A 54502-nucleotide genomic window follows, 5' to 3' on the forward strand; every position below is an offset into this window, starting at 1 on the left:
GGTGCGGTTGGAGTGAGCGGTGGCGCGGAGCCTGTGCCTCACGCGGTCAGCTGAATCCCCGAAACGCCCGTGATCACCGCGGGCACGATTGCGCCTTCGACCTGCGGCGCGGCAAAGCTCACCTCGGTGAACTGCGCCGTGCGGCCCATGTGTGGGCTCTCCATCAGCACCGCGTGCGAGCGGCCCACCTGCGCGGCGAGGTGGCGCGCCACGGCGGCGTCGCCAGCGGCGCGCAGACGGGCGGCGCGCTCCTTGATCACCTTGCCGTTCACCTGCCGAGGGATCTTCGCGGCGGGCGTGCCCTCGCGCTTGGAATAGGGGAAGACATGCAGCCAGGTCAGGTCGCAGTCCTCCACCAGCTTCAGCGAGTTGACGAACATCTCCTCGGTCTCGGTCGGGAAGCCCGCGATGATATCGGCGCCGAAGGTCATGTCCGGGCGCAGCCGCCGAGCCTCCTCGCAGAAGCGGATCGCATCGTCGCGCAGGTGGCGGCGCTTCATCCGCTTGAGGATCATGTCGTCACCCGCCTGCAGGCTCAGGTGCAGGTGCGGCATCAGGCGCGGCTCGGTCGCGATGGCCTGCATCAGCGCGTCATCGGCCTCGATCGAATCGATCGAGGAGATCCGCAGCCGGGGCACATCGGTCAGCCGCAGGATGCGCATCACCAGATCGCCGAGACGCGGCGTGGCCGGCAGGTCGGCCCCCCAGGAGGTCAGGTCGACCCCGGTCAGCACGACCTCGTTGTAGCCCGCCTGCACCAGCCGCTTGATCTGGTCCACCACGACACCCGCCGGGACCGAGCGCGAATTGCCGCGGCCGAAGGGGATGATGCAGAAGGTGCAGCGGTGGTCACAGCCGTTCTGGACCTGCACATAGGCCCGCGACCGGGTGCCGAAGCCGTCGATCAGGTGGCCCGCGGTCTCGGTCACCGACATAATGTCGTCGACCTGCACCCGCTCGGTCTGGCCGATCAGGTCGGGGACCATCTGCTTCCAGCTGTCGGGCTGCATCTTCTCGGTGTTGCCCATGACCACGTCGACCTCCTCCATGGAGGCGAAGGTCTCGGGCTCGGTCTGGGCGGCACAGCCGGTGACGATCAGCTTGGCATCGGGATTCTCGCGGCGCAGCTTGCGGATCTCCTGCCGGGCCTTGCGGACGGCCTCGGCGGTGACGGCGCAGGTGTTGACGACCACGGCATTGCCCACGCCCGCCTGCGCGGCAAGCTCCTTCATCGCCTCGGTCTCATAGGCGTTGAGGCGACAGCCGAGCGTCGCGAAGATGGGGGGCTGCGCGGTCATCAGAGGGCGTCCAGGAAGGCGGGCGTCAGGGCGGCGGTGAAGACATGGGCGGTGGGCCCGGTCATCCAGACGCCATCCTCGCGCCAGTCGAGCACCAGCCAGCCGCCGTCGAGTTCCATCCGCACGCGGCGGTCGGTCAGCCCGCGCAGATGCGCGGCCACGGCGGTGGCACAGGCGCCCGAGCCGCAGGCCAGCGTCACGCCGGTGCCGCGTTCCCAGACCCGCATGCGGATCTCGTCACGGGCGCGGACCTCGGCGAATTCGACGTTGGTGGCCTCGGGGAAGAGCGGATCATGTTCCACCTTCGGGCCCCAGTCGGTCAGCGGCACGGCCTCGGCATCGGGGACGAAGAAGACGCAATGCGGGTTGCCCATGCCGACGGCGACGGGATCGCCCTCCAGCGGCAGGTGGCGGTGGTCCACGTCGCGCGAAAGCGGGATCTCGTCCCATGCGAACTGCGGCTGGCCCATGTTGACCGAGACCATGCCCTCGTCGATCCGGGCCGAAAGCGCGCCCCGGGCGGTGCGGATGGTCAGCGAGGTGCTGCCGGTCTCGCCCATGACATGGGCGGCGACGCAGCGGGTGGCATTGCCACAGGCCCCGGCGCGGCTGCCGTCCGAGTTCCAGAAGTCGAGAGAGATGTCCGTGCCCTCGCCATCGCGGATCTCGGCCAGCTGGTCGAAGCCGACGCCGCGGTGACGATCGCCGAGCGCGCGGGCCAGCCCCGGCGTAGTCACGGCAGACCGCCCCCGTGAGTCGATGATCACGAAGTCATTTCCGAGACCGTGCATTTTCATGAAGGTCTGGCTGGAGGGGGCGCTGTCTGTCATGGGCGCGATATAGTCCTTCATCGTGCTGTTGCAAAGCGTCGCTTAGGATGGCGGACCGAGGGTTCCGTAGGGTCGCGGAGAAATTCCGAAAGAAAATCTCTGAATCGGGTTGACCCCATCCGCTGGTACCCTTAGAGGACGCCTCCAGTGGGCCGTTAGCTCAGTTGGTAGAGCAACTGACTTTTAATCAGTGGGTCGCAGGTTCGAATCCTGCACGGCTCACCACTACCACCCTGACTTAGTTGGGTAAAAAGCACGCCGGAACCTTCGGGTTCCGGCGCTTTTTGTTTGTGCGGTCCCGTGTCAGCCCTGGGCGAGGAAGGCCGCCAGCAGGTCCGCCCGGCTGAGCATCCCGACAAGGGCGCCTTCGCTGGTGACGGGATAGCTGCGATAGGGCTCTGCGAGGAATCGTTCCGCCGCGGCGACGATATCCGTGTCCGCGTCCAGCGATTCGACCGCGCGGGTCATGTGGTCTGCCACGGTGTCGGACCAGCGTTGGTAATAGGCCGCGCTCAGCGCTGCCTTGAAACAGTCCTTCTGCGACAGGATCCCGAGGATCGCCCCGTCCCGGTCCAGCACCGGCGCGGCGGAACAGCCGGTCTCGACCAGTTGCACCACGGCCTCCCGCATCGGCAGGTCCGGGGCGAGGGTCAGGGGCGAGTCGCGCGTGAAGCGGCGGATCGAGATCTCAGCCATCGTTTCCCTCCCGGGCAAGGCGGCGCGGACAGGTGGGGCACATCCCCTTGCCGAGGCAGGCCGTCGCCTCGCAGGAGGTTTGCAGGCCACGCCCCTTCACGAGGTACCCGAGGCCAAGGCCGAGGCAGGCAAGCGCGATGACGGTGAGGGCGAGCAGGACCTCGATCATCGTGTCACCGCGCGGCGGTCGGCCCGTGGCAAGAGGCGGGGGGTGATCCGGTCAGGCATCCTGTCAGGCTCCGAAATCATCGTTGTAGATCCGGTGACGCTCCACCCCGAAGCGGGTCAGCGTCGCGATCACCGCAGAGATCATCATCGGCGGGCCGCAGAGGTAATATTCGCAGGCATTGGGCGCGGGATGATCGCGCAGCGCATCTGCCACCCGTTCATGGATGAAACCGGTGGCCCCGGTCCAGCGATCGCCGGGGGCGGGGTCGGACAGGGCGGGCGTCCAGCGGAAATTGGGATGCTCCGCCGCGATGGCATCGAATTCCTCGGTATAGAACAGGTCGATGGCAGAGCGGGCGCCGTAGAAGTAGCGCATCTTGCGCTGCGTGCCGCGGCCCACCTGTTCGTGGATCATCGCTCGCAGCGGGGCCATGCCGACACCGCCGCCGATCAGGATCATCTCGGCCTCGGTGTCCTGCACCCGGAACTCGCCGAAGGGGCCGGAGATCGCCAGCGGATCGCCCGGTTTCAGCGAGAAGAGGTGGGAGGAGACGACGCCCGGCGGGATCGTGTCCTCTGCGCCGGCGGGCGGCACGGCGAGGCGGATGTTGAAGACCGCGCGGCCCACGTCTTCGGGGCGGGAGGCGATGGAATAGGCGCGCGTCACGGGCGCGGCAGAGCGGGATGACAGCGCACGCCAGCCCGCATCCTCCCATGTCTCGGCAAATCGGTCGGGCACCTCGATGTCCCGGAACGCCAGCCGGTAGGCGGGCGCCGTGAGCTGCATGAAGTAGCCTGCGTGGAAGTCCATCTGTTGGCCCTCTGGCAGGTCGAGGACCAGTTCGCGGATCAGCGGGGCCAGCATCCGGTTGGAGCGCACCGTGGCCTGCATCGTCTCGGCCGACAGCAGGTCGGGCGCCACCTCGACCGAGACCGGGCCCTTCACCGTCACCTGACAGGCGAGGCGCATCCCCGCCTTGCGGTCCTTGGCTGAAAGCAGCCCGCGCTCGGCCGCCAAGGCCTGTCCCGCGCCCGCGCCGGTGGCGGTCACCCGGCAGAGCCCGCAGGTGCCCTTGCCACCGCAGCCCGCCGGTATGGCGAACCCCGCGCCCTGCAGGCAGGAAAGCAGCGTCTCGCCGGTCTTGGCCTCGATCTCCTGCGTGCCGTTGAGGGTGATCGTGGCCGCGCTCTGCGGCAGCAGGCGCTCGCGGGCGACAAGCAGCGCCATGGTCAGCGCCAGCAGGAGCCCGAGGATGATCAGCGTGCCGAGGGCGATCTCGATCATGGGGCCCCCATCTGCGAGAAGGAGGCAAAGCCCAGCGACATCATCCCGGCCAGCAGGAAGGTGATCCCGAGGCCGCGCAGGCCCGCGGGCAGATCGGCATAGGCCAGCCGCGTCCGCACGGCGGCCAGCATGGCGACGGCGATGGCAAAACCCGCCCCGCTGCCAAGGCCGAAGACCAGCGCCTCGACCGTGTCGTAGCGACGTTCCACCATGAAAAGCGACCCGCCAAGGATCGCGCATTGCACCGTCAGCAGCGGCAGGAAGACCCCGAGGCTGGCGTGCACCGAGGGGGCGAAGCGTTCCAGCAACATCTCCAGCATCTGAACGGTGCCCGCGATCAGTCCGATGAAGGCGATCAGGTTGAGGTAGGAGAGGTCGATCTCCGGCAGCCCGGCCCAGCTCCATGCGCCGGGGGCCAGCACGGCGGTATAGATCAGCTGGTTCAGCGGCACCGTGATCCCCATCACGCCGATCATGGCAAGGCCGAGGCCGATGGCGCTTTCCAGCCGCCGGGAGAGGGCAAGGAAGGTGCAGAGCCCCAGAAAGAAGGTCAGCGGCATGTTCTCGACGAACATGGCCCGGACGAAGAGCGTGGCGAGGTCCTGCATCAGCGGCCCTCCGGCACGTCGGGGGGGATCGTCTCGGGCGGTTCGGCCTGATCGGGCAGGACGCTGCGCAGCGCCCAGACGAGGCCTGCCAGCAGGAAGAAGGCAGAGGGCGCCAGCCGCATCAGGTTGAGCGGCGTGAACCAGCCGCCCTCCTCTGCCAGCGGCAGCACCGTCAGGCCGAAGAGCGTACCGGCCCCGAAGAGTTCGCGGATTGCCCCGATGACGATCAGCACGGCGGAATAGCCCAGCCCGTTGCCAAGCGCGTCGATCATCGCGGGCAGGGGCGGGTTCTGGCGGGCAAAGCTCTCGGTCCGTCCCAGAACGATGCAGTTCGTGGTGATCAGCCCGACGAAGACCGAGAGCCTGAGCGAGATCTCGAAGAACCACGCCTGCAGGATCTGGTCGATCACGATGACCATGGAGGCCACGATGGCGATCTGCACGATCAGCCGGATCGCGTTGGGGATATGGCGGCGGATCAGGCTGACCACCGCGGCAGAGAGCACCAGCACCACCGTCAGCGACACCGCCATGGTTACGGCCGTGTCGAGCGAGGTCGTCACCGCAAGCGCCGAACAGATGCCGAGGATCTGCACGGTCACCGGGTTGCCCTCGACCAGCGGGCCCTTGAACGTGCGCAGGAGCGACGGGCGCGGGGGCATCAGAACTCTCCCCGTTTCACGGCGTCGATCAGCGGCCCGTACCCCTGCGGCCCCAGCCAGAACCGCACCATGCGGGTCATGGCCGTGCTGGTCCGCGTGGCACCGGTGATGCCGTCGACCTCGTAGTCGGTCGTGGCCGGGCCACGGGCAACGGCAAAGCGCATCTCGCCCCGCTCGTCACGGAACTTGGTACCGGCAAAGCCCTGCTGCCAGGCGGGTTCCTCGATCCGGGCGCCAAGGCCTGGGGTCTCGGACTGGCCGGTGACGGTCAGGCCCGCGATGCTCTCCATGTCGCCGTTGATGGCGATCATCGCCTCGATCGGGCCGTTGTAGCCCGCGCCCGCGATCGGCAGCACCATCAGTTTCACCGCCTCGCCGTCGCGCAGCAGGTAGACCTGCGCGTAGTCGGGCCGCGTGCCGATCCCGGCAAGGTCCAGTTCCGGGCTGAGCGCGGTCCAGTTCGCCGTGTCGAGCAGCGCCGTCTCCAGCGTCTCGGGCGTGATCTCCTGCGCGGCGCGGCCCTGGGCCAAGTCGATCACCACGGTGGAGAGCTGCGCGCTGTCGCTGCTGCTCAGCAGGGCGGTCATGCCGGGAATGGCAGAGAGCAGCGCCTCCAGCCGAAGCTGCGTCTCTGCCGCGCGGTTGGCGGTCTGGATCGGGCGCAGCAGAACGGTGGCCCCGCTCACCAGCAGCGTGCAGACCAGCGCCGTGGCGAAGGCTACGAAGAGCGTCTTGCCCCGGCTTTCGTTCGGCAGGGCCAGCAGGCGTTTCCACGGGTTTGTCGGGGTCTGGTCAGCCATGTCGTCTGTTCCGTCTCCGCAGCCAGAGGGCGATGGATATCTCGTCGAAAAGCGGCGCCGCGAGGGAGGCGAGCAGCGCGGAAGAGACCGCGATCTGCACCGGCGCTGCATCCTGCCAGAAGGCGAGGAAGAGCGTGCAGAGCCCGCCGTAGAGCGCCCCGTTCAGCCAGCGGCCTAGCGGCGTGGTCGCGCTGGCCACCGGGTCTGCCACCAGCAGCGCCAGCCCGGCACAGACGGCGGGCATCGCAGCCCAGACGGGCGCCCCCGTGAGGGCAGCGAGGCCCAGCGTGCCGAGCGCGCCCAGGACCACCGGCCCGGGCAGCACCCCAAGGGCCAGCCCCATGGCCAGCATCGCCCAGGAGGCCCAGCCCACCTGTATCGCGAGGTCGGGCCAGGGGGCTGCCGGGAAGCCGAAGCCCATGAAGGCCAGCGTCACCGTGGCGGGGTTCAGCACGTTGCGGCCCCAGCCGCCGAAGGTCAGTTCCGCCGCGACCACGCCGAAGGTTGTCGAGAGCAGCAGCGCCACCGGCCCGAGGTCCTCGGGGGCCAGCACGGCCAGCGCCAGCGCCGTCAGGGCCCCGGCCAGCGAGGGCGGTTGCGCTCGGGCCAGCATCCAGACGAGGTGCCAGACACCCGCCACCACGAGGAAGACCGCCAGCCGCAGCAGGCCGAAGGGCCCGTCCAGCGCCAGCCACGTCACGGCCAGCGGCAGGGCCGAGATCAGCAGCAGTGCGGCCACCGTCTCACGATCCCAGAGGCCGCGGTTCATGGGGCGTCCTCCTCGGCGATCCGCTCCAGCAGGGCGGCGAAGAGCGCAGAGAGCCGCGGCTCGGCCCCGGTGACGTAATCCGCAAGGGCAAGGTCCTCGGGCAGGAGCGAGAGCGCGCCCAGCTTCCGGGCCGTCTCTGCATCGCCCGAGGCGATGGCCCGCAGCAGGGGAACGGCGGGCAGCGCGCCGCCCATGCTCTGCTCCAGCGCGGCGGTGGGGATCAGGGGCAGGGGCCGGGCCGCGTGGCTCAGCGCCGAGAGGAACCAGTGCCCGCGCCCGTGGGACGGGTGATGCGCCGTGACGGTCACCTGCCGGTCGGCCCCGAGGAGCCAGCGGGCAGGGCGGCCCTCCAGCAGGGAGCCGGAGAGGATCGTGTTCTGCCCCGGCCGCACATGCCCCTGACACAGGCCGCGCAGGTCGGCCCAGGGCTGACAGCGCAGCAGGCGTGCGTCCCGCAACCCGGTGCCGGTCAGCGAAACGAGCCGCGTCTCGGGCAGCAGGCCGGTGTCGAGCAACGTGCCGATGGCGGCCACGTCCTCGGCGGCGATGTCCCAGACGGGGGCTTCTGGCGTTGCGGGGCGCTGGGCGTGGATGTGGAACCCGGCCAATCCCCAGGGGTGAACAGGGGCCGCGGGCAGCAGGCGCAGGCGCGGGCCCGCGTCCTGCACGGGCGCCGTCCCCGCGCGGTGGCAGAGGTAGACCGGCCCCTCTGTAAGCGCCATCAGCGCGGCGAGGCCGGAGGCGAAGGCCGCCTCCTGCCCCTCGATCGCGCGCAGGGGATCGGGCGCGCCGGGCCGCGTGTCGAGCGCCATGACGAAGATCGCGGCGGGTCGACGGGCCGGATCGGCCAGCCCGCCAAAGGGCCGCGCCCGCAGCAGGTGCCACAGCCCGGTCGCGCGCAGGTGCTCTGTCAGGCTCTGCGGATCGCGCTGATCGACGGGCACCGGTGGCCATTCGTGGCGGCCTGCGCCGGGTTCGTGAAACAGCGTCACCTGCCGCAGCCTGCGGGCGCTGTCGATGTCGAGCCGCGCCACCCGCCCGGCCATGGGCGCGCAGGTCGTCAGCCCGGCATTGTGCAGGTCACGGAACAGCGGTTGCCCCTGCGCGACGGTTTCGCCCTCCAGCGCCAGCGCCTCGACGCGAAGATCGCCGCTTGCGGGGATGACGAGGCTGGCCTCTGCGGTGATCTGGCGGTCGATGGTTCCGCCGGGCTGCGGCCCGGGGACGGAAATGCTCAATCCTTTTCGCCAGATACGCGACATTCCATTCGCCTCCGTGATTGGGGCAACATTGGCGGCGCATTGCCGGAGATAAAAGAGGTATCTGAGATGCAAGTTGAATTGGGCAATTCCGAATGCAAGCATTGCGGTATTCCGCCGAATTCGCCCCGCTGATTTCAAAGAAAGACAGCTGCCATGTTCCGTCGCCCCCCGGTTTCCAAGTTGCTTGCCCTGTCCCTTGCCATCGGAGGGATCGCCCTTGCGACGCTCGCCCCGGCGCAGGAAACGGGACCGTCAGAACCGCCTGTCGGCACCTATGTGCTGCCCCCCAGCGGGCCGTTTTCGCCGGACAAGGTGCAGATCCCGAACATGCGGGCGATTTCCTCGTGGATACGTTCGGGCCATGCCGATGCCTCGGGCGAGGCGTTCAGCCACTGGGACGAGGAGGGCAGCATCCCGCCGGTCTGTTCCACCTGCCACTCGGGCACGGGGTTCCGCAGCTTCCACGGCCTCGACGGGTCAGAACCGGGCCTGCCGGCAGAGCCGGTGCCGACCGGCTCGGTCGTGGATTGCGCCACCTGCCACGATCCGAACATCTCTGACATCACCGAGATCACCCTGCCCTCCGGCGTGGTGCATCCGGTGATCGTCTCGGACGCCGCCTGCACGACCTGCCATCAGGGCCGGGCCGCGGGCGCCACCCTCACCAAGGCCCTTGGCGACAAGGCCGAGGACACGCCCGATCCGGAGCTGGGCTTCGTCAATCCGCACTACGCGCTTGCCGCCGTCACGATGCTGGGGGGCTATGGCGCGGGGGGCTACCACTACCCGGACAAGACCTATACCGGGCGGTTCCTGCACGCCAAGCCGGTCGCGACCTGCCTGTCCTGCCACGATCCGCACAGCCTCGAAGTGGCGCAGGACACCTGCCTGACCTGCCACCAGACCGGAGACCCGCAGGCGATCCGCATCTCGCGGCAGAGCTATGATGGCAGCGGCGACCTGTCGAAGGGCATCCATGCCGATATCCGCAGCCTCTCGGATCAGCTGATGGCGGAGATCGAGGCCTATGCCAAGGAGGTCGCGGGCGTCGCGATCGTCTATGACGGCGGGCATTACCCCTATTTCTTCGCGGACGCGAATGGGGATGGCCTTGCGGATACCGCAGATGGCCGCAGCGTCGCCTACAAGAGCTGGTCCCCGCGGCTGCTCAAGGCGGCCTACAATTGGAAATTCGTGAATGCGGATAAGGGCATCCACGTTCACAATCCGCATTACGCATTGGAATTGCTCTACGATTCCGCGGAATCGCTCGCCGGGCCGACGGGGACGGATTTCGGCGCGCTGAATTACCTGCGCTGAGACGGGCCTTCGAGGGGGCGGCGGGGCATCCCGCCGCCCCCTCCCGGTTTCGCCCCATCCCGTCCGTCTTCTTGGCCGCGCGACCGGCGCACGGCCTGACGGGCAGCGCCCCCTCCACGCTTATCTGACACTCCCCTCCCGGGCCCTCTGAAGCCGCAGGCCGCGCGTCTGCGGCGGTGGCGCCGGCTGCCGGATCGCGAGGCAGATCGCGCGCAACCAAATATCAACCATATTGCCACCTAAAGAATTTGGTTGTGCCCGTGGTTGCAATCTGGTTGCCATGAGGAGGACGCGTGCAAGGAGACGGACATGGACGGCATCGACTACGACCGGATGGATGGAACCGACATGGCAGAGGCGGTCCGGACGGGCCGGGTCGCGCCGGATACTTTCGTGGTCGAGGCGATTCGGCGGGCCAAGGCGGTGAACGGCCAGCTCAACGCCATGGTGCATGATATTGCCCCGGTCATGCCCGCCTCGCTCGACGGTGCCTTTGCCGGTGTGCCGCTGCCGCTCAAGAACATCGGGGTCTCGGTGAAGGACGCGCCGATCAGTTCGGGCGCGGCGATCTTCAAGGATGTGGTCAGCCCGGCCGACAACACGATGGCGAAACGCTATCGCGAGGCGGGCCTTGTCTTCATCGGGCGGACCAATACGCCGGAACTGGCGCTCAGTTTCACCAGCGAACCCGCCCTGCATGGCCCGGCCTGCAACCCGTGGGACCTGACCCGTACGCCCGGCGGGTCGTCGGGCGGATCGGCCGCGCTTGTCGCGGCAGGGGTCGTGCCGCTGGCGCAAAGCTCGGACGGGGCAGGCTCCACCCGGGTGCCCTCCGCCCATTGCGGGGTCTTCGGCTTCAAGCCCTCGCGCATCCGCAACCCTGTCGGCCCGGCCACGGCGGAGGGGATCGCGGGCATGTCCACGCCGCACGCGATCTCGCGCACAGTCCGCGACAACGCCCGGCTGCTCGATGTCTCCTCCGGCCCGGACGTGGGTGATCCCTATGCCGCGCCCGCACCGCTGCGCCCCTATGCGCAGGAGGTGGGCCGCGATCCCGGAAAACTGCGCATCGGGCTGGTGACGGAAGGCCCCGCCGGGGCCCCGCTCGATCCCGTTTGCGTGGCCGCGGCGCGGGAGGTGGCGGACCTGTGCCGCGCGCTTGGCCACGAGGTGATCGAAACCTCCGATCCCTATGACAACGCCGCGCTGAAGCAGGCATGGCGCGTGATCTCGGGCGTCTCCGTGGCGCGGGGCATCGACGGCTATGCCGCCGCCAACAGGATCGCCGACCCGGACGCCCTGCTGGAGCCTGTGAACGCGCTTTGGGTGCAGGAAGGCCGCACGATCAGCGGGGGCGACTACCTCGGCGCGGTGCAGGCGCTGCACACCACCAGCCGCGCCATGGGCGGCTTTTTCGAGGGGTTCGACATCTACATGTCGCCCACCACGGCAGAACTGGCGCCCAAGCTGGGCAAGCTGGCGGGCGCGGGCAAGGACCTCGATACCTTCTACGATCTCTTCTGGCAGCACGCGCCGCTGACCGCGGTCTTCAACGCCTCCGGTTGCCCGGCGATGAACGTGCCGCTGGTCTGGCACGAGGGCCTGCCCGTGGGCGTGCAGTTCGGTGCGGCCTTCGGGGCGGATGGTCTGCTCTTCGCGCTCGCCGCGCAACTGGAGGCCGCCGCCCCCTGGGCGCAGCGCCGCCCGTCGGTCTGGGCCGGGGCGGAGGCCATGGCATGACGCTCGACCCAAGGGCCATGACCGCCCGCGGCATCGCGAAGGCCGTCAATGCGGGTGACGTCACCGCCGTGGCCGTGACCGAGGCCTATCTCGACCGGATCAATGTGCTGGAGGCACAGGTGCAGGCCTTTGCCTACCTAGATCCCAAGCGCGCGCTGGACGAAGCCGCCGCCGTCGATGCGGGGGCCAAGGGCGGTTTGCTGTCCGGCGTGCCGCTGGCGGTGAAGGACGTGATCGACAGTGCAGACATGCCCACGGCATACGGCTCCGATGCCTATACCGGGTTTCGACCCGGGCGCGACGCCACCTGCATGCACCTCGCCCGGATGGCCGGGGCCGTGGCGCTTGGCAAGACGGTGACCACGGAATTCGCCACCATGTCGCCCGGTCCCACGCGCAACCCCTTCAACCCCGGGCACACGCCGGGCGGGTCGTCGTCTGGCTCGGCGGCGGCACTCGGTGCGGCGATGGCCTCGGTGGGTTTCGGCACGCAGACCTCGGGCTCCACCATCCGGCCGTCCGGCTTCTGCGGCGTGGCCGGGTTCAAGGCCAGCCTCAACCGGATCGACCGCACCGGGGTGAAACCGCTGGGCGAAAGCCTCGACGTGGTGGGGGCCATGGCGCGCGACGTGCGCGACGCGGCGCTGCTGGCCGCCGTCATCGCACGGGAGCCGTCGTGGATCGTGCCCGAGGAGACCCCGGACCTGCCCGCCGTGGCGCTCTTCCTGCCGGAGCAGGAGGGCCCCGCGCTGGAGGCGGGCGGCCAGATGGCGATCGACCGGGTGGCGGCGCTGCTCGCGGCCCCGGTCGCCATGGCGACGCCCGCGTGGTGGGACGGTCTGGGTCCGGCGCAGGATGCGGTCTTCGGCTGGGAGGCCTCTGCCTCGCTCGCCGTCGAACGTGACCTGAGGGCCGCGGATGTCACTGAAATCACGCGCGGGTTCATGGCGCGTCAGGCGCTCTCGACGGCAGAGGGCCACCGTGCGGGGTGCGCCGCGCGCGACGCGGCTCTGGCCGATCTCGACAGCCTCTTCGGCGCGGCGGAGATCCTGATCACCCCGCCTGCCTCGGGGGAGGCGCCCGCGGGGCTCGGCTCCACCGGGAATGCGGCGTTCAACATCCGCTGGACCCTGCTGGGCACGCCCTCGATCACCGTGCCCGCCGGGCTGGGGCCGACCGGCCTGCCGGTCGCGGTGCAGGTGGTCGCGAGGCCGGGTCAGGATGCGCTTCTGCTGCACGCGGCGGCGGCGATCGAGGATGCTTTGCGCAGGGCGGGCCATCCCGCCCGTCCGGAGATCTGACGCCCGATGGGCTGGTCCGGGGAGGAGGCACGCGACCTGCGCCGCCGCAAGCTGCTGCAATGGGCCGCCTGCGTGCTGGGTGCCATCCTTCTGACGGGGGTCTTCCGCCTGCTGCACCTGCCTGCCGCGGCCCTTCTGGGGCCGGCGATCGCCTCGACCTTCGTGGGCGTGCGGGGTGGGGCCATCCGTGTGCCCAAGCCGCTCCATCAGGGTGGGCAGGGCGTGGCCGGTTGCCTGATCGCGCAGTATCTCACCACCGACCTCGTCACCCGGATGGGCGGCGACGTCGGGCTGTTCGCGGTCTTCGTCGCGGCGACGCTGGCCATGGCCGTGCTGACCGGGCTGCTGGTCGGGCGGCTCTCCTCGGTACCCGAGGAGGAGGCGATCTGGGGGTTCCTGCCCGGCATGGCCGGCGCGATGATCGCCATGTCCGAGGAGCAGGGCGTCGACAGCCGCTATGTCGCTTTCATGCAGATCACCCGGCTGCTGGTGGTGATCCTGACCACCGGCGCGGCCTCGGCCATCCTGCTCGACAGCCCGCCCGTGTCGGTGAGCGCGACGGCCGATCCCCTTGGCGGGCCGATGGTCCTGCTGACGCTGCTGGTGGCGGTGGCGGGCTTCCCGGTGCAGCGGTTCCTGCCGTGGTTTCCCACGCCGAACACGTTGGTGCCCATGGTGCTGGCCGCCGGTCTGAAGGCCGGTTTTGGCATCGCACTGCCGCTGCCCATGTGGTTGCTGTTGCTGGCGTTCTTCCTGATCGGCTGCGACGTGGGGCTGAAATTCACCCCGGCGCTGATCCGGCACGTGGCCCATTCGCTGCCGGTGCTGATCCTCGCGTCGCTGGGGCTGATGGCGGCCTGCGCCACCTCGGGCGTCGTGCTGGCCTGGCTGCTGGACGTGCCGCTGCTGACGGCGCTGCTGGCGACGATCCCCGGCAGCATCGAATCCGTGGCGATCATCGCGATCAACAGCCACGCGGACGTGACCTTCGTCATGACGCTTCAGACGCTGCGGCTCTTCGCGGTGGTCTTCTTCGGCCCGATGCTGGCGCGGCGCATCTGCCGGCGCATGGCAAGCGCGCCGGGGGAGTGATCTGCCTCAGTGCGGCCCCATCAGGACGATCCGGTGGATCGCCATCAGGTGCTTGCGCATGGCCTCTTCCGCAAGATCGGGCGCGCGGCTGGCAATCGCCTCGACGATGGCACCGTGTTCGCTGGTGTCCTTGTCGATATCCAGCGGTTCGGCCTGTTCGCGCGGCATGTTGAGCTTGGCGTCGGCGTCGATCCGGCGCAGCAGCGCATAGAGTTCCGAGGCGAGTGCATTGCCGCTGGCATCGGCGATCATCCGGTGCAGATCGACGGAGCTGCGCCCACTGGCGATGTCCCGCACGGCCTGCCGCATGTCCTCGATCTTGGCGGGGGTGGCGCGCAGGGCGGCCAGCCGGGCCAGCGTCGGTTCGATCATCAGGCGCAGCTCAACCACTTCCACCGGGTTGGTGTTGTGGACGAGGTCCGAGACATTGTCGCTTGCGCCGCTGCGGCGGGCCCGCCGCTTGGGCTGAGGCAGGTCGCCGTTGTCGCGCATCGCCGCAAGGGCGCGCCGGATCTGGTGCCGTTTCACGCCGATCAGCTCCGAGAGCTTGCGCTCGGCCGGGAGGCGTTTCTCCTGCGCGCGGATTTCCTCGATCTTCTCGACGATCCCGGTCAGGTCGGCGGGGATGTCTTCTGCCGCGGTAATTGGCACGTCGAGCTTCTCGACTGGCTTATTCATCAAAATTCCCTTCTCTTCGCCCGGTCTGCACGAAGGCAGGGCCCGGCGAACGATCTAAAGCGCGCGAGGCACTAGCACAGGAGTGTAGCGCAAACAACCATTTCGACCAATGGTCATGGTTGACGCACGAATGGCCGAAATTCGAATCGCGAAGTCAGCTTTCCCCGGACCGCATGCCATGCCGCAGCAATTTCCACCGGACAATTCTGCGCCTGCAAAGACAGAGCGCACAAAACCCGGGCGAAGCCTGCGGCGGGATCGAGAAAATCGCAATCTGGCCGGTTTTGGTTGGCCTCAACCATTGCTTTGGTCGCGCGTTGATTGAAGTCTGGTTGATACCGGCCGGTTGAGCCTGCGGGCTCCGGAAGCCGGATCAAAAAACAGAACCGACAGGGGTGTATACCATGATTTTCAACCGTAGCGTCCGGCCCCTGGCCGGCGCGGTGCTCGGCCTTGCGCTGTCCACCGGGGCGATGGCCGCAGAGGTCAAGACGATTGCCGTTCTGACGCCCGAACAGGGCACCGACTTCGGCTGGAACCAGCAGGGGATCGAGGGGGCGGAAGCCGCCGCCGAGGCCACCGGCAAGGAGATCATCGTGGCGCAGGGCCTGGGCTACGGCAACGTCCGCCCGACGCTGCGCGAACTGGCCGAGGACGGTGCGGACCTGATCATCGCCCATGCCTCCGGCTACACGACCGAAGCCATCGAGGTCGCCAAGGAGATGAACGTGCATGTCGCCGTGGGCGCCACCTCCGAACCGCCGCTCGTGGGCATGTATGAACTGGCGGGCGAGAAGGGCTCCTTCCTCGCCGGTGTTCTGGCCGCGCGGATGACCAAGACCGGCACCATCGGCATCGTCGTCTCCTCCGAAAGCCCGAACTGGAACGCCCAGTCGGCCGGCTTTGCACAGGGCGTCAAATCCGTCGCCCCGGAAACCACCCTGCGCTATGCGATCATCGGCCCGGCCGCCTATGCCGACGTGGCCGGTGCGCGCCGCGTGACCGAAAGCGTCATCGCCTCGGGCGCGGACGTGATCTTCGGCCAGGGCAACGGCTCGTCCTTCGGCATGATCCAGGCGGTCGAGACGCTGAAGACCCCCGGCGGCGACAAGGTCTGGTTCATCGACGTGATCGGCGACAAGTCCTCGATCGACAAGGGGCACCTGCTGTCGTCGGTTCTCTGGGACATGGGCCCGGTCTTCACCCAGATGGTGAAGGACATCGAGGCGGACACCTTCGGGACGGCCTCCTATGCGCTCAACCTCGAGGACGGCAGCCAGCGTCTGCTGAAGACCGACCACATCCCCGAGGATGTCTGGGCCGAACTGGAAGACGTGAAGGCCAAGATCATCTCGGGTGAAATCGAGGTGGAGATGGTGATCGAACCCGCCGCCACCCGCGCGATGATGTCCGAAACCATCGCCTCCGCCGAATGACCTACGAGACGGAAATACGCGCGGACCCGGCAACGGGTCCCGCGCAGCCGCTGGTCGCGCTGGAGGGCGTGACCAAGCGGTTCCCCGGGGTCGTCGCGAATGATGCGGTGACGCTGGAATTCCACCCCGGCGAGGTCCATGCCCTGCTGGGCGAGAACGGGGCGGGCAAGTCCACACTGATTTCCATGCTGGCGGGTGTCCAGCAACCGGACGAGGGGCGCATCCTGATCGAGGGCGTGCCGACGAAGATCACCTCGCCCAAACACGCGCTGAGCCTTGGCATCGGCACGGTCTACCAGCACCGGATGCTGGTCCCGACCCTGACCGTGGCCGAGAACCTTCAGATGGGCGCGCCATGGTATCGCCGGCCGGACCGGGCCGCGATCCGCGAGAAATTCGCCGAAAGCTGCCGTGCCTTCGGCATCGACATCGACATCGACCGCGTGGTGGGGGAACTGTCGCTGGGCGAGCAGCAGCAGGTCGAGATCATCCGCGCGCTCTGGCGGGGCGGCAAGCTGCTGGTGCTGGACGAGCCCACGGCGATGCTGTCGCCCGCCGGTGTGCGCGAACTGGGCCGGATGATGGGCCGGATGCGCGACGCGGGCGTGTCGATCATCTTCATCACGCACCACCTCTCCGAGGCGGTGGAATTCGGCAACCGGGTCTCCGTGCTGCGTTCGGGCCGGGTGGCCGGGGCCATGTCGGCGGACGAGGTCGCAGCCCTCACCCCCGAGGCAACGCGGGCCCGGATCGTGGACCTGATGTTCGGCGCAGGTGTCGAGGGCGACACCAAGATCGAGCGCCGCGCCCGGCGCGACCATGGCGAGCGCGCCTTCGAGGTCGTGGGCCTCTCGGGCAAGTCCCAGAAGGGCGACACCGGCTTCTCCGACGTGACCTTCCACGTGCAGGAAGGCGAGATTTTCGGCGTCGCGGGCGTGGACGGCAACGGGCAGACCCCGCTGGCCGAGGCCATCGCGGGCCAGATCCCCTGTCAGGGCGACGTGCTGCTGGAGGGCCGGGCCCTTGGCCGCGCCGATGTGGCGAAACGCTACCGGCTGGGCCTGCGCTATGCCACCGATGACCGGCTGGGCGAGGGCACGGTGGCCTCGCTGCCGATCTCGCTCAACATGGTGCTCAAGCAGATCGGCCGCCCGCCCTACTGGCGCGGCGGGGTGCAGCGCGACGCCCTGATCGACGCCCATGCCGAGAGCCTCTTCGAAGAGTTCGACGTGCGGGCCCCCTCGATCCACACGCCGATCGGCAAGCTGTCGGGCGGCAACATCCAGAAGGTCCTGCTGGCGCGGGAACTGTCGGGCGCGGCCAAGGTCGTGGTCTACAACAAGCCCACCCACGGGCTGGACCTCAAGAACATCGAAACCACGCGCCGCCGTATCCGGGACGGCGCGGACAACGGCATCGCCACGGTGCTGATCTCCACCGATCTCGAAGAGATCCTGTCCCTCTCGGACCGGATCGGGGTGATGGTGCGCGGTCGCATGGTGGGCGTGGTGCCCAACGGACCTGACGCCCGCAAGCGCGTCGGCGCGATGATGGCCGGGGAGAGCGAAGAATGAGCGAAATGACGGAGGCCCCCCGCGTGGCCGCGGCCCCGCGGCTGCCCGGCTGGGCCAAGCCGCTGGCCTTTGCCCTGCTGCCGGTGCTGGCCGCCCTTTTGGCCGGGGCGCTGGTTCTCTGGGCGCTCGGCAGCGATCCCCTGAACTACTACACCTACGTGGTCGAACGCGGGCTGCTGCGCACCCGGGGGCTGCAAGCCTCCATCGTGCACATGATCCCGCTGCTGATCCTCGGCACGGCGCTGATCGTCAGCTTCCGCGCCGGGCTCTGGAACCTCGGCATCGACGGGCAGTACATCCTCGGCACGCTCACCGCGGGCGTGGTCGCGCCCAAGCTGGTGGCCGTGATGCCGGTGGTGCCCGCGCTCTTCCTCGCGATGCTGGCCGGGGCTGCCGTGGGCGCCCTCTGGGCGCTGCCGCCCGCGCTGCTGCGCGCCAAGCACGGCATCAACGAGGTGATCTCGGGGCTGATGATGAGCTTCATGGCCACCTCGCTGGCCGCCGCGATCATCAAGCTCTGGGCGAAGGACCCCGCCAGCCTGGAGCCGCAGACCAGCACGATCCCGGTGGAGCAGCGCCTGCCGCTGCTGCCGGGGACGGACATCAACCTCGGCATCGTCATCGCGCTGGTGGTGACCATCGCCGCGCATCTGGCGATCTCGCGCACCTCGGCGGGGCTGAAGCTGCGCATTCTCGGGCTCAATCCGGCGGCGGCGACCCACGCGGGCCTGCCCGCGCCCCGGATGATCGTTCTTGTGCTCTGCCTCTCCGGGGCCATCGGCGGCTTTGCCGGCGCGGTGGAACTGACCGGCGTGCTGGGCAAGATGCAGGCCAGCTGGAACCCCGCCTACGGCTTTGCCGTGGTGCCGCTGGTCTTCCTCGCCCGGATGAACGGCTGGGCCATGATCGCCTTCGTCTTCGCCTTCTCAGTGCTCTCAATCGGCGGGGCCTCGGCCGCCGTCCGGCTGGGCGTGCCGCAGAGTTTCACCATGGTCCTCGTCGGCTTCCTGCTGCTGTTCCTCGCGCTTGCCGAATGGATCGACCAGACCCGGAGGGAGCAGGCATGAGCGGTCTTCTCACGGAAACCTTCCTTGCCGCGCTGCTGTCCGGCGCGGTGGTGGCGGCGGTGCCGCTGATCCTCGCCGGGCTTGGCGAGCAGATGTCGGAGCGCGCGGGCGTGCTGAACATCGGGCTCGAGGGGATGATCCTCGGCGGGGCCTATGCGGGCTTTGCCGCCGCCGTGGGCGGCTGGGGCATCTGGGGCGGCTTTGCCGCGGGCATCCTCGCGGGCATGGCGCTTGCTATGATCATGGTCGTCTTCTGCGTCCGTCTCGGCATCAACCAGATCATCGTGGGCATCGCGATCACGCTGGGGGTGACGGGGGTGACGGCGCTTCTGCACAACGTCTACTTCGCCCGGACCTACCCGCGCCTGCCCGCGCCCGAGAAATGGGCCATCCCCGGGCTGTCGCAGATCCCGCTCATCGGGCCGGGGCTCTTCGATCATCACCTGATGACCTACGCGGCCCTGCTGGCGCCCTTCGTGCTGATGTGGCTCTACAAGGGGTCCTTCCTCGGCCTCAACCTTTCGGCCGCGGGCGAAAAGCCCGAGGCGCTGGATGCGGCGGGCATCGACGTGACCCGCACCCGGACCACCGGTGCGCTCTTCGCGGGCGCCATGGCGGGCCTCGGCGGCGCCTACCTGTCCGAGATCGGCTCGGGCATCTTCGTGCCGGCCATGAGCCACGGCTCCGGCTTCATCGCCATCGTGCTGGCCATGCTCGCGCGGCATCGGCCCGTCTGGGTCATGGGCGGCGCTCTGCTCTTCGGCTTGTGCCTCTCTGCCGCCACCGCGCTGCAGGTCGGCGGGGTCGAGATACCCACCGATTTCATCCAGATGCTGCCCTTCGCCATGGTCATGGCCGTGCTGATCGCCTTCGGGCGCAAGGCGCGGCTGCCCGCGGCCCTGGGCACCCCCTATCGCCGGGGTCAGCGGTAAGCCGCCCCGCAAGGTCCAACGAGGCCCAAACAGCCAGTCAGGCCCAAGAGCCAACAAGGCCCCAAAAGCCAACAAGGAGTGTGTTATGAACAAGATGACCCAGACAGAGCCGGTAAAGAAGCTCCGCACCGGCGCCGAATACAAGGAATCCCTGAAGGATGGCCGCAAGGTCTGGTACGAGGGCGAGCTGCTCGACAGCGTCTTCGACGCGCCGCACCTCGCCAAGGGGATCGACCTGCTGGCCGAGATGTTCGATGACCAGTTCGACCCCGAGTATGCCGAGGCGACCACCTATTTCGAACCCAAGGTCGGCGCCGTGGTCACCCGCTCGTGGCAGGCGCCCATGTCGATGGAAGAGCTGGCCGACCGCCGCAAGATGATCGAGTACACGGCCAAGAAGACCGCGGGCACCTATGGCCGTCCGCCGGATCTGGGCCCCTCGATCGCCATGGGCCTCTGGGCCTACCTGCCGACGTTCAAGAAGAAATCCTCGACCTTCGACGGGCTCAAGCCCGACTTCGCCGAGAACATCGAACGCTACATGGAATACGGGCGGCTCAACGGCATCACCTGTGCCGAAAGCCTCACCGGGCCCCAGAACGACCGCTCGCAGCCCATGGCGCAGGCCGCGTCGCTGCTGCGGGTCACCAAGGTCGAGAAGGGCGGCGTGCGCGTCTCGGGCGCGAAATCCGTGGGCTCCATCGCGGCGCAGACCAACGAGATCTTCTTCACCAACCTCGCCTATGGCGGCACCCCGCCCGAGGCCTGCATCTGGGGCTCCATCCCGATTGCCACCGAGGGGCTCAAGCTCGTCTCGCGTGAGTGCCTGTCCAACCCCGAGGCCGATCCCTTCGACCACCCGCTGAACCACAAGGGCGAAGAGGCCGACCAGCTGGTGATCTTCGACAACGTCTTCGTGCCCGAGGACCGGATCTTCAACCTCGGTGACGAGGAACTGGTGGGCTACTACGGCAAGACCTGCAACTGGGCGCACTGGCACATCCTGACCCGCCTGATGGTCAAGGCAGAGCTCTTCGTCGGGACCGCGCAGGTGGTGCTCGACATCCTTGGCACCGGGCATATCCAGCCGGTGCAGGCGCTGGTCGCGGATATCATCCAGTACGCCCAGACCCTGCGCGCCTTCGTGCTGGCGGCCGAAAGTCAGGCCAAGCCGACCGAGAACGGCGTCTTCGCCCCCGACATCCCGCTGCTGACGGCAGGGCGGATGTACTCGATCCAGCATTACCCGAACATCATCCACACCCTGCAGGAGCTTTGCGGTCAGGGCCTCGTGATGCGCTTCGGCAAGAAGGCCTTCGAAAACCCCGAGATCGGGCATCACCTCGAAGAGCTGCTGCCCGGTCACGGGGTCAGCGGGATGGAGAAGGAGCGGGTGATGAACTTCATCTGGGACCTGACCACCTCCTCCCACGCGGGCCGCGTCGCGCTCTTCGAGAATGTGAACGCCACCCCTGCGCCGCTGCTGCGGATGCGTCTCTTCGGGGAATACGACCGGAGCGAGCACGTGAAGACCGCCCGCAAGCTGATCGGGATGGACTGATGGACAAGGCTGCGACGGTGGATGCCTTCTATGCCGCCTACAACAGCCACGATGCCGGGGCCGCCGCTGCGCTTTATGCCAGCGGCGGTCGCCACGTCGAGGCCGCCAGCGGCAAGGCCCGCGAGGGCCGCGATGCGCTGGAGGCGGGGCTGGTGGGCTTCTTCGGAATGCTGGACGGGCTGCGCTTTGACGAGGTGAAGCGTATCCATTCGGGAAACAATGTTCTGGTGGATTACGTGATGCGCGGCACCATGACCCGCGACCTCGGCCCGATGAAGGCCAAGGGGCAGGAGATCGCCTTGCCCGGCGTCCATGTCTTTACCTTCGAGGGGGACGAGATCGCCTCGACCACCGATTACTGGGACCCGTCCGAGTTCGGCCGGCAGGTGGCGGCATGAAGCGGCTGGCGTTCTGCCTCGCGCTTGTGGCGGCTCCCGCGGTGGCGGCGGAGGGCAAGGCGGGCGGCTATCGCCCCGCGCCGCTCTCGATCACCAACGGGACGGATGCGCCCATGGCCTGCCGGGCCGTGCTGGCGCATTGGTACCTCAATGAATACGGGCCCGCGGCGCCCGGCGCGGCAGTAAACATCCCGTTGCGCTACGATTCCGCCAGCGGAACGGTTTCGATCCTCAACAGCGTGGGGGATGAGATGGCGGTGGAGCGGTTGGTCTGCGGCGCGGCCGGCGCTGTCTGGGACAGTGCCGGGGACGTGGCCTACAAGGCGCTTGCCGGTGCTGGGTCCGAAACGCTGTCCTGCGAGAAAAAGGCGGGCGGGTTCAGCTGCCGCTGAGCTCCGCCCTCAAGTCCAGGAAAGGAACCGGGTGTCACGTGGCAGGGCCGCGCGGACCTGCCGTGCGTGGTCGAGGGTGATCTCGCCCTCGGACAGCAGGTGGCCTTCGGCATCCAGCGCCCGGGCGTGGTAGGCACCGGCCGGGGGCAACATCTGCTCGTCCTCGAAGCGGAAACAATCCAGTCCCCAGGGCCGCACCGGCGTCAGCCACGGCCCGCCCAGAAGGTGGACCGCGCCCGCGATGTCGCCCCGCGCCACCAAGGCCCGGATGAAGCTGGAGGAGATGCGCCGTCCGGCGTCCTGAACCTCGGCCACGGCGCGCAGGCCGAAGCCGTTCTCGCGCCCCATCCGGTCGAGCAGCGCCGCATCCCCGGACCGACGGCGGCCGAAGCGGAAATCATCCCCGCAGATCACCGCCGAGACCCCCAGCCGGGCCACCAGCAGGTCGTGCACGAAATCCGCAGGCTCCTGCCCGGCAAAGGCGGCATCGAAGCGCGGCGCAAAGACATAGTCGAACCCGGCCTCGGCAAAGAGCCTGCGGCGTGCGGCGGCGCAGGACAGGCGCATCGGCGGCAGCTCGGGATCGAAAAAGGCGCGGGGGTGCGGATCGGCGCACATGATCGCCAGCGGCGCACCCCCGGCCAGGTCGCGCCCTTCCTGCAAGAGGGCGCGGTGACCGCGGTGCATGCCGTCGAAATTGCCGAGCAGCAGCACCGCGCCCCGCAGGTGGGCGGGAACGGGAGTGGCCCCGTCCACCTGCGGCAGGTCAGAGACCTTCAAGCCAGTCGAAGACATCGGAGACGGGCAGGACATCGGCGTACTTCTTGTGCATGTCGTAGAGGTTGGCGAAATGCGGGCTCTCGTGCAGGTCGGCCACGCATTCCTCGGGCACGATGGTGAAGTAGGAGCGCGACAGCGCATCCACCACCGTGGCGCGGACACAGCCGCTGGTGGAGCCGCCGGTGACGATGACGGTGTCGATCTTGTGGAAGGTCGCCAGCGATTGCAGGTGGGTCTCGAAGAAGGCCGAGGGCATCTTCTTGTTCAGCACGATATCGTCCTTGCCGATCACCAGGCGCGGGTCCAGCGCCGCGCGCTCGGAGCCGATCTTGATCATCTTCAGGTCGTCCGGCGCGTCGCCACGGGTGCCGAAGACGCCGCAGTCATCGCCCATGTCGTTGAAGGCGACATAGGTCCAGACCACGGGCAGCCCCAGCTTGCGGTGCAGTTCGGCGAGGCGGTTCACGTAGTCCGCCTGCTTCGGATCGGTCTCGTAGGCGGTGACATAGGTGTCCGGCTGGGTATAGGCGCATTGCAGGTCCACGTTGACCAGCATCGGGCGCGTGCCGAAGCCATAGGGCTTGCGGGCCGGGTTTGCGCGCAGCTCTTCGAACATCTGGCGCGCGGTCTTGGGAGAGAGTTCCATGGCGATCTTTCACGGAGAGAGGGATGGACCGGCCCCGCGCGGGGGCCGGCCGGTGGGTGTGAGGCTTACGACGACATCCAGTCGAGCCAGCGGGTGCGCACCTCTTCGGCGTTCGCGCCCCACCATGTCTCGTCGATGTTCATGTTCTTCTCGGCGTTGGCGGGATAGCCTGGCAGCGTCTTGGCGTGCTCTTCCGGGATCGCGTCGTAGATCGAGGTATTGGCCATCGTGTAGGGCATCTGCGATGCGTATTCGCGCATCCCTTCCGCCTGCATCATCCAGGCGATCAGCTTCATGGCGTCTTCCTTGCCGGGCGCGTTCTTGGGAACGGTCCAGTAGGATTGCTCGACGATGGCCTGGTTGAAGTTGAAGTCGAAGTAGCCTTCCTTGCGGCCGGTCACCAGACGGCTGAGCGAGGCACCGCAGAGGTCCACTTCGCCCGATTCCATCAGCACGCCCCACTGCGAGGTGCGCTCGACCCAGAGGTCCACCTTGTCCTTGATCGCGTCGCAGGCCTCGAAGGCCTCGTCGATGCTGATCGGGTAGATCTCGTCCTTGGGCACACCGGCGGCCATCAGGGCGATCTCGAAGGTGGGGCGGGGCTGGGCATAGAGCCCGAGACGGCCCTTGAACTTCGACTCGTCGAACAGCTCCTGCCAGCTCTGCGGGCCTTCCTCGCCGATGGTCTTGGGGTTCCAGCCGATGCAGGTGGAGAAGGCGACCGAGCCGATGCCGTATTCCTTCATCACCTTGGGGTCGATCTGCTCCTTGGGCACGACCGAGAAGATCAGGTCATAGTCGATCGGCTCCAGCAGGTCCTTCTCGATCGCGACGAGCATCTGGGTGCCCTCGGTGTCGATCAGGTCCCACTCCACGTTGTTCACCTTGTCCATCACTTCGAGCTTGGACATGTCCGGGATCGCGGTGGCGGAGGTGGTGATGCCGGTGGCGTCGGTGAACTTGGAGAACCAGATCTGGTCCATGACGTCTGTGTAATGGCCGCCCCAGGTGCAGACGACCACATGGCCGTCGCCCTTGAGGATCTCGGCCACGTCCTGCGCGCGCAGTCCGGTCCCGACGAGAGAGCCGGCACCCGTGGCAGCAAGGCCGGCCAGCAGTTCGCGGCGTGACATTCCCTTGAATTTCATAGTCCTATCCCTGTTGTTTGAGGAGGAGGAACGGCCGGACCCTTCTGGGAGGTCTCGCACCGGGGAGAACGGGCGCAGCCAAGGGACCGCGCCCGGCAGGACGGCCTCAGGCCGCCATCACGTGGCTCATCTGCGGGGCCCAGGAGATCGACATCTCGCGCCCGGGCGCGGGGGCCGTGCTCTGCCCGTCGATGGGTTGCGTTGCGATGACCGTGCCCATCGGGCTGTCGAGCTCGATCCGAAGGGTCGACCCGAGGAAGCGGGCATCTGTCACCCGGCCGGGCAGCGCCCAGTCCGGGGCCTGTGCATCGTCGAGGCGGATCACCTCGGGGCGGACGCAGAGAACGGAGGCGCCGGACTGCGCCGTGGGCAACGGCAGCCGCCCGCCGGTGGCGGCCAGCGTCGTACCCGTCCCGGTGCCGGCAAAGAGGTTCGATTCCCCGAAGAAGCCCGCGACGAAGGAGTTGGCCGGCGAGAGGTAGAGATCGCGCGGCGTGGCGACCTGCTGCAGCTTGCCGTCGTTCATCACCGCGACGCGGTCGGACATGTTCATCGCCTCTTCCTGATCGTGGGTCACGAAGACGACGGTCTGGCCGAGGCTGCGTTGCAGGCTGCGGATCTCGCCCTGCATGTCGACGCGCAGGTTCCGGTCCAGCGCCGCCAGCGGTTCGTCCATCAGCAGGGCGCGGGGATCGAAGGCGATGGCGCGGGCCAGGGCGACGCGCTGCTGCTGGCCGCCGGACAGCTGGGTGATCCGGCGCTCGGCGTAATCCTCCATGTGCACCCGGCTCAGTGCCCATTTGATGCGGCGGGCCTGTTCGTCCTTCGACATGCCGCGGGCGCGCAGCGGGTAGGCCACGTTGCGGGCGACGTTCATATGCGGGAAGAGCGCGTAGCTCTGGAACACGACGCCGATATCGCGCTGATGCGGCGGCACGAGGGAGATGTCGCGCTTGCCCAGCAGGAGGTGCCCGGCATCGGCCTGCGTGAACCCCGCGATCAGCATCAAGAGCGTCGTCTTGCCGGACCCGGAGGGCCCGAGGATGGTCACGAATTCGCCCGGCTCGACCTTCAGGCTCACATCCTCCACGGCGGCCTTGCCGTCGTAGAACTTGGACATGCGGTGGAAGGTGATGCCAAAGCCGTGCTGGCTGTCGCGGCCGGTCGAAGTGTCGGACATGAAGGGGAGCCTTTCACGCGGGAGGGAAGGGGCCGCCGGGGCCGTCTGCGGGGAAGGGGAGCCTGCAAGGGCCCCGGCGGCCGTCGCGCCCGGCACCGCCGCGGCCGAGAGCGAACGGGCTCTGGGCGCGGCCACGAGGGCCCGGCGCGCCCGGACTTTCGACCACAGCGCCTGCGCCGCCACGAAGGCCAGCACGAGGAAGAGCTGCAGCGAGGAGATCGCGGTAATCGTCTTGTCGAGGCCGTTCTGGGTGATCTCCTCCCAGATCTTGCGCGGCAGGGTCTCGAACCGGGGCCCTGCAAGGAGCTGCGCCAGCACCACCTCGTCGAAGGAGAAGATGAAGGCGAAGACCGCCGAGGCGATGATCGCGGGCACGAGAAGCGGCAGCGTCACCAGCCCAAGCGTGCGCCAGACATTCGCGCCGAGCGAGGCAGAGGCCCGTTCCAGCGCCGGGTCGAGGCTGGCCAGCCGCGACATCACCGGCATGACCACGAAGGGCAGCACGACCATGGCATGGGCCACCGAGAGCGGTGCGATCTGGCCCAGCAGGCGCAGCTTGGCAAAGATCACGTAGTAGCCGACGCCGATCACCATGAGCGGCACGATCATGGGCGCGATGAAGAAGATCTTCAGCGCGTTGCCCAGTCGGCCCCGGATGCGCGAGATGCCGATCGCCGCCGCCACGCCGAGGACGGTGGCAAAGAGCGTCGTCACCAGCGCCACCTGGAAGGAGAGCGAGGCCGCCCGCATCCAGCGCCGGTCGCTCAGCAGGTTGCGATACCATTCCAGCGACCAGCTGTTGGGCGTGAGCGTCAGCGCCTTGCCCGAGCCGAAGGAGATCGGCACGAGGATCAGGACCGGAAGGATCACCACGAAGAGCATGATCCAGCCATAGATTTTCAGGGCGCGGCGGCCGTTCGGTCCAAGCAGCAGGTCCATCTCAGCGCCCCTTGTCGAAGAGTTTGTCCACGCCCGCGATGCGGTCGTAGATGAGCAGAAGGACGAGGCAGATCAACAGCAGCACCATCGAGGTCGCGGCGGCCAGTTCGAGATCGCCCAGCTTCTGGATTTGGTCGCGCACCGCCAGCACGATGGTGGGCGTCCGCCCCCCGCCGAGGATCGCGGGCGTCACGAAGAAGCCGAAGGCCAGCGTGAAGACCAGCATCGACCCGGCCACGAGGCCGGGGAGGGAAAGCGGCACATAGACCTGGTAGAAGACCTGGAAAGGCTTGGCCCCCAGCGAGAGCGCGGCGCGCACATAGGCCGGGTCGATCGCCTTCATGCTGGGGATCAGGGTGATCACCATGAAGGGCAGCAGGATGTGGATCATCCCGATGTAGACGCCGACTTCGTTGTAGACCAGTTCCAGCGGGCCGGAGGTGATGCCGACGGTCTGGAGGATCGTGTTCACCACCCCGTTGCGTTGCAGGATGATGATCCACGCGAAGGTCCGCGCCAGGAAGCTGAGCCAGAGCGAGATGAAGAGCGTGATCGCCATCGCCTGCGCGTAGCGGCCCGGCAGGTTCACCATCAGGTAGGCGATGGGATAGGCCAGCAGGGCGCAGGCCAGCGTGGTGAAGAAGGCGAGCCGCAGCGTGAAGTAGAGCAGCCGGAGGTAGACCGGCTCGACCACCCCGCGGAAGTGGACGAGGGTGAAGCCCTCGCCCGACCAGCCGCCGAAGCTCATCCAGAGCAGGGTGAAGAGCGGCGCGAGGAAGAAGAGCGCCATGCAGATCATCGGCAGCGCCATGAGCGCCAGCGTCAGGCGCCGGCGCTGAAGCTCCCAGCTGCCGGAAGAGGGGCGGCCGGAAGGACGGCCGGAAGGACGGGCGGAGGGCGGCAGGCCCTCCGCGGCATCGGTCTCGACGATGGCGGCATCGCTGCTCATGTCATGGCCCTCAGGCGGCCATTTCGGGGATCATCATCTTTCCGTTCTCGACGATGGTCTGCCCGTCGAGCTTCAGCGTGTGCCGGCGCAGCGGGATGTCGAGGTGGCAGGCGGTGTCATTGTTGCCGCCCAGTTCCGTGTTCGGCCCGAGCGAGAACAGCACGTTGCCGTGCCATGACAGCATGTTCACGCCGATCTCGGCGTCGCGGGTCTTGGTGATGATGTTGGAATACCACTTGGCCGAGGGCAGCAGACCCCAGCCGATGTGGCTGATCGCATAGGCCCGCGGGTCGTTGTAGCTGTCCATGAAGTCCTTCATCATCGCGGCATCGATGCCTTCGCCGTCGATGGAGGTGACATAGCCGTCGCGGATCGTCAGCTCGACCGGGCGCTCCACGTGACGCTTGAAGGCGACGATGGCATCGCCGGGCGCGATGACGACCTTGCCGTTCACCTTGCCGTCGACCCCCTGGCTGAGGACCTGCCCCGTGCCCATGTGGTCCCAGCGGCCCGGCTCGTCGGTGTAGCCATATTGCGTCATGACGCGATACTGGCCCAGTTCGTAGGTCACGTCGGTGCCGTTGTCCGAGGTGATGTGCATGGTCTTGGCCGCGCCCAGCAGTTTCTCACCGTATTCGACGCGCGCGCGCAGCTCCGGCGAGGGCATGTTCTGGGCGAGGATGTCGAAGGGTTCGCGCACGAAGAGCATCCGCGTGCCGGTGGCGCAGATCTCGTTCTGCTCGTGGGAGAAGAGCATCCCCATCAGGTCGATGACGATGTCGGCCTTCTTCAGCGTGTCGATCACCGGCAGGTTGCCCGCGATGGCGGTGCGGCCGACCATCGACTTCATCACCCGGGTCTCGCGCAGCGGCACGTTGATCAGGAAACTGTTCGCGCCCATCTCGCGGGCCGCCAGCAGGAAGGCCTCGCCGTAATCGGCGCGGATGTCGCCCTCCGTCAGCACGATCACCGTCTCGTGCGGCTTCACCTTGCAGAGTTCCAGTTGCTTGGTGAAGACCTTCACCATTTCAAGTTGGGTTGCCATTCTCTGTCCCCTTTATCTGTAACGATGCCCCGCGACGTTGCGCGGGGCGCACTTGTTCCCTTCGGGCGCGCTCAGAAGTCGAGCGCGGCCAGTTCCCGCACCAGCCCGGTCATCGGGGTGCGGTCGAATTCGTTGAAAAGACGCTCGCGCAGGCGCGGAGCGGGGCTGGCGTTCACGTTCTCGAAGAGCGCGACGCGGCCCGCGAGGGAGGAACAGGTGAGATCCCAGATGAAGTTCATCAGCTGTTCCTTCTGCATCCCCGACACGCCCTTGCCCGGCAGAAGCTCCTCGAGGTGGTGCTTGATGTCGGGGTTGTTGAAGCTGTCCTTGCCGAACCGCATGACGAGGCCCTGGCCGCACATTTCCTGCAGGGTGTGCACGATCTGCGGGTAGTGGCGGATCGAATGCAGCCGGCCGGCGGTGATCATCGACACGTCGGGCGCCATGGTGCCCATGGCGGTGGGCTTGGCGTTGGCCTCGGCCGCGACGATGCAGGCCTCCAGCACGCGGTTGTATTCCACGATGTCGCCCAGCATGGCGCGCACGGCGGGGATTTGGTCGGTGCCGAGGATCTCAGTGATCAGCTGCGCACAGCCCACGAAGATCTCGGACTTCACCTTGATCCGGGTCAGCACGTGCCAATGCGCCCAGAGGGTCGCCTTGCCGGACAGGGCCAGCACGTTCTGGTCGCCGAGGTTGAAGATCCGGTTCTTGGGCACGAAGACGTTGTCGAAGATCACCAGCTGATCGGCTTCCTCGCCCTTGTGGGTCAGCGGGTGGTCAAAGGGGTCTTCCTCCGGCTGGCTCAGCATTTCGCGGCTGACCAGCTTGATGCCGTCGGAATTGATCGGAACCGAACCCCAGATGCAGGCCTCGGGCGGGGTGCCCGGATAGCCGAGGTTGGTGAAGAAGATCTCGTTGGTCTGCGCCGCGATGGAACCCACGGATTTCGCGCCCGAGATATAGACGCCCTCCTTGGTCACCTTCTTCACCTTCAGCAGGGATGCCGCCTGCGCCATGGGCGAGGAGCGGTCGTTCTGCGGGCCGGTCAGGCTTTCTGCGCAGGTGATCGAGTTCAGGCGGCCGTATTCGACATATTCCTGCACGTTCTCGAAGAAGTCGGGCTGGCATTCGTCGAAGGAGGACTTCACGCCCTTGAATTCATGGGCATTCGCCGCGATGCCGATGGCGATCGTCGGGCCCAGGTCGATGGGCCGCCCGAAGGTGCCCGCCGTCCGGCGCGAGGTGAATTCGATCATCTTCCGGCGGCCGATCATCTCGTCCACCGTCTTGGGCTCCTGCCACGAGCGGCCGACGATCTTGCCGGTCTTGGGATCGAGGCAGGTGGTGGCGTAGGAATGCTCCTCGGTGAACTGGTCGTCGAACATGGAGGCCATCAGCTTGATGCCTGCCGCCAGTGCGGGGACATCCATCACGTGGTCGATCTTGCGCCCCTTCACCCAGAGCTGCCGCCCGTCATCGAGCGACGAGATGAACTCGTCCCCGGTCTTGAGCGCGTGCGCCGCGCCGCCCTTCAGGCTTGCGAATGTACCGTCCATCTGTTGAGCCCTGTTCTTTCGGAAATTTGGAGAGGTCTGCGGCCGGGGGAGGAGGTGGCCGTCGTCTCAACCATCGCAGCCCAGAATCATGATTTGTGTCAACCATCGCATGAACCTCTCTCAACCAAATGGCCGTTGGGCGGGCCGTGTTCGGGCGTTTTTCGGGCAAAGATGACTGCGGGCCTCGCCATTGGATGCCATGATTTTCTGAGGTAATCACGGATCTGACCCGGGTCTGGCGCGATTTTGAGCAAATTCCCGCGGCAGGGGGCCAACCGGGCGCGCTGCTGGAATTGAAAGCAAAACGCGCTCTGGTTGTCGTGATTCTCGCCAACCAGCGTCAACCAATGACGCATTTGGTTGACAGCGGCTCGGGCGGCATGGTTGCCTGACGGGGAACACCCCATTGGAGCCGCGATGACAGATCAGACACAGGTTTCCGAACCGAGGCTGGACCAGCTGGTAGAGCGTCTGCGGAGTCACGTCACCGGGCTGAAGCGCCTGCCAAGTGAACGCCGTCTGGCCGAGACGCTGGGGGAAAACCGCTACATGCTGCGCCGGGCGCTGGCCGTGCTGCGCGACGCGGGCGACTTGCCGGCGCTGCCCGCGCGCGAACGGCGCGAAGACGTGGCCGATCAGAGGCAGGCGCTGCTTCATGGCACCAACCCGGTCGAGATGTGGGAACTGCGCCTGATGTTCGAACCGGACCTCGCAAGGCTCGCCTCGCTGCGGGCCTCTCCGGGGGAGATCGAGCAGCTCGCCCGGATCCACGCCGACACCGGCCAGACCGCCTTCGACCTTGAGGCGGATATCGCCTTTCACTGCCTCATCGCCCGGGCCAGCCGCAATTCGCTGGCCTATTTCGTCGTCGAACTGCTCACTGATCTGACCCGCGACGATACCTTCCGCATGTTGCTGCCCGCCTTCACGCAGGAGACGGGCTTCGACCACCACCAGATGATTCTCGACGCGATCCGCGACCGGGAGCCAGCCCGGGCAGAGGCGGCCATGCGGCTGCATCTCTCTGCCATTCACCGCTGGCTGACCGGCTTCCCGGACGACAGCCTGACGCAGGAGCCCCCGAAATGACCGCTGCCATGACCGCCGAACTGCCCCATCCCTCGATCGACGCGCAGGCCTTCCGCAGTGCCATGCGCCGTCCGGCCAGTGCCGTGGCCATCGTCACCGGCGGGCTGCCCGGGGACCGGGCGGGCGTCACCGTCACCGCGGTCTGCTCGCTCTCCGACACGCCGCCGATGGTGCTGGCCTGCGTCCACCGAGACAGCAGTGCGCTGCCGATCCTGCGTGCGGGCGGCGTGTTCTGCGTCAACTTCCTTTCTGCCGCCCAGACCGATGTCGCGGGCCTCTTTGCCGGGCGCGGCGGGCTGAAGGGCGAGGACAGGTTCAGCGCGGTGGACTGGGTGCAGCGGGTCTCGGGCGCGCCGGTGCTGGCCGGGGCGCTCGCCTCCTTCGATTGCGTGCTGGAGCAGGAAATCGACAGCGCGACCCATGCGATCCTCGTGGGCCGTGTCGTCGCCATCGACGCGGGCACCGACCCGGCGCCGCTGGTCTACAATGACGGCGCCTTCGGTGGCGTCGTTCCGATCTGATCCGGCAGGAGACAGCCCCATGACATGGTCCCCCTTCCCGCAGGCGCCCACCTATCCCGCCAGCGGCTTCGCTCCGCTGGCCGACCGGGTGGCGGCCCTGATGAAGACCGCGAATGACGTGGTTCTGGTGCAGGGCGAGGCGGTGATCGCGCTGGAGGCGGCGGCCTCCTCTCTGGCGCGTCCGGGCCTCAGGGCGCTGAATATCGTCAGCAGCCCCTATGGCGCGTGGTTCGGCGAATGGCTACGGCGCGGCGGCAGCGATGTCACAGACCTGCGCGCCACGCCGGGCAAGCCGATCACGGTCGAGGCGGTGCAGGCGGCGGGCACCGGGTTTGATCTCGTGGCGGTGGTGCATGCGGAATCGGCCACCGGCATCCTGAACCCGCTGCCGGAGATCGCGGCCTTCGCCAAGGCACAAGGTGCGCTGATGGTGGTGGATGCGGTGGCCTCCTTCGGCGGGCATGCCCTCGATGTGGATGCGCTCGGCCTCGACGTGGTGGTGACGGGCATGCAGAAGTCCCCGGGCGGGCAGGCGGGCCTTTCCGTCGCCGCGATCAGCCCGGCGGCATGGGCCGCGATGTCGCTGCCCGGTGCTGCGCCGTCTGCGCTCTGCCTGCAGGACCTGAAACAGGGCTGGATCGAGACCGGCCGCGGTGCCCTGCCGGGGATGCCCTCGGGGCTGGAGTTTCACGCACTGGAGGCCACGCTCGACGCGGTCGAGGCGGAGGGTCTGGAGGCGCTGATCGCCCGCCACACGCTTGCCGGTGAGGCGATGCGCGCCGGGCTGGAGGCGATGGGCCTGCCGCTCTGGGTGCCCGGGGCGCAGGCCTCGAACCTTGTCACCGGCGGCTGGCTGCCCGAGGGGATCGACGCCGCCCTGCTCTGCGCCCATCCCGCGCTGATCGAAACCGGCACCGCGCCCGGCGTCGGGCCCGGGTCCGAGCGGATCCTGCGCCTGAACCACACCGGCCCGCGGGCCCGCTTCGAAACCGTGCTGTCGGTTCTGGGCGCATTGGGCTGCGCGCTTCGGGCCGCCGGGCAGGCGGTGGACCTGGGCGCCGGGGCCGAGGCCGTGAGCGCCACCTATGCCGCCGCCTGGACCCCGGAGGCCCGCAAGGCGGCGGAATAACCGCCTGCGATCCGGGCATTTCCCGCGGCCCGGCCCCTGTCCCGCTGCGCGGCAGGCCGGTTTCATTTGACGCGACTCGCCGGGCAGCGTTCAGTTAAGGTATTAAAAGTAATACCACTGGATCTGGCAACATGACCCCACCGCGCACGCTGGTCGAAAAGATATGGGCACAGCACGTCATCGGTGCGCCGCAGGAAGGGCGCGACCTGCTGCATGTGGATCGCCACCTGCTGCACGACCTCGCGGGGGTGATCAGCCTTGAAGAGATGGAGGCCCGCGACCTGCATGTGCTGCGCCCCGATCTGACGCCCGCCATCCTCGACCACACCGTTTCGACCCTGCCGGGGCGCGGGCCGGTCACCACGCGGATCAGCGAACGCTACGTCCCGACGATGGAACGGCTCTGCGCGCAGGAGGGCATTCCGCTCTTCCGCCTCATGGGGCGGGGGCAGGGCATCGCCCATGTGGTCGGGCCGGAACAGGGGCTGATCCTGCCCGGCCTTCTTGTCGTCTGCGGCGATAGCCATACGACGACGCATGGGGCGCTCGGCGCTCTCGCCTGGGGCATCGGATCGACCGAGGTGACCCATGTCCTGGCGACCCAGACGCTCTACCAGGCGCCGCAGAAGCAGCACCTCTACCGGCTGACCGGTCACCTGCGTCCGGGCGTGGGGGCCAAGGACGTGATCCTCTGGCTGATCGGGCGTTACGGCACCGCGGCGGGGGCGGGCGCCGCAGTGGAATTCGCCGGGCCCGTGATCTCGGACATGGGGATCGAGGACCGGATGGTGCTCTGCAACATGACGCTGGAGATGGGGGCCAAGGTGGCAATCATCGCCCCGGACCAGAAGACGCTCGACTATCTCGAAGGCCGCCCCTTCACGCCCACGGGCGCGCAATGGGAGGCGGCCAAGGCCGACTGGGCCACGCTCTACAGCGATCCCGATGCCGCCTTCGACCTCGTGCGCGAGGTCGATTGCAGCCAGATCGCCCCGCAGGTGACATGGGGCACGACGCCCGAACTGGTGGGGGCCATCGACGCCCCGATCCCGGACCCGGAGGCCGAGGCCGATCCGGCGCGCCAGAGGCTGATGCGGGCGGCGCTCGACTACATGGGGCTGATGCCGGGGCAGGTGCCGGGCGATCTGCCGGTGGACTGGGTCTTCATCGGGTCCTGCGCGGGAGGGCGGATCGAGGATCTGCGCAATGCCGCCGCCGTGGTGCGTGGCCGGCATGTGGCCGAGGGGCTGACCGCCTGGGTCGTGCCGGGCTCCACCGAGGTGCGGCTGCAGGCCGAGGCAGAGGGCCTTGACCGGGTGTTCACGGAGGCAGGGTTCGAATGGCGCCAGTCGGGCTGTTCGCTCTGCTCTGCCGCCAATGGCGAGACGGTGCCGCCGGGCGCGCGCTGTGTCTCGACCTCCAACCGCAATTTCGTGGGCCGTCAGGGGCCGGGGGCGCGCACCCATATCGCCAGCCCTGTCATCGCCGCCGCATCGGCCCTTGCCGGGCATATCGCGGCCCCGCTGGAGGCAGGCGCATGAGAGCCTTCGACACTGTCACCTCGCCCCTGCGCTACCTGCCGCGGGATCACGTCGACACCGACATGGTCATCCGCATCGAGCGGCTGGTCCTCGTGCCGCGCAAGGACCTCGGGGCCTATGCCTTCGAGATGCTGCGGCGCCTGCCCGACGGTACGCCCGATCCCGCCTGCACGCTGGATCGCCCCGGCTCCGAGGGTGCCGAGATCCTGCTGGCGGGGCGCAACTTCGGCTGCGGCTCCTCGCGGGAGGCGGCGGTTTGGGCGCTGGCGGGCTACGGTATCCGCGCCGTGGTCGCGCAGAGCTTCGGCGACATCTTCCGGCAGAACTGCCTCAAGAACGGCATCCTGCCCGTCGCCATCGGCAAGGCGGCGCATGACGCGCTCATGGCCCGGGCCGAGCAGGAGCCTGCGATGCAGCTGACCATCGACCTGCCCGCGCAGGCCGTCGTCACGCCCGGCGGGCAGCGCATCCCTTTCGAGATTCCGGCGGGCGAGAAAGACGCGCTCCTCAAGGGCGAGGACGACCTGGCCCGCACCATGGCCCGCGCCGAGGAAATCCGCGCCCATTTCGAGGCCGCCGAGGCCGCCCGCCCCTGGATGCGGATCGACCCCGGTCCGCTGGCAGAATTCACTTCAGACGAGGAAAGATCATGACGAAACCGACAAGCGCGCTGCGCGCCCTTCTGGCCCGCGACGGGCAGGCCGTCTTTGCCCCCGGCGCCTATGACGCGCTGCTGGCCAAGCTGGTGGAGAAACAGGGATTCGAGGCGGTCTACATGACCGGCGCGGGGGTCTCCGGCGCGCTTGGCCTGCCCGACCTGGGCCTGCTCTCCATGTCCGAGATCACCGATGTGCTGCGCCGCATGGTGAAGGCCGTGAAGGTGCCGGTGATCGCCGATGCCGACACCGGCTATGGCAACGAGCTGAACGTGGTCCATGCGGTGCGCGAGTTCGAGGCCACCGGCTGTGCCGGTCTGCACATCGAGGATCAGGAGTTCCCCAAGAAGTGCGGCCACCTCGCCGACAAGCAGATCGCGCCGCTGGACGAATACGTCCGCAAGATCCGCGCCGCCGTCTATGCCCGGCAGGACCCGGACTTCCTGATCATCGCGCGCTCTGACGCGCGGGCCAAGCTGGGCTTCGAGGAATCGGTGCGCCGGGTGAATGCCGCGCTGGATGCCGGGGCGGATATCGGCTTCGTCGAGGCGCCGGAGACCATGGAAGAGGTCGAGGCGATCCCCAAGCTGGTGAACGGCCCCTGCATGATCAACATCGTGCGCGGCGGCATGACGCCCATCGTCTCGAACTTCGAGCTGCAGAAGATGGGCTACAAGATCGTCATCACGCCGGGCATGGCGCTGATGACCGTGATCACCGCCTACGAGGCCTGCCTGAAGGGCCTGAAGGAAACCGGCACGATCCCCGAGCCACTGGAGGCGCTCTCCATCGTCGGCGTGCTGGAGCGCGTGGACATCGAGCAGTGGGAAGCCGACCGCAAGTTCGTCTCGGGCTGAGTCAGGCGGGCGGGCGGAGTTTCGTGCGCAGCACGTAGGACTCCGGCCGCCCGTAGGCGAACTGGTATTCAACCACGCGGCCGTCGCGGTCGCGGAAGATCCAGACCATCGACAGCAGCGCGGAGGAGACGGGCACGTCCAGAAGCTCCGCCTGCCGTGGGTCGGCATTCACCGCCGAAACGGTGTAATCCACTTCCTGCAACGCGATTCCGGCCCGGCGCAGGCCCTGCTGGATCGAGCCCTCGCGGATCTCTGCCGCGTCGAGTTCGGCCGCCAGACCCGCCGGCATCCATGTTTCCAGCAGAAGACAGGGCGCCCCGCGAAAGCGGCGCAGGCGCACGGAATGCTGCGCGGGGGTCTCGGGCGGGGTCTCCATCGCGCGGGCGACCTCGGGCGGCGGCAGCGCCTCCTCCAGCGAGATCAGCTGCACCTCGGTGTTCCGGGTCAGCCAGTCGGCCTGTTGCAGGAAGCCGTCGATCGGCCCCGAGAGCACGGCGGGCTCGGGCCGCTCCGCCACGAAGGTGCCCTGACCGTGACGCCGGTCGATCAGCCCCTCCGCCTCAAGGCTCTGCAGGGCGCGCCGGACGGTGACGCGGGACAGGCCGTGACGTTCTGCCAGCTCTGTTTCGGGCGGCAGCTTGGCCCCTGCCGGGGTGCGACCGCCCAGAATATCCGACCGCAGAGCGAGGTAGAGCTGCTGGGTGCGCGAGGGGCCCGGTCTCTTGCTCTGCCCAGATCTCTTGCTCTGAATCGTCTGGCTTTGGCGGGTCACGCGGCGCTCCTCTTGTCCGCGCGAGGATAGCGGCCCGGCACCGGACGGGACAGGGCCAATCGGCCGCAGCCCCGTCCGCCATATTTTCCGCAGCGGCGATCAGTCGTCGGGGCGGGTCAGCTCCCAGGCCTCGGTTACGGTGGCATAATCGCGGTAGCCCATCCGGGCGATCGGCCGGGCCGCCGCGGTGTCGAAACGCCCGTCACGGATGTACTCGTCGCGGATGTGGGTCTGCACCACCTCGCCGATGACGAAATACCGCTCCATCGGGGTGCCGTGCCGGTCGGTCAACTGCGTGGCCGAAACGGTGACGCATTCCAGCGCGGCGGGGCTGGCGGCCACGAAGGGGGTGGCGATCTCGATGCTTTTGCCCAGTTCGAGGCCCGCCATCTCGAACTCGTTCGCCCCGTCCGGCACCGCGGCGGAGGAGATGTTCATCGCGTCGGTCAGCGCCTCGGTCGCCAGCGAGAAGGTGAACTCTCCCCGGTCGCGGGCATTCACGTAGGAATGCTTCTGCCCTTCCGAGGTGAAGCCGATCAGGTGCGGGTTGTTGCCGAGCGCCGAAAAGAAGGAATAGGGCCCGAGGTTGGGCACGCCATCGGCGTTCAGCGTGCCGATCCAGCCGATGGGCCGGGGCGCGATGATCGCCTTGAACGGGTCGTGCGGCAGGATCGAGGGGCGGTCTTTACCGTAGTGCATCCGAATATCCTTGCTGGTTTCGGGCCGGAGGGGCGGCCCGTCCTGCGCGGCAGAGAAGCAAGTTCCGGCCCGCTTGGCAATCGCCCGTCCGGCGGGGCTGCGGCGCTTTGGCTTTGCTCCCCGCGCCCGCTTTGGTCTATAGGGGCAACCGGCCCCCGCGAGGGGGGAGGAGAGGAGACAGTCTTGGCCCCCGTTGATCGCCCGGATGACCTGTTGCGGCTGGAGGACCTGCGCGTGGCCCATGACGGGTGCGACGTGCTGGGCCCGCTGACGCTCGACATCACGGCGCGGCGCACCGGGATCGTGGGGCGCAACGGCTCCGGCAAGACCACGCTGGCCCGGGTGGTGGCGGGCTTGCAGGCCCCGACGGCGGGGCGCGTGACGATTTCCGGCATCGACCCGGCCAAGGACCGGCGCGGCGCGCTCGACCGGGTGGGCATCCTGTTCCAGAACCCCGATCACCAGATCATCTTCCCCACGGTGGAGGAGGAGATCACCTTCGGCCTGCGCCAGCAGGGGCGCAGCAAGGCCGAGGCCGCCGCGGCGGTCACCGCTATCCTGACCCGCTTCGACAAGCTGCACTGGCGCGCGGCCGCGACCCACAGCCTGTCGCAGGGCCAGAAGCAGCTGGTCTGCCTGATGGCGGTGCTGGTCATGGGGCCGCGCTGGATCGTGCTGGACGAGCCCTTCTCGGGCCTCGACATCGCCACGCGGCTCCAACTGATGCGCCACATGGCGCGGATCGAGGCGCGGATCCTCATGATCTCGCACGATCCCGAGAGTTTCGCGGGCTATGACCGGGTGATCTGGCTGGAGGGCGGCGCCCTGCGCGAAGACGGCCCGGCCGCGCCGGTGCTGGCGCGGTTCACGGCGCAGATGCGGCATTGGGGGGACGCGGATGATCTCTCTCACCTCGCCGGTTGAGACATGGGCCCACCGCTGGCCCGCCGGGCTGAAGCTGGGGCTCATGTCGCTGGCCACCGTGGCGCTCTTCGCCACCGAGGACCCCGCGATCCTCGGTGCCTCGGCATTTGGCGTGGCGCTGCTCTATGCCTCCGCCGGGGCGCGGTTCGCCCGCGCGGGGGCCCGGCAGCTCTGGCCGCTCTGGCCCTTCCTCGTGCTGATCGCGCTCTGGCACGGGCTGTCCGGGCAAGTCGCGGCGGGCGTGGCCCTGACGCTGCGGCTGCTCGCCGCCGTGGCGCTTGCGAATTTCGTCACCATGACCACCCGGCTCTCCGCCATGATCGAGGTCGCGGCGGTCTTGCTGGCGCCCTTCCGCAGGCTGGGGCTCTCGACCCGGGCGCTGGAGATTTCCATCGCCCTCGTGATCCGTTTCACCCCCGCCATTGCCCGCAAGGGCGGCCTGCTTTCGGAGGCATGGCGCGCCCGGTCGCGCCGCCGTCCGGGCTGGCAGATCGTCATGCCGCTGGCGGCGCTTGCCATCGACGACGCAGACCACGTGGCCGACGCGCTGAAGGCGCGCGGCGGCGTGCTCCCCATCCCTGACACTGACCAGAAAGGCTGACCATGGAACGTAGCATCGCCCTCGTGGCCCTTTTCGCGGCGCTGATCGCCGGCCTCGGCTTCATCCCGAAATTCACCCTCGCCTTCGGCGTCCCGATCACGGCGCAGAGCCTCGGCATCATGCTCTGCGGCACCGTTCTGGGCGCGCGGCGCGGGGCGCTTGCGGTGATCCTCTTCCTGCTGCTCGTGGCGCTTGGCCTGCCGCTGCTGGCGGGCGGGCGTGGCGGCCTCGGCGTCTTTGCCTCGCCGACGGCAGGCTACCTCGTGGCCTTCCCGATCGCGGCCTTCGTGACCGGCTGGATCGTGGAACGCTGGCGCGGCAACCTTGCCGTTGTCGGGGCCGTGGCCTCGGTCATCGGCGGCATCGTGGTGATGAACCTGATCGGCGCCGTGGGCCTCTCGATCGTTCTGGGTAAGACGTACGTTGAGTCGCTGCTGCTGGTCACCGCCTTTATTCCCGGCGACCTGATCAAGGCCGTGCTGGCCGGGCTGATCACCGCCAGCCTCGCCAAGGCGCGCCCCGCCAGCGTGCTGTCGCGGGCATGAGCGGGCCGGGCGCCGCGGCGCTTCTGGCCCGGCGCCGGTCCGTCCGGGCCTTCACCGACCGGCCCGTGCCCCGGGATGCGGTGGCGGCGATCCTCGCCTCTGCCCGGCAGGCCCCCAGCGGGGCGAACCTCCAGCCGGGGCGGTTCCATGCCCTGACCGGTGCGCCGCTGGCCGATCTCTCCGGTGCGCTGCTGGCGGCCATCGCCGAGGGGCGGCCGATGGTGTCGGAATATTCCTATTTCCCGCAGCCCATGCCGGCGGAGTTGAAGGCACGGCAGCGGGCGGCGGGCTTCGCGCTCTATGCCGCGCTCGGCATCGAGAAACGCGACCTGCCCGGGCGCCGGGTGCAGTTCGAACGCAACTACCGCTTCTTCGACGCGCCCGTGGGCATCGTGATGACGATCCGGCGCGACATGGGCAGCGGCTGTTTCATGGACCTCGGCATGGCGCTGATGGCGCTGATGCTGGCGGCGGAGGAACAGGGGCTGGCCACCTGCGGGATCGGGGCGCTGGCGAACTACGGCGACCTCGTGCACGAGGTGCTGGAACTGCCGGAGGAGGAGATGGTCGTCTGCGGCTTGGCCCTGGGCGAGGCGGATATGACCGCGCCGGTGAACGGCTTCCGGACGGAGCGCGACGCCGAGGAGGTCTACGCCAGCTTCCGCGGCTTCTAGGCCCGCTCGACCAGCAGCGCCGTCCCGATCCCGCCCGCCGCGGCGATGGCGGCGAGGCCCTTTGCGCCGGGCGCCTTCGGCGTCAGTTCGTGGAACAGCCGCACCGCGTTCACCGCGCCGGAGGCCCCCACCGGATGCCCCCGCGCCAGCCCGCCGCCGCCGGGGTTCACGACCAGCGGGTCGAGGCTCGCGCCCGTGACACAGGCCATGGCCTGCGCGGCATAGGCCTCCATGATCTCCGCCACGGCGAGGGTCGAGGCCGCACAGCCCGCCTCTGCCAGCACCGCCCCGATGGCCGCGACGGGGGCGAGGCCGGGCAGGTCCGGCGCATCGCCCAGCGTCCGGCCCGCCCGCAGGATCACGCCCGGATCGGGCAGGCGGCGGGCAACGTCCTCCGACACCAGTAGGCAGAGCGCCGCGCCATCCGCCGCCACCGCCGCATTGGCTGCCGTGATCGTGCCCGTCAGGACAGGCGCGCGCGCGCAGAGCGCAGGCGTCAGGCGGCGGGTGAAGGCGTCGTGGTCCAGCCCGGCCAGCGGGGTGATCTCCGCCAGCAGACGCTGTGAAGCGGCGCGGGCCTTGGCGTGGCTCTCCACGGCCCAATCATCCTGCGCGGCGCGGGTCAGGCTGAACTGTCGGGCGAGGGTGTCGGCGGCGGTGTCCATCTCGGGATCGCGCTCGGGGAAGGGGGTGAAGGGCGGCCGGTCGTAGGGCTGGGGTGCGCCGCCCTTGGGATCGGTGCGCAGCCGCAGGGGGCGGCGGGAGTAGCTTTCGACCCCGCCCGCCACCACGACCTGCGCCTGCCCGCTGTCGATCAGCGCCCGCCCCAGCAGCAGCGCGTCCAGCCCGCCACAGCACTGCCGGTCGAGCGTCAGGCCCGCCACCTGCTCCGGCAGCCCGGCGGCGAGCGCCACCAGCCGCGCCGGGTTGCCTCCCGCGCCGAGCGCATTGCCGAGGATGACCTCCTCCACCGCCTCCGCCGCGACGCCGGCCTGTGCCAGCAGGGCCCGCAGTACGGGGGCGGCAAGGTCATGGGGGCTCAGGCGGGCAAGTGCCCCGCCGCGGGGCGCAACGGGGCTGCGCAGGGCGGCGATCAGGTGGGTGGTCATGGCGCCTCCAGCAGGGCCGCGATGGCACGCAGGTCGGGCTTGCCTGAGACGGTCTGCGGAAAGTCCGCGAGCGCCACGATCCGGCGCGGCGCGGCCAGCGGCCCGACCGAGGTGCGGCAGAGCGCCAGCAGCCGGGCCTCGCGCAGCGGATCGGGCGTGCCGTCCACCACCGCGACAAGGGTCGCACCGCGCAGGGCATCGGGGCGGGGGACCACGGCGCAGGCGGTCACGTCGGGCTCTCCCAGCAGCAGCGCCTCGATATCCTCGGGAAAGACGTTCTGGCCCGCGATGGTCACCATACGGTTGCGTCTGCCTGCGACGGTGAGGAAGCCCTCGGCATCCATCTGCCCCATCTCGCCCACGGTGACGAAGCCGCCCTCGCGGCGGGTCTCGGCACTGTCGCCCTCGACGTAGCCCTCGGCGATGTAGGGGCTGCGGACCCAGATCTCGCCCTCGCCACGGATCTCGATCTCGACACCCGGGTAGGCGCGGCCCACCGTGCCCTCGGGCCCGGCGCCGTCGCCCCAGGCGATGAAGCTGGTCTCGGCCGCGCCATAGAATTCCCGGAGGACCGCGTTCGGGGCCATCTGCGCCACGGCGGCCCGCAGGCCCGCAGGCATCCGTCCGCCGCCGCAGAGGATATGGCGCAACGCGGGCAGCGCGGCCCCGGTGGAGGCGAGGTGCAGCAGATGCGTCGGCGTGGCGTAGAGGACGGTGATGGCACAGTCAGAGAGGACCTGCGCCTGTGACCGGGGCCGCAGCCCGGCCAGCTGATACAGGTCCGCTCCGATATGCGCCGCTTCCACCGCGCCGTAGAGCGCCAGCGAATGCGCAAGGTCGCCCATGATGGCGGTGCGGTCTGCCGTGGTCAGGGAGAGGGTGCGGCGATTGACCTCGAAACTGGCGATCCAGCTGCCGTGGCTGCGCCGGATCGTCTTGGGCTGCCCGGTTGTCCCGGCAGAGCGCAGGCGCAGGAAGCCGGGCGTGCCCTGCGGCAGCAGCGAGATCCCTTCGGGACCGCAGAGGATCTCTCCCTCCGCGCGGATCGCGTCGCGCAGGGCACAGAGCGCGCGGGCCAGTGGGGCCGGGTCCGCGTCAGAGACCGGCTGCGCCCCGAGGCAGAGGGCCGTTTCTGGGGACCAGCGAAAGAGGTCGGGCATGGGGGCTCCGGTCGGGGGTTGTTGCCCCGTCATACCGCGCCGCCGCGGTACGGGCCAGCACGGGAGACCGCGGGCGCCCGGGCGGTCTGCACGCGACTGGCGTCTCTAACTTGGGAGCGCGCGAGGCCCTCTCGCGGTTTCAGTCTGCGCCAGCGGCTCCGAGGGAGGCCTCGATCAGGTCCCGGCGGCGGCGCAGGGCGGCGAGGATGTCATCGCCCCGCTGCTCGGCCCGCTGCGTGGGCAGGATCGCGGCGAGGGAGTAGAGCCCCATATGCGTGCGCAGGGGCACCGCGAAGGCGATCAGCCCCTCGTTGATCTGGTACTTGTCGAGCGCCCCGTCCCGCTGGGCGGCGAGGATGTCCAGTTCCGCCTCGACCTCGTCGGGGGGCATGTCCTGCGCAAGCACGGCACGGGCCCGTGCCACGGGCCATTCCGCCAGGATCGCGCGGCCGGGGGCCAGAACCCAGACCGGGTGCGGGATGGTGCCGAGGGGAAAGACCACGCGCAGCGGCTGCTCTGCGATGGCGCGGTCGAGGGTGTTCAGCTTGTCGCCGGAAATCCCGCAGAGCGAGAGCGATTCGCCCAGTTCGGCGCAGAGCGCCTCGAGGTGGGGACGGACCTCGCCCACGATGTCCATCTGCCGCCGGTAGACCAGCTGCGACAGCGACGGCCCGAGGCGAAAGCCGCCACTGGGCCCCGAAGGCTCGGCCAGCCCCTCCATTTCGAGCGCATGGATGATCCGCTGCACGGTGGAACGCGCCAGCCCGACCTCGCCCGCGATTGCGCTGAGGCTGAGCCCCTGCGGATGATCGCCCATCAGGCGCAGGATCGCCGCCGCCCGGGCAATCACCTGGATGCCGCCGCTTTTCTCGCCGCTCTTCTCACTGTCCGTCATCGGCTCCCCCGTTCCGTGGCGGGGCCGGTTGACTCCGCTCGCGGGAAGGTGAATACCATAGCGATACACTGAACCGCAATGCGATACATATTGCGGGCATATGAATTCTCCCCTCCCCCTCCCGGCCGGTCCCCACCGCGCCGGGATGCCTGATTTGGACCGACCGATGCCTCACGCCTCCTCCCGCTCCGCGGCACCGCCCGCGCCGCTGCCCGTCATTGCCATCCTCGTGCTTGCGCTGCTCTCTGCCGTGGCGCCGCTGGCGACCGACATGTACCTGCCGGGTTTCCCGGTGATGACCGAAGACCTCGCCACCGGGGCCAGCACGGTGCAGCTGACGCTCACCGGCTTCATGGTGGGCCTTGCCCTCGGGCAGCTCTTCATCGGGCCGCTGTCCGACAGCTTTGGCCGCCGTCGCCCGCTTTTGCTGGGCACGGCTCTGGCCGTGGTGGCGGGCCTTGCCTGCGCCATGGCCCCGAACGTCGAGACGCTGATCGCGCTGCGGCTTCTGCAGGGCTTCGGCGGGGCGGCGGGTGTCGTGATCGCCCGGGCGATCATCTCTGACCGGACGACGGATGCGGGCGCCTCGGCGCGGCTGATGCAGATCATGATGATGATCGGCGGCCTGGCCCCGGTGCTGGCCCCGATCATCGGGACCGGCATCGTCAGCCTTGCCGGCTGGCGTGCGGTCTTCGTGGTGACGGCGATCCTCTCGGCAGTGTCCTTCTTCGGTGTCTTCACCAAGGTGACGGAATCGCTGCCCGCCGAAAACCGGACCCCGGGCGGGGCCCGCGCCCTGTGGACGGGGATCGGCACCGTGATCACGAACCGGTCCTACCTCGGCTACACGCTGACCGTCGGCTTCGCCTTCGCGGTGATGTTCGCCTATATCTCCGCCTCGCCCTTCGTCTTCCAGGGCATCCTCGGCCTGTCGCCGGTGCAGTACTCGCTGGCCTTCGGCTCCAACGCCATCGGGATCGTCGTGGTCAGCGCCGTCTCGGCCAAGATCGTGGGGCGCGTGGCGCCGCAGCGGCTGGCGGCCATCGGCCTGACGACCATGTCCTGCGGGGCGCTCGCGGTCATGGCCTGTGTGCTGGCCGGGGCGGGCGCGGCGCTGATGCTGCCGTCGATCTTCTGCACGGTGGCCTCGCTGGGCCTGATCCTCGGCAACGTCAGTGCCTTGGCGATCTCCCAGACGCCGCGCACGGCGGGCACGGCCTCGGCCCTGCTCGGCGCGCTGCAGTTCTGCCTCGGCGCAGTGGCGTCTCCGCTGGTGGGGCTGGCGGGGGAGGGCACGGCCCTGCCGATGGCCTGCGTCATGATCGTCGCCGCCGTCCTCGCCGTGGGCAGCTTCCTGCTGCTGACGCCGCGCAGCCCGGCGGCACAGGCGGCAGCAGAGGCCGCCTGACGGCGTCCCGGCGCGCGCGGTGGCTCGACTTCCCGCCCGCGCCGGATATAGCAGAAGGGGCGGCCACCCCGCGCCGCCCCGGCAGGCCACAGGGCCTGCGGACAGAGCACAGGAGCATCCCATGTCCATCACCCGTCTCGACCCCGGCCCCCGCATGAGCAAGGCCGTCATCCACGGCGACACCGTCTACCTGGCCGGTCAGGTCGGCGAGCCGGGTTCGGACCTCGCCGGTCAGACCCGCGAGGCGCTTGCCAGCGTCGACGCCATCCTGGCCGAGGCCGGCTCCGACAAGTCGAAGATCCTGCAGGTCATCGTCTGGCTGGCCGACATGGCCGACTTCGCCGCGATGAACGCGATCTACGACGCATGGATCGATCCGGCCAACCCGCCCGCCCGCGCCTGCGGCGAGGCCAAGCTGGCCACCCCGGACTACAAGGTCGAATTCATCGTGACCGCGGCCAAGTAAGGCCAACGCCGGGGAAGCGCGCCGTGCGTGTCCCCGGCCCCCCGCCCGCGCCTGCCGTGACGCAAGCGCATGCGCCGGGCTGCCACCCCGCGACCTCTGTCGCCGGTCGGCCCCCATTCCCCAGACAAATCGCCGCTCAGCGCTGCACCCGCCGGGAGGCTGCCATGCCGGTCCCGGGACTGGCCGCCCCCACGCCGTGGCCTATCTGCTGAGGCGACCTCGTGGCCTTCGTTTGGGCGCGGGCGCAGGGCCCCGTCACGGCGGTGTCACGACACTCTGCGCTCTTCTCCGACGGAAATGGCCCCGACCCGCGTTATACTCTCGGCGGCTCCCCTCACCGCCTCGCGATTGCTGATGAAGGTACGAACTTGAAACACGCCCTTTTCCCTCCCCGTCCGTCCCGCACATGCCTGTCCCCGCGCCGTGCGCTGCTGGCTCTCCCTCTCATCGCCCTTGCCGCCGGTCCGTTGGCCGCGCAGGCCCCCGCAGACGGGCAGGCGCAGCAGGCCGAGGTGGGCGTCGTCACGATCGAGGAAACCGATGTGCCCTACACCCAGACCCTGCCGGGGCGCGCGGCGGCCTATGAGAGCGCCTCGATCCGGCCCCGCGTCGGCGGTGTGATCGAGGAAATCCCCTATAACGCGGGCCGCCCGGTGAAGAAGGGCGAGGTGCTGTTCCGGATCGAGAAGGACACATATCAGGCCGCGCTGACCGCCGCCGAAGCGGCCCGGGCCTCGGCCGAAGTGGCGGTGGAGACGGCGCAAAGCCAGGTCGACCGCTACTCCCGCATCGAGGGGGTCGGCGTCACCCAGTCCGACGTGGAGACGGCCCGCGCGACGCTGCTTCAGGCGCAGGCGGATCTGAAGAGCGCCGAGGCGAGCCTGCAATCGGCGCAGCTCGACCTTGACCGCACCGACATCCGTAGCCCGATCGAGGGCTGGGCCGAGGTGCCCGAGGTCTCGGTCGGGGCGCTGGTGACAGCCAACCAGACCGATGCGCTGACCACGGTGACGCGGTCCGATCCGGTCTATGTGGACGCGCAGGAATCCTCGGTCCGCATGATGCGCAACCGGGCGATGCGCGATTCCGGCAAGCTGAGCTTCGGCGATGCGCTGGAGGTCAGGCTGACGCTGGAAAACGGGCAGGTCTATGAACGCGACGGCAAGATGGTCAGCCCCTCGGCGCAGGTGTCCTCGACCACCGGCACGGTCGATCTGCGGTTCCAGTTCGACAATCCCGATTTCCTGATCCTGCCGGGCCAGTTCCTGCGGCTGGAGGTGACGCTGGGCACGACCCGCGCCATGCTGGTGCCGCAGCGCGCCACGACGCGGAAGTCCGACGGGACGCTCACGGCCTTCGTGGCGCAGGGCGGCACCGCCCAGCAGGTCACGCTGACCACCGCCGGAACGTATGAGAGCAACTGGATCGCCACCGATGGCGTCTCGCCCGGGGACATGCTGATCGTCGACGGGCTGCGCACCCTCAAGGCCGGGGCCGCCGTCACGACGGTGCCGGTCACCATCAACGCGGATGGGGTGGTTGAAGACGCCGCCAAGGCGGCAGGCGAGTAAGCACCGTGGTCAACTTCTTCATCCATCGCCCCGTCTTCGCATGGGTGCTTGCCATCATCACGATGCTGGCCGGCGCCTTCTCCATCACCCAGCTGCCGGTGTCGCAATATCCCGACATCGCGCCCACAACCGTCCGTATCTCGGCCACCTACAGCGGGGCCACGGCAGAGGCGGTGCAGAACTCGGTCACCACGGTGATCGAGGACAGCCTGACCGGCATCGACGGGCTGCTCTACATGGTCTCCACCTCGTCCGAGGGCTCTGCCTCGATCACGCTGACCTTCGACGAGAGCATCGAGCCGATCGACGCCCAGAACGACGTGCAGACACGGGTCAGCCAGATCGAGAGCCAGCTGCCCGACACGGTGATCGACGCCGGTGTCACGGTGCGCCGCTCCACCTCCTCGATCCTCATGGTGGGCGCGCTGGTCTCAGAGGACGGCAGCTATTCCACGGTGGAACTTGGCGACATGCTCGACAGCACCGTCTCCGGCCCGATCCAGCGCACCGACGGCGTGGGCAGCATCAACGTCTTCGGCTCGACCTATGCCATGCGCATCTGGCTCGACCCGCTGGAGCTCGCGAAATACCAGCTGACCCCCGCCGATGTGACCTCGGCCGTGCAGGCGCAGAACACCACCGTGTCGGTCGGCTCGCTCGGCGATCTGCCCACGGTGCAGGGCCAGCAGTTCACCGCCACGATCACCGCGCAGAGCCAGCTGACCTCGGTCGCGCAGTTCGAGAACATCATCCTGAAGACCGAGGAGGACGGCTCTTCCGTCTTCCTCGGCGACGTGGCCAAGGTCGAGATCGGGCAGGAGGATTACGGTTCCTCGGCGCGGTTCAGCGGCAAGAACGCCGCCGGCTTCGGCGTGAACCTCGCCACCGGGGCCAATGCCGTGGACACGGCCGAGGCCGTGCGCGAAACGCTGGACCGGATCGGCACCTCGCTGCCCGACGGGGTGACGGTGGAATATGCCTATGACACCTCGCCCTTCGTCGAGAAGTCGATCGAGAAGGTCTATCACACGCTGGCCGAGGCCATCGCGCTGGTCTTCATCGTGATCCTCGTCTTCCTGCAGAAGTTCCGCGCCACGCTGATCCCGATCATCGCCGTGCCGGTGGTTCTGGCAGGCACCTTCGCGGTGCTGGCGGTCTTCGGCTATTCCGTGAACACGCTGACGATGTTCGCCATGGTGCTGGCCATCGGCCTGCTGGTCGATGACGCCATCGTCGTGGTGGAAAACGTCGAACGGGTGATGGAGGAAGACGGGCTCGGCCCGCTGGAGGCCACCGAACGCTCCATGGGGCAGATCGTGGGGGCGCTGATCGGCATCGCGCTCGTGCTCTCCGCCGTGTTCCTGCCGATGGCCTTCTTCGGCGGCTCCACCGGGGTGATCTACCGCCAGTTCTCGGTGACGATCATCACGGCGATGGTGCTCTCGGCCCTTGTCGCACTGGTGCTGACGCCCGCGCTCTGCGCCCAGATGCTCAAGCCCGCCAGCCATGGGTCGGGCATTGCGCCCGCCCGCTGGTTCAATCGCAATTTCGACCGCATCACTAAGGGCTACACCGCCACGGTCAGCCGCTTCCTACGTCGCCCGGCGGTGATGCTGCTGGTGCTGGCGGGCATCGGGGTCGGCGCATGGGGCATCATGACCCGGCTGCCGTCTTCCTTCCTTCCGGCGGAGGATCAGGGCGTGTTGATGTCCATGGTCACCCTCACCGAAGGCTCCACCACGGCACAGACACAGGCCGTGGTCGAGGAGATCGAGGATTACCTGCTGACCGAGGAAAACGACACGGTCGAGGCGGTCTTTGCCTCGCTCGGCTTCAGCTTCGGCTCCAGCGGGCAGAACACCGCCATGGTCTTCATCAAGCTGAAGGACTTCGAGGATCGGGCCGCGGCGGACACCGCCGCCGGCCAGCTGGCGCTGCGGGCAAACATGCGCTTTGGCCAGCACCGCGCGGGGCAGATCATCTTCATGCAGCCCCCCGCCATTCCCGGCCTCGGCAATTCCTCGGGCTTCACCATGTACCTCGTGGATCAGGGCAACACCGGGATCGACGCCCTGCGTGCCGCGGCGGACGAACTGATCGCCGCCGCCGGACAGGACAGCCGGTTGCAGAACGTGCGCCTCTCCGACAACGAGGAGGAGGCCGCGCTGCGCATCACCATCGACCAGCAAAAGGCCGAAAGCTTCGGCGTGACGGTGAGCGACGTGAACACCATGCTCTCGGTCATCTTCTCGGGGCGCGACGTGAACGACTTCTCGCTCGACAACAACCTGCGGCCGGTGATCGTGCAGGGCGCGGCCGAATACCGGATGCAGCCCAAGGACATCGAAAGCTGGTACGCCCGCAACGGCGACGGCGAAATGGTGCCCTTCTCCAGCTTCATGACCACCGACTGGGTCTCGGTCCTGCCAGCCTTGGCGCGGTTCGACGGCACGGCGGCGCTGGAGGTTTCGGGCTCGCCCTCCGACAGCGCCTCTTCGGGCGAGGCGATGAACGCGATGGAAGAGCTGACCGCGCAGGTCGATGGCGGCTATGGCGTCAGCTGGACCGGCCTGTCCTACCAAGAACGCCAATCCGGCGATCAGGCGCCCTATCTCTACGCCCTGTCCGTGCTGGTGGTCTTCCTCTGCCTCGCGGCGCTTTACGAGAGCTGGTCGGTGCCCTTCTCGGTCATGCTGGCGGTGCCTGTCGGCGTGCTGGGGGCGCTTGCGGCCGCATGGGCCTTCGGCCAGTCGAACGACGTCTACTTCAAGGTGGGCATCCTGACGACCATCGGTCTGGCGGCCAAGAACGCGATCCTGATCGTGGAATTCGCCAAGGACCGGGAGGCCGAGGGCATGGGGCTGGTCGAGGCCACGCTGGAGGCCGCGCGCCTGCGGCTGCGCCCGATCCTGATGACCTCGCTCGCCTTCATGCTGGGGGTGGTGCCGCTGGCCACGGCCTCGGGCGCGGGGGCGGCGGCGCAGAATGCCATCGGCATCGGCGTGCTGGGGGGCATGGCCACGGCCACCTTCCTCGGCGTCTTCATGGTGCCCAGCTTCTACGTGCTGATCCGGCGGCTCGCCGACCGGACGAAGCGGAAGACTGCGGCCTGATCCGCAGGGGGGCGGCCCGGGCCGCCCCCGCCATCCTCTGCGCAGGAGACCCGGACGGGCGGCAGACGGGCAGGGCGCACTTTCGTTTTCTTCAAAGAAAACGGACCGGACTTTTCAAAAAGTCCGGGGGTATCCCGAGAGGTCAGTCGCGCATGAACTTGCGCCGGGCCTCCTCGGCCATGGCCTGCTGCATCTGGATATGGGACAGCTCCGACATGGCGGCGCGGCGCGCGTCCGGGTCGGTCAGCCCGGCCAGCTCGGCCCGTTTCGCCTCTGCCAGCTTCTTCCATCGGATCTCGTCGGGCAGGGCGCCGGCCTCGGCCATGATGCGATAGCCCATGGCCTCGCCCGCATCGAGATGCGCCTCGCCGCTGCGGTCGGGCAGCGGCTTGCCCTCCCCCTCCAGCCCCGAGAGGCCGCCCTCGGCGAGGGTCTTGAGGATGCGTCTTTCGGTCAGTCGTGACAGCCAGGACATGTGCGGGCCCTCCTGCCCTGAAATATGGGCGCAGCAGGGCCTCGCCGCAATCGCGGAACCGCTTGCGCGGGCGCCTCCGCGCGATTATGCCGCGCGGGTTCCAGACCAGCGGGAGAGCCTCCATGAAACTCATCATCGACACCGATCCGGGCATCGACGACGCGATGGCGGTCTTCTACGCCGCGCTCGATCCCGCGATTGAACTGGTGGGGCTGACCTCGGTCTTCGGCAACGTGCTGACCCCGATCGCCACCCGCAACGCCCTGCGGCTGGCCGAGATGGCGGGCCTCGACATTCCCGTGGCCGAAGGCGCGCACCAGGCGCTGGAAATCGCGCCCACGCCGCCCTCGTCGCATATCCACGGGGTCGAAGGCTTCGGCGACATCGCCCCGGTGCAGCCCAAGGCGGCCGCGCTGGAGGAAAGCGCGCCCGCGTTCCTGTGCCGCATGGCGCGGGAGCTGAAGGGCGAGCTGGTGCTGTGCCCCATCGGTCCGATCACCAACATCGCCCGCGCGATCCAGCTGGACCCGGAGTTCGCCACGAACGTGAAGGAGATCATCTTCATGGGTGGCGCGGCCCGGGTGCCGGGCAACATCACGCCCCATGCCGAGGCCAACACCTACCACGATCCGCATGCGCTGAACGTGGTTCTGGGCTCGGGCGCGAAGGTGACGATGGTCGGGCTGGACGTGACCATGGCCACGGCCTTCACCGCCGCCGATTTCGACGACCTCGCCCGGCGCGATCCGCATCTTGGCGGCTTCCTGCGCGAGGCCGGGCTCTTCTACCTCGAGTTCTACTACAGCCGGGGCCGGGATGGCGTGGGCCTGCACGATCCGATGACCCTGATCGCGGCGGCCCACCCGGAGCTGTTCGTGACCGAGGAGATCCCGCTGCGCGTGGTCGAGACGGGCGAGGAACAGGGCCGGACGCAGGAAGTGGCACCGGCCGAGGCCGCTGGCGTGGCGCGGGTCTGCGTGGGCGGAGACATGGATGCGATCAAGCGGCAGTTCTCCGCGGTCTTCGGGAACTGAGAGGCCCGTCGCCTGATGCCGTTTCGGCGCGGCGGCGGAAAGCTCTAGTAAGAGGCGCGCGTGTGGAGCGGTGTCCGCGCGCGTTGGGGCGCGGCCCTCACTCCCCCAGCTTCGCGTGCACCTCGTCGAGGTCGATCTCGCCCACCGGCAGCTTGTTCGCGGGGTTTTCGAAATCGTATTTGAACAGCCGGAAGTCGCGCTTGTAGATCTCGTAGACCAGATGCATCGACAGGTCGTCGAAGTAGTCCTCGACCGGATGCGCGCGCTTGGGCCCGTGGCCCTCGCTCTCGTTGAAGCGCGGGATCTCGGCAAGGTTCACCGCATGGGGCGTCTCGATATTGTCGAGCACCTTCTGCATGCCTTCGTTGAACTTCTCGGTCCAGAAGATCTGATCGTAGCGCCCGCCGTTCAGGATGAAGGTCGAGACATGGCCCGAGGTGGCGGACCAGTGAATGTCCGGGTCCATCGGGCGGCGCCAGCGGATGCTGTCGCGGGCAAACAGCAGGAAGCGGCGGAAGCTCTTGATCTGATCGAACTCCCCGGTCCCGTCCGGGCCGCCCACGTCCACGCCGTACTTCTGCGTCAGCAGCGGCACGAGGTTGCCGCGATACCGGCGCCCGTTGCGCTGAACGCCGCAGATCTTGTCGAAATAGGACGACAGGATCCGGGTGTAGGGATTGCGCACGCAGGTGAAGGCATAGGACCTGTGGCCCGTCACATTCGCCTCGATTAGCGGCTGGGACTCTTCGAGCGCCCACTTGTGCAGCCCGTCCTTGGCGTCGTGGATGTCGCCGTCATAGAAGGTGCCGTGATCGGAATAATAGAGAATCTGCCCGATGCTCGAGCAGGCGCATTTCGGCACCACGCGATAGACGACGCTCTCGCTTTCGGTCATCCATGTACCGGGGAAGCCCATTCCTGCCTTACCTCCAAGGTCGCGGCGGTTGTCCCCGCCGCCTGTTGATACAGGGAAAGAACCAAACTTCCCGTATACTTTCAATCGCTGATGCGGGTTTCCCTGACAGGCGTTCCTGCGTATCAAGGGGCGGAGCCCCATGCGGAGAGCCGTTGTCGCGACATGGCCACCATTGCCTTCATCCTGCTGTGCCACAAGGATCCGGCGGCGATCATTGATCAGGCCACCCGTCTGACGGCGGCGGGCGACTACATGGCGATTCACTTCGATGCCCGGGCACGGGCCGAAGATTACCAGAAGATCCGCAAGGCACTTGCCGACAACCCCCGTGTCACCTTTGCCCGCAAGCGGCTGAAATGCGGCTGGGGGGAATGGTCCCTCGTGGCGGCGACCCTGCAGGCAGTCGAGGCCGCGGCAGAGGCCTTCCCGCGGGCCACGCATTTCTACATGGTCTCGGGCGATTGCATGGCGATCAAGTCGGCCGAATATGCCCATGACTTCCTCGACGCCGAGGAGGTGGATTACATCGAGAGCGCCGATTTCTTCAACGATGGCTGGATCAAGACCGGCATCAAGGAAGAGCGGCTGATCTACCGCCACTATCTCAACGAGCGGACCCACAAGTGGTGGTTCTACAAGTCGCTCGACTGGCAGCGCCGGTTGGGGCTGGCGCGCAAGATACCCGAGGATCTGCAGATGTGCATCGGGTCGCAGTGGTGGTGCCTGCGACGGCGCACGATCGAGGCGATCCTCGACTTCACCCGCGAACGCCGCGACGTGATGCGCTTCTTCCGCACCACGTGGATCCCGGATGAGACCTTCTTTCAGACCGTCGTGCGCCACCTGATCCCGGAGCGCGAGATCCGTTCGCGCACGCTGACCTTCCTGATGTTTACCGAATACGGGATGCCGGTGAATTTCTACAACGATCACTATGACCTGCTCTTGAGCCAGGATTTCCTCTTTGCCCGGAAGATCAGCCCCGAGGCCCATGCCCTCAAGCGGCGGCTGGGGCAGCTCTATGCCGCCACGGGCGTCCGCTTTCAGGTCTCGAACGAGGGCCGGAATCTCTACAAGTTCCTCACCGGGCGGGGCCGGATCGGGCAGCGGTTCGCGCCACGGTTCTGGGAAACGGAAAGCACGCTGGGCCGCGACCGCGAGCTGATGATCGTGATCTGCAAGAAGTGGCACGTCGCCAAGCGGCTGATCGAGCGCATTCGCCAGAACACGAACCTCCCGGCCGTGGCCTATCTCTTCAACGAGGATCAGGCCGACCTGCCCGATCTCGGCGGGATCGAGGCCAATGTCGCCAAGCGGACCCGCCACCGGCGCGCGCTGATGCGGATGCTCTTCGACTATTTCGACAGCGACCGGCTGGTCATCTGCATGGATCCTTCGGCGATCGACCTGATGAACGACTTCTGCTCCGACCGGGCCGAAACGCGCCTGCTGGAGATGGAGTGCCAGTTCAGCGACGCCTTCCTCATCGGCCACGCCAAGCGCGTGGGTCTGGCCAGCGAGCAGACCCCGCAGGAGGCCCTGCGCCGGCTGCTGCCGACGCTTCGCAATGACATCGCCTTCGAGGCCGACAGCATCCGCGAGGCCGACTTCGACCACCATTACCGCCTGCGGGAAATCGACGGGCCCGAGCAACATGCCGAGGCCCTGATGCACTTCCTTGCGGTGCCCCGCCAGACGGCCGAGGACATCGCCGATCTGGACCACCTCTTCAGCGACTGAGGACGCAGCAATGCCCTATACCTACGACGATCAGAACATCTTTGCCAAAATCCTGCGGGGCGAGATCCCCAACAAGACCGTGATGGAGACCGAGCACACGCTGGCCTTCGAGGACATCCGCCCGCAGGCGCCGGTGCATGTGCTGGTGATCCCCAAGGGACCCTATGTCACCTACGATCACTTCGCGCAGGAGGCCTCCGACGCCGAGATCGTGGATTTCACCCGCACCGTGGGCGCGGTCTGCGCCAAGATGGGCGTCAGCGCGGCCGAGGCGGCAGGCTGCCGCTTCATCTCCAACGCGGGCGACCACGGCGTGCAGGAAGTGCCGCACCTGCATATCCACATTCTCGGCGGGCGGCCCCTCGGCCGGATGCTCGCCCGGGATTGAGCCGCGAGGGGCGGCCCGAGGGCGCGCTTTCCCTGCAACGTGATGCAAGTCTGAAGGGGCGGCTTCCGGGCCGCCCCTTGACTTATTGCGGGTCCGGCCTCATG

The 54502-nt window shown here is 68.3% G+C and carries 54 protein-coding genes and 1 tRNA gene (1 of these 55 running past the window's edge); 30 read left to right on the forward strand and 25 right to left on the reverse strand.

Annotated features, from left to right (window positions below; translation table 11 throughout):
* A protein-coding gene (gene pbpC / locus LCM32_RS12920; RefSeq protein ID WP_224821493.1) for a penicillin-binding protein 1C crosses the window boundary here: on the forward strand, window positions 1-16 show its 3' end. 2024 nt of this gene lie to the left of the window's left edge; only the last 16 of its 2040 coding nucleotides appear in the window; its start codon lies beyond the left edge, outside the window; it ends in the stop codon at window positions 14-16.
* Between the two features lie 22 nt (window positions 17-38).
* On the opposite strand, the gene mtaB is transcribed toward pbpC, so the two are convergent.
* Complete coding sequence (mtaB, locus tag LCM32_RS12925; RefSeq protein ID WP_224821494.1) at window positions 39-1298, reverse strand: tRNA (N(6)-L-threonylcarbamoyladenosine(37)-C(2))-methylthiotransferase MtaB; 1260 nt, start codon at window positions 1296-1298, stop codon at window positions 39-41.
* Window positions 1298-2149, reverse strand: a complete 852-nt coding sequence (dapF, locus tag LCM32_RS12930) for a diaminopimelate epimerase (RefSeq protein WP_224821495.1) — start codon at window positions 2147-2149, stop codon at window positions 1298-1300. Before dapF ends, mtaB begins: the two co-directional genes overlap by 1 nt.
* Window positions 2150-2277: 128 nt before the next feature.
* On the opposite strand from dapF, the gene LCM32_RS12935 reads away from it, so the two are divergent.
* A tRNA-Lys gene (locus tag LCM32_RS12935) sits at window positions 2278-2353 on the forward strand.
* A 78-nt stretch (window positions 2354-2431) separates the two neighbouring features.
* Here LCM32_RS12935 and LCM32_RS12940 read toward each other — a convergent pair.
* From LCM32_RS12940 to LCM32_RS12975, 8 genes are all read right to left on the reverse strand, one after another.
* Window positions 2432-2824, reverse strand: a complete 393-nt coding sequence (locus LCM32_RS12940) for a CBS domain-containing protein (RefSeq protein WP_224821496.1) — start codon at window positions 2822-2824, stop codon at window positions 2432-2434.
* On the reverse strand, window positions 2817-2993 hold the full coding sequence (locus LCM32_RS12945) for a hypothetical protein (RefSeq protein WP_224821497.1): 177 nt from the start codon (window positions 2991-2993) through the stop codon (window positions 2817-2819). The genes LCM32_RS12940 and LCM32_RS12945 overlap by 8 nt, the downstream gene beginning before the upstream one ends.
* A 63-nt stretch (window positions 2994-3056) precedes the next feature.
* Complete coding sequence (nqrF, locus tag LCM32_RS12950) at window positions 3057-4277, reverse strand: NADH:ubiquinone reductase (Na(+)-transporting) subunit F (RefSeq protein ID WP_224821498.1); 1221 nt, start codon at window positions 4275-4277, stop codon at window positions 3057-3059.
* Window positions 4274-4885, reverse strand: a complete 612-nt coding sequence (gene nqrE / locus LCM32_RS12955; protein WP_224821499.1) for an NADH:ubiquinone reductase (Na(+)-transporting) subunit E — start codon at window positions 4883-4885, stop codon at window positions 4274-4276. Before nqrE ends, nqrF begins: the two co-directional genes overlap by 4 nt.
* Entirely contained in the window at window positions 4885-5547 is a 663-nt protein-coding gene (locus LCM32_RS12960) for an NADH:ubiquinone reductase (Na(+)-transporting) subunit D (RefSeq protein ID WP_224821500.1), read from the reverse strand. Before LCM32_RS12960 ends, nqrE begins: the two co-directional genes overlap by 1 nt.
* Window positions 5547-6347 (reverse strand): FMN-binding protein, encoded by an 801-nt coding sequence (locus tag LCM32_RS12965; RefSeq protein WP_224821501.1) that lies wholly within the window; start codon window positions 6345-6347, stop codon window positions 5547-5549. Before LCM32_RS12965 ends, LCM32_RS12960 begins: the two co-directional genes overlap by 1 nt.
* Window positions 6340-7116, reverse strand: coding sequence for an RnfABCDGE type electron transport complex subunit D (locus LCM32_RS12970; protein WP_224821502.1), 777 nt, complete (start codon window positions 7114-7116; stop codon window positions 6340-6342). Before LCM32_RS12970 ends, LCM32_RS12965 begins: the two co-directional genes overlap by 8 nt.
* Window positions 7113-8354 (reverse strand): Na(+)-translocating NADH-quinone reductase subunit A, encoded by a 1242-nt coding sequence (locus LCM32_RS12975; RefSeq protein ID WP_263618180.1) that lies wholly within the window; start codon window positions 8352-8354, stop codon window positions 7113-7115. Before LCM32_RS12975 ends, LCM32_RS12970 begins: the two co-directional genes overlap by 4 nt.
* Before the next feature lie 177 nt (window positions 8355-8531).
* Between LCM32_RS12975 and LCM32_RS12980 the strand changes: the two genes are divergently transcribed.
* The 4 genes from LCM32_RS12980 to LCM32_RS12995 all read left to right on the forward strand — a co-directional run bounded on the left by LCM32_RS12980 (window position 8532) and on the right by LCM32_RS12995 (window position 13831).
* The gene (locus tag LCM32_RS12980; protein WP_224821504.1) at window positions 8532-9698 is read left to right on the forward strand and encodes an ammonia-forming cytochrome c nitrite reductase subunit c552; all 1167 of its coding nucleotides are present in this window, start codon (window positions 8532-8534) and stop codon (window positions 9696-9698) included.
* A 309-nt stretch (window positions 9699-10007) separates the two neighbouring features.
* Entirely contained in the window at window positions 10008-11438 is a 1431-nt protein-coding gene (locus tag LCM32_RS12985; RefSeq protein ID WP_224821505.1) for an amidase, read from the forward strand.
* Window positions 11435-12739, forward strand: a complete 1305-nt coding sequence (locus LCM32_RS12990; protein WP_224821506.1) for an amidase — start codon at window positions 11435-11437, stop codon at window positions 12737-12739. Before LCM32_RS12985 ends, LCM32_RS12990 begins: the two co-directional genes overlap by 4 nt.
* A gap of 6 nt (window positions 12740-12745) precedes the next feature.
* Window positions 12746-13831, forward strand: a complete 1086-nt coding sequence (locus LCM32_RS12995; RefSeq protein ID WP_224821507.1) for an AbrB family transcriptional regulator — start codon at window positions 12746-12748, stop codon at window positions 13829-13831.
* A gap of 6 nt (window positions 13832-13837) precedes the next feature.
* Here LCM32_RS12995 and LCM32_RS13000 read toward each other — a convergent pair whose 3' ends face one another.
* On the reverse strand, window positions 13838-14509 hold the full coding sequence (locus LCM32_RS13000) for a FadR/GntR family transcriptional regulator (RefSeq protein ID WP_224821508.1): 672 nt from the start codon (window positions 14507-14509) through the stop codon (window positions 13838-13840).
* Window positions 14510-14913: 404 nt separating this feature from the next.
* Here LCM32_RS13000 and LCM32_RS13005 point away from each other — a divergent pair, with 404 nt between their 5' ends.
* The 7 genes from LCM32_RS13005 (at window position 14914) to LCM32_RS13035 (ending at window position 21869) form a co-directional block, all read left to right on the forward strand.
* Window positions 14914-15945 (forward strand): putative B6 ABC transporter substrate-binding protein, encoded by a 1032-nt coding sequence (locus LCM32_RS13005; RefSeq protein WP_224821509.1) that lies wholly within the window; start codon window positions 14914-14916, stop codon window positions 15943-15945.
* Window positions 15942-17519 carry a putative B6 ABC transporter ATP-binding protein gene (locus tag LCM32_RS13010; protein ID WP_224821510.1) on the forward strand — a complete coding sequence of 526 codons (1578 nt, stop codon included), beginning with the start codon at window positions 15942-15944 and terminating at the stop codon, window positions 17517-17519. Before LCM32_RS13005 ends, LCM32_RS13010 begins: the two co-directional genes overlap by 4 nt.
* Entirely contained in the window at window positions 17516-18586 is a 1071-nt protein-coding gene (locus LCM32_RS13015; RefSeq protein ID WP_224821511.1) for a putative B6 ABC transporter permease subunit 2, read from the forward strand. The genes LCM32_RS13010 and LCM32_RS13015 overlap by 4 nt, the downstream gene beginning before the upstream one ends.
* The gene (locus LCM32_RS13020) at window positions 18583-19518 is read left to right on the forward strand and encodes an ABC transporter permease (RefSeq protein WP_224821512.1); all 936 of its coding nucleotides are present in this window, start codon (window positions 18583-18585) and stop codon (window positions 19516-19518) included. Before LCM32_RS13015 ends, LCM32_RS13020 begins: the two co-directional genes overlap by 4 nt.
* Window positions 19519-19603: 85 nt before the next feature.
* On the forward strand, window positions 19604-21079 hold the full coding sequence (locus LCM32_RS13025) for a 4-hydroxyphenylacetate 3-hydroxylase N-terminal domain-containing protein (RefSeq protein ID WP_224821513.1): 1476 nt from the start codon (window positions 19604-19606) through the stop codon (window positions 21077-21079).
* Window positions 21079-21477, forward strand: coding sequence for a nuclear transport factor 2 family protein (locus tag LCM32_RS13030; protein WP_224821514.1), 399 nt, complete (start codon window positions 21079-21081; stop codon window positions 21475-21477). The genes LCM32_RS13025 and LCM32_RS13030 overlap by 1 nt, the downstream gene beginning before the upstream one ends.
* Entirely contained in the window at window positions 21474-21869 is a 396-nt protein-coding gene (locus LCM32_RS13035; protein WP_224821515.1) for a hypothetical protein, read from the forward strand. The genes LCM32_RS13030 and LCM32_RS13035 overlap by 4 nt, the downstream gene beginning before the upstream one ends.
* 9 nt (window positions 21870-21878) lie before the next feature.
* Here the strand turns inward: LCM32_RS13035 and LCM32_RS13040 are convergent, their stop codons facing one another.
* The 7 genes from LCM32_RS13040 to LCM32_RS13070 form a co-directional block, all read right to left on the reverse strand.
* Window positions 21879-22664, reverse strand: a complete 786-nt coding sequence (locus LCM32_RS13040) for a hypothetical protein (RefSeq protein ID WP_224821516.1) — start codon at window positions 22662-22664, stop codon at window positions 21879-21881.
* Window positions 22636-23295 carry an isochorismatase family protein gene (locus tag LCM32_RS13045; protein WP_224821517.1) on the reverse strand — a complete coding sequence of 220 codons (660 nt, stop codon included), beginning with the start codon at window positions 23293-23295 and terminating at the stop codon, window positions 22636-22638. Before LCM32_RS13045 ends, LCM32_RS13040 begins: the two co-directional genes overlap by 29 nt.
* A gap of 65 nt (window positions 23296-23360) precedes the next feature.
* Window positions 23361-24443 (reverse strand): extracellular solute-binding protein, encoded by a 1083-nt coding sequence (locus LCM32_RS13050; RefSeq protein ID WP_224821518.1) that lies wholly within the window; start codon window positions 24441-24443, stop codon window positions 23361-23363.
* 106 nt (window positions 24444-24549) lie between these two features.
* Window positions 24550-26562, reverse strand: coding sequence for an ATP-binding cassette domain-containing protein (locus tag LCM32_RS13055; protein ID WP_224821519.1), 2013 nt, complete (start codon window positions 26560-26562; stop codon window positions 24550-24552).
* Window position 26563: 1 nt separating this feature from the next.
* Window positions 26564-27511, reverse strand: coding sequence for an ABC transporter permease (locus LCM32_RS13060; protein ID WP_224821520.1), 948 nt, complete (start codon window positions 27509-27511; stop codon window positions 26564-26566).
* A 10-nt stretch (window positions 27512-27521) separates the two neighbouring features.
* Window positions 27522-28556: a leucyl aminopeptidase gene (locus LCM32_RS13065; RefSeq protein WP_224821521.1), complete on the reverse strand. Its 1035-nt coding sequence runs from the start codon at window positions 28554-28556 to the stop codon at window positions 27522-27524.
* 71 nt (window positions 28557-28627) lie between these two features.
* Entirely contained in the window at window positions 28628-30115 is a 1488-nt protein-coding gene (locus tag LCM32_RS13070; RefSeq protein ID WP_224821522.1) for a 4-hydroxyphenylacetate 3-hydroxylase N-terminal domain-containing protein, read from the reverse strand.
* A gap of 417 nt (window positions 30116-30532) precedes the next feature.
* Between LCM32_RS13070 and LCM32_RS13075 the strand changes: the two genes are divergently transcribed.
* From LCM32_RS13075 to LCM32_RS13100, 6 genes are all read left to right on the forward strand, one after another.
* Window positions 30533-31204 (forward strand): FadR/GntR family transcriptional regulator, encoded by a 672-nt coding sequence (locus LCM32_RS13075; RefSeq protein WP_224821523.1) that lies wholly within the window; start codon window positions 30533-30535, stop codon window positions 31202-31204.
* Window positions 31201-31725, forward strand: coding sequence for a flavin reductase family protein (locus tag LCM32_RS13080; RefSeq protein ID WP_224821524.1), 525 nt, complete (start codon window positions 31201-31203; stop codon window positions 31723-31725). Before LCM32_RS13075 ends, LCM32_RS13080 begins: the two co-directional genes overlap by 4 nt.
* A 19-nt stretch (window positions 31726-31744) precedes the next feature.
* Window positions 31745-32854 carry a pyridoxal-phosphate-dependent aminotransferase family protein gene (locus LCM32_RS13085; RefSeq protein ID WP_224821525.1) on the forward strand — a complete coding sequence of 370 codons (1110 nt, stop codon included), beginning with the start codon at window positions 31745-31747 and terminating at the stop codon, window positions 32852-32854.
* Between the two features lie 131 nt (window positions 32855-32985).
* The gene (locus LCM32_RS13090; protein ID WP_224821526.1) at window positions 32986-34395 is read left to right on the forward strand and encodes a 3-isopropylmalate dehydratase large subunit; all 1410 of its coding nucleotides are present in this window, start codon (window positions 32986-32988) and stop codon (window positions 34393-34395) included.
* Window positions 34392-35048, forward strand: a complete 657-nt coding sequence (gene leuD, locus LCM32_RS13095) for a 3-isopropylmalate dehydratase small subunit (protein WP_224821527.1) — start codon at window positions 34392-34394, stop codon at window positions 35046-35048. The genes LCM32_RS13090 and leuD overlap by 4 nt, the downstream gene beginning before the upstream one ends.
* Window positions 35045-35908, forward strand: a complete 864-nt coding sequence (locus LCM32_RS13100) for an isocitrate lyase/PEP mutase family protein (protein ID WP_224821528.1) — start codon at window positions 35045-35047, stop codon at window positions 35906-35908. The genes leuD and LCM32_RS13100 overlap by 4 nt, the downstream gene beginning before the upstream one ends.
* A gap of 1 nt (window position 35909) precedes the next feature.
* Here LCM32_RS13100 and LCM32_RS13105 read toward each other — a convergent pair whose 3' ends face one another.
* Entirely contained in the window at window positions 35910-36680 is a 771-nt protein-coding gene (locus tag LCM32_RS13105; RefSeq protein ID WP_224821529.1) for a GntR family transcriptional regulator, read from the reverse strand.
* A 99-nt stretch (window positions 36681-36779) separates the two neighbouring features.
* Window positions 36780-37379: a flavin reductase family protein gene (locus tag LCM32_RS13110; protein WP_224821530.1), complete on the reverse strand. Its 600-nt coding sequence runs from the start codon at window positions 37377-37379 to the stop codon at window positions 36780-36782.
* Between the two features lie 183 nt (window positions 37380-37562).
* On the opposite strand from LCM32_RS13110, the gene LCM32_RS13115 reads away from it, so the two are divergent.
* From LCM32_RS13115 to LCM32_RS13130, 4 genes are read left to right on the forward strand one after another with little or no spacing between them, the layout of a single operon-like run.
* Complete coding sequence (locus LCM32_RS13115) at window positions 37563-38303, forward strand: energy-coupling factor ABC transporter ATP-binding protein (RefSeq protein WP_224821531.1); 741 nt, start codon at window positions 37563-37565, stop codon at window positions 38301-38303.
* Complete coding sequence (locus LCM32_RS13120; RefSeq protein WP_224821532.1) at window positions 38278-38904, forward strand: CbiQ family ECF transporter T component; 627 nt, start codon at window positions 38278-38280, stop codon at window positions 38902-38904. Before LCM32_RS13115 ends, LCM32_RS13120 begins: the two co-directional genes overlap by 26 nt.
* 2 nt (window positions 38905-38906) lie before the next feature.
* A complete protein-coding gene (locus LCM32_RS13125; RefSeq protein ID WP_224821533.1) occupies window positions 38907-39449 on the forward strand; it encodes a biotin transporter BioY in 543 nt (180 codons plus the stop codon).
* Complete coding sequence (locus tag LCM32_RS13130; RefSeq protein ID WP_224821534.1) at window positions 39446-40123, forward strand: nitroreductase; 678 nt, start codon at window positions 39446-39448, stop codon at window positions 40121-40123. Before LCM32_RS13125 ends, LCM32_RS13130 begins: the two co-directional genes overlap by 4 nt.
* Here the strand turns inward: LCM32_RS13130 and LCM32_RS13135 are convergent.
* The 3 genes from LCM32_RS13135 to LCM32_RS13145 form a co-directional block, all read right to left on the reverse strand.
* Window positions 40120-41232 carry a thiolase family protein gene (locus LCM32_RS13135; protein ID WP_224821535.1) on the reverse strand — a complete coding sequence of 371 codons (1113 nt, stop codon included), beginning with the start codon at window positions 41230-41232 and terminating at the stop codon, window positions 40120-40122. The two genes, LCM32_RS13130 and LCM32_RS13135, sit on opposite strands and share 4 nt — an antisense overlap.
* Window positions 41229-42392, reverse strand: a complete 1164-nt coding sequence (locus tag LCM32_RS13140) for an AMP-binding protein (protein ID WP_224821536.1) — start codon at window positions 42390-42392, stop codon at window positions 41229-41231. Before LCM32_RS13140 ends, LCM32_RS13135 begins: the two co-directional genes overlap by 4 nt.
* Window positions 42393-42531: 139 nt before the next feature.
* Complete coding sequence (locus tag LCM32_RS13145) at window positions 42532-43287, reverse strand: IclR family transcriptional regulator (protein ID WP_224821537.1); 756 nt, start codon at window positions 43285-43287, stop codon at window positions 42532-42534.
* A 166-nt stretch (window positions 43288-43453) separates the two neighbouring features.
* On the opposite strand from LCM32_RS13145, the gene LCM32_RS13150 reads away from it, so the two are divergent.
* The 4 genes from LCM32_RS13150 (at window position 43454) to LCM32_RS13165 (ending at window position 49845) form a co-directional block, all read left to right on the forward strand.
* Entirely contained in the window at window positions 43454-44695 is a 1242-nt protein-coding gene (locus LCM32_RS13150; RefSeq protein WP_224821538.1) for a multidrug effflux MFS transporter, read from the forward strand.
* 121 nt (window positions 44696-44816) lie between these two features.
* A complete protein-coding gene (locus LCM32_RS13155; protein ID WP_224821539.1) occupies window positions 44817-45161 on the forward strand; it encodes a RidA family protein in 345 nt (114 codons plus the stop codon).
* Between the two features lie 467 nt (window positions 45162-45628).
* Entirely contained in the window at window positions 45629-46732 is a 1104-nt protein-coding gene (locus tag LCM32_RS13160) for an efflux RND transporter periplasmic adaptor subunit (protein WP_224821540.1), read from the forward strand.
* A 5-nt stretch (window positions 46733-46737) separates the two neighbouring features.
* Window positions 46738-49845, forward strand: coding sequence for an efflux RND transporter permease subunit (locus LCM32_RS13165; RefSeq protein WP_224821541.1), 3108 nt, complete (start codon window positions 46738-46740; stop codon window positions 49843-49845).
* 142 nt (window positions 49846-49987) lie between these two features.
* Here LCM32_RS13165 and LCM32_RS13170 read toward each other — a convergent pair whose 3' ends face one another.
* Window positions 49988-50320, reverse strand: coding sequence for a DnaJ family domain-containing protein (locus tag LCM32_RS13170; RefSeq protein WP_224821542.1), 333 nt, complete (start codon window positions 50318-50320; stop codon window positions 49988-49990).
* 122 nt (window positions 50321-50442) lie between these two features.
* Between LCM32_RS13170 and LCM32_RS13175 the strand changes: the two genes are divergently transcribed.
* Window positions 50443-51354, forward strand: a complete 912-nt coding sequence (locus LCM32_RS13175; RefSeq protein ID WP_224821543.1) for a nucleoside hydrolase — start codon at window positions 50443-50445, stop codon at window positions 51352-51354.
* Between the two features lie 97 nt (window positions 51355-51451).
* On the opposite strand, the gene LCM32_RS13180 is transcribed toward LCM32_RS13175, so the two are convergent.
* Window positions 51452-52270 carry a sulfotransferase family protein gene (locus LCM32_RS13180; protein WP_224821544.1) on the reverse strand — a complete coding sequence of 273 codons (819 nt, stop codon included), beginning with the start codon at window positions 52268-52270 and terminating at the stop codon, window positions 51452-51454.
* A gap of 162 nt (window positions 52271-52432) precedes the next feature.
* On the opposite strand from LCM32_RS13180, the gene LCM32_RS13185 reads away from it, so the two are divergent.
* Both LCM32_RS13185 and LCM32_RS13190 read left to right on the forward strand, forming a co-directional pair.
* A complete protein-coding gene (locus tag LCM32_RS13185; RefSeq protein ID WP_224821545.1) occupies window positions 52433-54010 on the forward strand; it encodes a DUF5928 domain-containing protein in 1578 nt (525 codons plus the stop codon).
* A gap of 10 nt (window positions 54011-54020) precedes the next feature.
* Entirely contained in the window at window positions 54021-54398 is a 378-nt protein-coding gene (locus LCM32_RS13190; protein WP_224821546.1) for an HIT domain-containing protein, read from the forward strand.
* The last annotated feature ends 104 nt before the right edge of the window (window positions 54399-54502 follow it).

Origin of the sequence: Pseudooceanicola nanhaiensis, from assembly GCF_020171315.1 — a bacterium.
GTDB classification, from domain to species: Bacteria; Pseudomonadota; Alphaproteobacteria; order Rhodobacterales; family Rhodobacteraceae; genus Pseudooceanicola; species Pseudooceanicola nanhaiensis_A.

Excerpts from the sequence above, each read along its gene's own strand:
- LCM32_RS13185 (WP_224821545.1), top strand. The coding sequence starts at position 52,433 with ATGGCCACCATTGCCTTCATCCTGCTGTGCCACAAGGATCCGGCGGCG.
- LCM32_RS13000 (WP_224821508.1), bottom strand. The coding sequence starts at position 14,509 with ATGAATAAGCCAGTCGAGAAGCTCGACGTGCCAATTACCGCGGCAGAA.
- LCM32_RS12990 (WP_224821506.1), top strand. The coding sequence starts at position 11,435 with ATGACGCTCGACCCAAGGGCCATGACCGCCCGCGGCATCGCGAAGGCC.
- LCM32_RS13120 (WP_224821532.1), top strand. The coding sequence starts at position 38,278 with ATGATCTCTCTCACCTCGCCGGTTGAGACATGGGCCCACCGCTGGCCC.
- LCM32_RS13130 (WP_224821534.1), top strand. The coding sequence starts at position 39,446 with ATGAGCGGGCCGGGCGCCGCGGCGCTTCTGGCCCGGCGCCGGTCCGTC.
- LCM32_RS13110 (WP_224821530.1), bottom strand. The coding sequence starts at position 37,379 with ATGCACTACGGTAAAGACCGCCCCTCGATCCTGCCGCACGACCCGTTC.
- LCM32_RS13020 (WP_224821512.1), top strand. The coding sequence starts at position 18,583 with ATGAGCGGTCTTCTCACGGAAACCTTCCTTGCCGCGCTGCTGTCCGGC.
- LCM32_RS13180 (WP_224821544.1), bottom strand. The coding sequence starts at position 52,270 with ATGGGCTTCCCCGGTACATGGATGACCGAAAGCGAGAGCGTCGTCTAT.
- LCM32_RS13025 (WP_224821513.1), top strand. The coding sequence starts at position 19,604 with ATGAACAAGATGACCCAGACAGAGCCGGTAAAGAAGCTCCGCACCGGC.
- LCM32_RS12940 (WP_224821496.1), bottom strand. The coding sequence starts at position 2,824 with ATGGCTGAGATCTCGATCCGCCGCTTCACGCGCGACTCGCCCCTGACC.
- LCM32_RS13170 (WP_224821542.1), bottom strand. The coding sequence starts at position 50,320 with ATGTCCTGGCTGTCACGACTGACCGAAAGACGCATCCTCAAGACCCTC.
- LCM32_RS13155 (WP_224821539.1), top strand. The coding sequence starts at position 44,817 with ATGTCCATCACCCGTCTCGACCCCGGCCCCCGCATGAGCAAGGCCGTC.
- LCM32_RS13100 (WP_224821528.1), top strand. The coding sequence starts at position 35,045 with ATGACGAAACCGACAAGCGCGCTGCGCGCCCTTCTGGCCCGCGACGGG.
- LCM32_RS13065 (WP_224821521.1), bottom strand. The coding sequence starts at position 28,556 with ATGGCAACCCAACTTGAAATGGTGAAGGTCTTCACCAAGCAACTGGAA.
- LCM32_RS13135 (WP_224821535.1), bottom strand. The coding sequence starts at position 41,232 with ATGACCACCCACCTGATCGCCGCCCTGCGCAGCCCCGTTGCGCCCCGC.
- LCM32_RS13070 (WP_224821522.1), bottom strand. The coding sequence starts at position 30,115 with ATGGACGGTACATTCGCAAGCCTGAAGGGCGGCGCGGCGCACGCGCTC.
- LCM32_RS12995 (WP_224821507.1), top strand. The coding sequence starts at position 12,746 with ATGGGCTGGTCCGGGGAGGAGGCACGCGACCTGCGCCGCCGCAAGCTG.
- LCM32_RS13075 (WP_224821523.1), top strand. The coding sequence starts at position 30,533 with ATGACAGATCAGACACAGGTTTCCGAACCGAGGCTGGACCAGCTGGTA.
- LCM32_RS13140 (WP_224821536.1), bottom strand. The coding sequence starts at position 42,392 with ATGCCCGACCTCTTTCGCTGGTCCCCAGAAACGGCCCTCTGCCTCGGG.
- LCM32_RS13190 (WP_224821546.1), top strand. The coding sequence starts at position 54,021 with ATGCCCTATACCTACGACGATCAGAACATCTTTGCCAAAATCCTGCGG.
- LCM32_RS13125 (WP_224821533.1), top strand. The coding sequence starts at position 38,907 with ATGGAACGTAGCATCGCCCTCGTGGCCCTTTTCGCGGCGCTGATCGCC.
- LCM32_RS13090 (WP_224821526.1), top strand. The coding sequence starts at position 32,986 with ATGACCCCACCGCGCACGCTGGTCGAAAAGATATGGGCACAGCACGTC.
- LCM32_RS13010 (WP_224821510.1), top strand. The coding sequence starts at position 15,942 with ATGACCTACGAGACGGAAATACGCGCGGACCCGGCAACGGGTCCCGCG.
- LCM32_RS12945 (WP_224821497.1), bottom strand. The coding sequence starts at position 2,993 with ATGATCGAGGTCCTGCTCGCCCTCACCGTCATCGCGCTTGCCTGCCTC.
- LCM32_RS12980 (WP_224821504.1), top strand. The coding sequence starts at position 8,532 with ATGTTCCGTCGCCCCCCGGTTTCCAAGTTGCTTGCCCTGTCCCTTGCC.
- LCM32_RS13080 (WP_224821524.1), top strand. The coding sequence starts at position 31,201 with ATGACCGCTGCCATGACCGCCGAACTGCCCCATCCCTCGATCGACGCG.
- LCM32_RS12960 (WP_224821500.1), bottom strand. The coding sequence starts at position 5,547 with ATGCCCCCGCGCCCGTCGCTCCTGCGCACGTTCAAGGGCCCGCTGGTC.
- LCM32_RS13055 (WP_224821519.1), bottom strand. The coding sequence starts at position 26,562 with ATGGACCTGCTGCTTGGACCGAACGGCCGCCGCGCCCTGAAAATCTAT.
- LCM32_RS13035 (WP_224821515.1), top strand. The coding sequence starts at position 21,474 with ATGAAGCGGCTGGCGTTCTGCCTCGCGCTTGTGGCGGCTCCCGCGGTG.
- LCM32_RS13060 (WP_224821520.1), bottom strand. The coding sequence starts at position 27,511 with ATGAGCAGCGATGCCGCCATCGTCGAGACCGATGCCGCGGAGGGCCTG.
- LCM32_RS13045 (WP_224821517.1), bottom strand. The coding sequence starts at position 23,295 with ATGGAACTCTCTCCCAAGACCGCGCGCCAGATGTTCGAAGAGCTGCGC.
- leuD (WP_224821527.1), top strand. The coding sequence starts at position 34,392 with ATGAGAGCCTTCGACACTGTCACCTCGCCCCTGCGCTACCTGCCGCGG.
- dapF (WP_224821495.1), bottom strand. The coding sequence starts at position 2,149 with ATGAAGGACTATATCGCGCCCATGACAGACAGCGCCCCCTCCAGCCAG.
- LCM32_RS12985 (WP_224821505.1), top strand. The coding sequence starts at position 10,008 with ATGGACGGCATCGACTACGACCGGATGGATGGAACCGACATGGCAGAG.
- LCM32_RS13050 (WP_224821518.1), bottom strand. The coding sequence starts at position 24,443 with ATGAAATTCAAGGGAATGTCACGCCGCGAACTGCTGGCCGGCCTTGCT.
- LCM32_RS13150 (WP_224821538.1), top strand. The coding sequence starts at position 43,454 with ATGCCTCACGCCTCCTCCCGCTCCGCGGCACCGCCCGCGCCGCTGCCC.
- LCM32_RS13030 (WP_224821514.1), top strand. The coding sequence starts at position 21,079 with ATGGACAAGGCTGCGACGGTGGATGCCTTCTATGCCGCCTACAACAGC.
- nqrF (WP_224821498.1), bottom strand. The coding sequence starts at position 4,277 with ATGATCGAGATCGCCCTCGGCACGCTGATCATCCTCGGGCTCCTGCTG.
- LCM32_RS13145 (WP_224821537.1), bottom strand. The coding sequence starts at position 43,287 with ATGACGGACAGTGAGAAGAGCGGCGAGAAAAGCGGCGGCATCCAGGTG.
- LCM32_RS13005 (WP_224821509.1), top strand. The coding sequence starts at position 14,914 with ATGATTTTCAACCGTAGCGTCCGGCCCCTGGCCGGCGCGGTGCTCGGC.
- nqrE (WP_224821499.1), bottom strand. The coding sequence starts at position 4,885 with ATGCAGGACCTCGCCACGCTCTTCGTCCGGGCCATGTTCGTCGAGAAC.
- LCM32_RS13085 (WP_224821525.1), top strand. The coding sequence starts at position 31,745 with ATGACATGGTCCCCCTTCCCGCAGGCGCCCACCTATCCCGCCAGCGGC.
- LCM32_RS13175 (WP_224821543.1), top strand. The coding sequence starts at position 50,443 with ATGAAACTCATCATCGACACCGATCCGGGCATCGACGACGCGATGGCG.
- LCM32_RS13040 (WP_224821516.1), bottom strand. The coding sequence starts at position 22,664 with ATGTCTTCGACTGGCTTGAAGGTCTCTGACCTGCCGCAGGTGGACGGG.
- LCM32_RS12970 (WP_224821502.1), bottom strand. The coding sequence starts at position 7,116 with ATGAACCGCGGCCTCTGGGATCGTGAGACGGTGGCCGCACTGCTGCTG.
- LCM32_RS12965 (WP_224821501.1), bottom strand. The coding sequence starts at position 6,347 with ATGGCTGACCAGACCCCGACAAACCCGTGGAAACGCCTGCTGGCCCTG.
- mtaB (WP_224821494.1), bottom strand. The coding sequence starts at position 1,298 with ATGACCGCGCAGCCCCCCATCTTCGCGACGCTCGGCTGTCGCCTCAAC.
- LCM32_RS13015 (WP_224821511.1), top strand. The coding sequence starts at position 17,516 with ATGAGCGAAATGACGGAGGCCCCCCGCGTGGCCGCGGCCCCGCGGCTG.